This window comes from Kitasatospora sp. NPDC004272, assembly GCF_053603035.1.
On the sequence record NZ_JBSGET010000069.1, the window covers coordinates 1 to 42086 of the forward strand.

Genomic DNA, 42086 nt, shown 5'->3' on the forward strand with positions numbered 1-42086 from the left:
CACACTTAAACCACAACCACCCAAACCGATATTGCTAGGTTTGTGAATGGAGTTCATACGTGTGATATACCCATCCCCCCCCGGCACCCGCGCCGGGCGGCGCCGGTCACGGCCGCAGACCGGCGACCGACGACCGGCGACCGACGACCGGCGACCGGCGACCGGCGACCGGCGACCGGCGACCGGCGACCGGCACCGTCCGGCTCCCGCCGCCTCAGCTGAACGGCAGCAGCAGCACCGGCGCCCCGCTCGGGTGCGCCGACCCGCCGGCCGGTTCGAGCGTGACGCCCACGCCCGCCGCGCCGTCGAGCGCGCCGGTGAGCAGCAGGGTGCCGCTGCCGGTGGGCAGCAGACCGGCGGGGCGCATGGTGCCCGCGTCGTCGTACCAGAGTTGGTAGGTGCGGTCGGGGCCCGGGGCGGGGAGGCCGGCGGCGAGGAAGCCGGCCTGGCCGCGGGTGCCGGACCAGACGACGGTGCCGGTGCCGCCGCCGGGGGTGGTGGCGGTCGCGGTGCGGGCGTCGGGTGCGGTGAGCAGGGCGGTGACGGTCTGCTGCTGGCGGGCCAGCGTGGTGGCGCGGTCGCGGGCCAGCTCGGCCTCGTGGTGCTGCTGGACGGCGACCGCGCCGGCGCCGAGGGCGAGGGCGAGGCAGGCCGCGAGGGCGAACTTCGTCGCGTGGCGGGCGAGTCGGCCGCGGGCCGGGGCGGTCCGGGCGACCGGCGGGGCTTCCTGCCGGACGCCGGGCAGCGCGGCCAGCACCCGGCCCTTGAGCGCTTCGGGCGGGGTGACCGCCTCGGCGGCGCCGAGCCGGGCCAGGGTGGCGGCGAACTCGGCGGTCTCCTGGGCGCAGGACGGGCAGTGGTCGAGGTGGCGTTCGAAGTCGCGGTGTTCGTCGGGGCCGAGCGCATGGGTGGCGTAGGCGCCGGTGAGGGTGTGCGGGTCGAGGGTGTTCACGCGCCCACCCCCAGGCAGTCGCGCATCCGGATCAGGCCGTCGCGCATCCGGGTCTTGACGGTGCCGAGGGGGGCGCCGAGCACCTCGGCGACCTCGGGGTAGCTGTAGCCGCGGTAGTAGGCGAGCGTCAGTGACTCGCGCTGGAGTTCCGTCAGCGTCTTCAGGCAGCGTCGCACCTGCTCGCGCTCCAATCGTCCCTCGACCTGTTCGGCGACCTCGTCGTACGGGGTGCCGCCGTGGTTCGCGGTGGCGACCCGCCGGTCGCGGTCGGCGGCGGCCTGCGCGGAGCGCACCCGGTCGACGGCGCGCCGGTGCGCGATGGTCAGCACCCAGGGCAGCACCTCGCCGCGTTCGGCCCGGTAGCGGGCCGCGGTGCGCCACACCTCCAGCAGCACCTCCTGGGTGACCTCCTCCGACTGCGCCGGATCCCGGAGCACCCGCCGCACCAGGCCGAACACCGGCCCGGCGACGGCGTCGTAGAGCGTGGCGAACGCGTCCTGGTCGCCGCGCACCACGCGGGAGAGCAGCTCCCGCAGGTCGGGCCCGGGCCGGCGCGGCGGGGCGAGTGAGACAAGGTGGCTCATCCGGCCACCCCGCCTTGGACGTTCCTGCGCTGCACCACGGGCACCTGGGCCTCCCCTGCGGCGGCCGGAACTCCCGGCCGCGACGACTCGACAACACGACTGCACCCCTGTTCGTCACGGTCGCCCGTGCGGATTGCCCGCGCCGCCGAACCACTTCGCCGCGGCCGTTTCCCCGACTCTTCCGCGACTCGCACCAATCCGGGCCCCACCGCCCGCCGAATGCCGGGTGTGGACAACGAGAACCCCCAGCGCCGCCCCGGCCCGGTCACCGGCGCCGCCCTCGGCCTGGCCGCCGCCGTCGCGGCGCTGGGCGCGGGCGAGTCGGCCGCACTGGCGACCGGGCCCGCGACCTCGCCGGTGGTGGCGGTGGGCGCGGCGGCCGTCGACCTGGCCCCGACCGCCCTGAAGGAGTACGCGGTACGGGAGTTCGGCACGCACGACAAGGCGGTGCTGCTGGCGGGCGTCCTGCTGACCACCACGCTGCTGGCCCTGGCGGCGGGGGTGCTGACGCTCCGCCGACCGGTCGCGGGCGCGGCCGTGTTCGGCGCGTTCGGACTGCTGGGCGGGTGGGCGGCGCTGTCCCGGCCGGCCGCGGCCGCGGGCGACTGCGGCCCCTCGCTGGTGGCCGGTGCGGTGGGCGCGCTCGCGGCCGCCGCCCTGGCCCGCCTGCTGCACGCCGCCGCAGTCGACCCGCCCGCTGCTCCCCCCGTCGACCCACTGACGGCCGCACCGCCCGGACGCGTCGTCACCCGGCACCTGCCGGGCCGCCGCACCGGCACCCGGCGCACCGTCACCCGCCGCACCGCGCTGGCCGCGACCGCGGGCACCTTCGCGGCGGGCGCCACCGCGGGCCTGGCCGGGCGCCTACTGGCGCAGCCCCCGTACGACACGGCGGCCGTCCGCGTCCCGCCGCCCGCCCGTCCGCTCCCCCCGCCGCTGCCGGCCGTGCACCCGAACGTCGCGGGCCTGTCCCCGTTCACCACCCCGAACGGTGACTTCTACCGGGTCGACACCGCCCTCACCCTGCCCCGGATCGACCCGCGCAGCTGGGCGCTGCGCATCCACGGCCTGGTGGACCGGCCGCAGTTGCTCACCTTCGACGACCTGCTGCGCGAACCCCTCGAAGAGCTCGACCACACCCTGTCCTGCGTCTCCAACGAGGTCGGCGGCCCGTACGTCGGCACCGCCCGCTGGCTGGGCGCCTCGCTGCCCGCCCTGCTGCGCCGCGCCGGGGTCCGCTCCGGAGCCGACCAGCTGGTCGGGCGCTCGAAGGACGGCATGACCATCGGCACCCCGCTGGAGTCCGTCCTGGACGGCCGCCGGGCCCTGCTCGCCGTCGCCATGAACGGCGAGGCGCTGCCGCCCGCGCACGGTTTCCCCTGCCGCAGCGTCGTCCCCGGCTTCTACGGCTACACCTCCGCCACCAAGTGGCTGATCGACCTGGAGGTCACCACCTTCACCGCCTTCGACCCGTACTGGGTGCGACGCGGCTGGGACCGCACCGGCACCGTCCGCACCGCCTCCCGGATCGAGGTCCCCGCACCGTTCGCCAAGGTGCCCGCCGGCCCCGTCGACATCGCCGGCACCGCCTGGGCCACCCACCGCGGCATCGCCGCCGTCGAGCTCCGGATCGACCAAGGCCCCTGGCAGCGAGCCGAGTTGGCCGCCGACGCCGGGCCCGACCTGTGGCGGCAGTGGTCGTACGCCTGGACGGACGCGACCCCCGGCACCCACCGGATCGAGGTCCGCGCCACCGACGCCACCGGCGCCGTGCAACCCGAACGGCGCGCCGACCCCTTCCCCGCCGGGGCGACGGGCTGGCACAGCACCGTCGTCACCGTGCACTGAGACCGCTTGACCCCTCCGTTTCGCAACCCACCTCCCAGAAAAGGCACGTCCATGCGCATTTCGCTGCTCCGCTCCCGCCCGTTCGCCGCCCTGCTCGCCGCCGGGTCCCTGGCCCTCACCCTCGGCGCGTGCAGCAGCTCGGGTTCCGCCACCGACAGTGCGGCCCCGGCCGCGTCCTCCGCCGCCTCCTCCCCCGCCGCCGCGTCCCCCACCACGGTCGCCGACGGACCGTTCGGCGCGGCCTGCGCCGCCGTGCCGAAGGACGGCGCCGGATCCTTCACCGGCATGGCCAAGGACCCGGTCGCCACCGCGGCCTCCAACAACCCGCTGCTGTCCACCCTGGTGACGGCCGTCAAGCAGGCCGGCCTGGTCGACACCCTCAACTCCGCGCAGAACATCACCGTCTTCGCCCCCACCAACGACGCCTTCGCCAAGCTCCCCAAGGCCGACCTGGACGCCGTCCTGGCCGACAAGGCCAAGCTCACCAAGCTGCTGACCTACCACGTCGCCCCGGACCGCCTCTCCCCCACCGCCCTCCCCGGCAAGCACCCCTCCCTGGAGGGCACCGACCTGACCGTCAACGGCTCGGGCCAGGACTTCACCGTCAACGACGGCGCCAAGGTCCTGTGCGGCAACGTCCAGACCGCCAACGCCACCGTCTACATCGTCGACACCGTCCTGATGCCCACCTCCTGACCCCCACCCGGCTCCCGGGCCGTCAAGCCGGGCAGCGGGCGCCGGTCTCGGCCTGACGTGCTGACAGCCGCGCTGTCAGCACGTCAGGCCGCCACTGCCACCGCCGGCACGGCCGTCCCGTCGCCAGGCGCCAGGCGCCCGGGGAAACGACGCCTCGGGAAGCCGTGCACACCTGCGGCCGTCTTGCGCAGGTCGGTGGCCCGTACCGCCCGCACGTGCACCTTCAGCGATTCCGAGGCGCTTCGAGGGACTTCAAGAGGCTTCCAGGACGCGGGCGATCAGGCCGTCCACGTCCAGGTGGTCGCATTCGTGGCCGGACGGGACGAGGGCGTAGCACTCGACCAGGAAGCCGGTGACGATCTCGGCCGGGATGCTGACCACCGCTTCCCCGGTGCCGCCGTGCAGGGTGACCAGGACCTCGTCGGCGGCGCCGGGGCGGACGGTGACGTCGCCGTGTCCGGCGGGGGCGAGGCGGCCCTCGTTGAGCAGGTCGCGGCCGAACACCCACTCCACGGCGTCGATCCGGCCCACCGGCGGGAAGACCAGCCGGACGGCGTAGGGCAGCGAGGTGTCGAAGTGCAGCCCGGCCTCCACTGCCAGGTCGGGGTGCGGGCTGTGCGGGAGCGTGACGGCGGTGGACCAGCAGGTGGCGACGGCCATGTGGGGTGGCTTCCTTCCGGGCGGCGGCGACGGCGGTGCCGAAAAGCTGACGGCACGAGCCCGACTACCCGCCGGGCCCGGGGATCCGCGCATCGACGCAGAACCTTCACCGATACCCTGCGCTCACCACACGAACGGCCCAGCCCGGTGACGGTGGGACGTGCTGGAGTAGGGCCCGTCGATCATGGCGGAGGAGAGGACCGAAGTGAGCGTGGACCGGGTGCAGTGGCGGGAGTTCCTGGAGCTGTGGAGCACCGAGTGGATCACCGCGAAGCAGGCCGACCCCGAGGAGGGCCCGGTCGACCCCGAGGTGCTCCGGGACGGCTGGCTCGGCTTCTCCCCCGCCACCGAGCCGGAGGTCGCCGCCGCCGAGGCCCGCCTCGGCCGCCCGCTGCCGCCCTCGCTGCGCGAGTTCCTGCTGGTCACCGACGGCTGGCGGGAGACCGGCCCGTTCATCGAGGAGCTGGCCGGCACCACCGGGTTGGACTGGCTGCGGGACACCCCGGAACGCCACTGGATCGACATCTGGGAGGAACTGGCCGGCCTGTCCGAGGACGAAGAGGACGAGGACGAGGACGCCGGGGACGCCGGGGAAGAAGAGGACGAGTACGACGAGGTCGCGGTCGCCGAGGCCCGGATCCTGGCCCGTTCGCTGCGGCTGTCCCTGGCAGGTGACGCCGCGGTGCTGCTGCTCGACCCGGAGGACGTGGACGCGGACGGCGAGTGGGCGGGTTACTGGCTGGCCTCCTGGTCGGGCGAGGGGCTGCAGCGCCACGCGTCCTTCGCCGAGCTGGTCCGCGCCCAGTGGCGCACCATGCACGCGCTCGCCCAGCCCGCCGGGCCGACCCGGGACCACTGGGACGCCGAGGTGGAGCGCGGCCGCCGGGCGGCGCTCGCGGGCGAGCTCGACCTCGCGCTGGACCTGTTCGGGCAGGCCAAGGAGTTCGGCCGGCCGCGGGCCCGCCTGCTGCTGTTGCAGTTGCGGTTGCTGCTGGACGGCTGGCGGACCGGGAAGAACGGGATCCCGTGGAGCCTGCGGGACGCGAAAGTGTTCCTGGCCGAGCCGCTGCTGTCCGAGGGCTTCCTGCCGCTGCTGGTCCGGCTGGTCCGGGAGGCGGACGGGCACGAGCCGTACGCCCTGGACAAGCTCCGCGAGAACGGCCCGCGGGTGCTGCGCGCGGCGCTCGCCGAGTACGAGGCGATGACCGCGCCCGGTTTCCGGTTCCGCTACGGGCCGCCGGAGTTCGACGCGGCCGTGCACGCGGTGGCCGACGGGCTCGCCGCCCACCTGGAGGAGCAGCGGGCGGCGGCCGAGCGGGCGGCCCGGCCGGTCGGGGAGTTCCGCTCCGAGGTGACGACCATGCACTTCATCGTGCCGTCGAACTCCACCCTCCGGTACAGCGGGTCCTGGGCCGGGGTCGCCCCGGGGACCACCGACCCGGCCGGGGACGAGCCCGCCCCGCTGGGCCCCGGCCCCCACTACGGCCGGCCCGGACCGGAGATCGCGCCGGAGGTCGCCGAGCGGGCCTGGTCCGAGCTGCTGGCGGCGCTGCCGCTGTGGCGCCCGGCGGGCCCGGACCACCTGGCGCCGGTCTCGCTGCTGGCCGATCCGCTGCTGGGCGAGCTGATCACCCCGGAGCGGGCCCGGGCGCTGCTCTCCCTCCCCCGGGGCTGACCGCCCCGCCCGGCGCGCGTGGCGCCTCCCCGCCGGAGGCGGCACGCGTGCCGCAGGTCCGATCGGGCGACTTCCCTGCTGAAAGGGCGTAAGTTCGCTGCTGGGCGGCGTCCAGTGCCGGGCGCCGCCGTTGATCGAGTGAGGACGGGTACCGAAGATGGCTCAGGTTGTCCGGGGTGTGATCGCGCGTGCGAAGGGGGCGCCGGTGGAGGTGGTGCCCGTCGTGGTGCCGGATCCGGGGCCGGGTGAGGCGGTGGTGAAGGTGCAGGCGTGCGGGGTGTGCCACACGGACCTGCACTACCGGGAGGGCGGGATCAACGACGAGTTCCCGTTCCTGCTGGGGCACGAGGCGGCGGGCGTGGTGGAGTCGGTCGGCGAGGGCGTCGAGGACCTCTCGCCGGGTGACTACGTGATCCTGAACTGGCGTGCGGTGTGCGGTCGTTGCCGGGCGTGCAAGCGCGGCCGGCCGTGGTACTGCTTCGCCACCCACAACGCGAAGCAGAAGATGACGCTGGAGGACGGCACCGAGCTGTCCGCGGCGCTGGGCATCGGCTCCTTCGCGGAGAAGACGCTGGTCGCGGCGGGCCAGTGCACCAAGGTCGACCCGGCGGCGTCGCCGGCGGCGGCCGGTCTGCTGGGCTGCGGGGTGATGGCGGGCCTGGGCGCGGCGATCAACACCGGGCAGGTGGGCCGGGGCGACAGCGTCGCGGTGATCGGCTGCGGCGGCGTGGGCAACGCGGCGGTGGTGGGCTCCCGGCTGGCCGGGGCGGGCACGATCATCGCGGTGGACGTGGACGACCGCAAGCTGGCCACGGCGCAGCGCCTGGGCGCCACCCACACCGTCAACTCCCGTGCGGTGGACGCGGTGGAGACGATCCGCAGCCTGACCGGCGGCCACGGCGCCGACGTGGTGATCGACGCGGTGGGCCGCCCGGAGACGTACGAGCAGGCGTTCTACGCCCGTGACCTGGCGGGCACGGTGGTGCTGGTGGGCGTGCCGACGCCGGAGATGAAGCTGGAGCTGCCGCTGCTGGACGTGTTCGGGCGGGGCGGCGCGCTGAAGTCGTCCTGGTACGGGGACTGCCTGCCGGAGCGGGACTTCCCGATGCTGATCGACCTGTACCTGCAGGGGCGGTTGGACCTGGACGCGTTCGTCAGCGAGACGATCCCGCTGGACGGCGTGGAGGAGGCGTTCGCCCGGATGGAGCGCGGCGAGGTGCTGCGCTCGGTGGTGGTGTTCTGATGGCGGCGCGGATCGAACAGCTGGTCACCTCGGGCGAGTTCAGCCTGGACGGCGGCACCTGGCAGGTCGACAACAACGTGTGGATCGTCGGTGACGACAGCGAGGCGGTGGTGATCGACGCGGCGCACGACGCGGCGGCGATCCACGCGGCGCTGGGCGGTCGGCGGCTGCTGGCGGTGGTCTCCACCCACGCGCACAACGACCACGTGGACGCGGCCCCGGCGCTGTCGGCGCTGAACGGCGGCGCCCCGGTGCTGCTGCACCCCTCGGACCAGGTGCTGTGGCGGCAGACCCACCCGGACCGCGAGCCGGACGCCGCGCTGGCGGACGGTCAGGAGATCCCGGTGGCGGGCACGGTGCTGACGGTGCTGCACACGCCGGGGCACAGCCCGGGCGCGGTCAGCCTGTACGCGCCGGAGCTGGGCACGGTCTTCACCGGTGACACCCTGTTCGCGGGCGGCCCGGGCGCCACCGGCCGGTCGTTCTCGGACTTCCCGACCATCGTCGAGTCGATCCGGGAGCGGCTGCTGACGCTGCCCCCGGAGACGGTGGTGCGCACCGGGCACGGCGATTCGACCACCGTCGGCGCGGAGGCCCCGCACCTGGCGGAGTGGATCGCCCGCGGCCACTGACCCGGTCCCGCGTCGCTCACCCGTCCCTCACGCGTCCCCGAACCGGATCCCGGTGAGCCGTTCGCGGGAGGCCGCGTCGGCGAGCAGCACCGTCCGGGCGCCGGGGAACGCCGCCCGTCCGCGCCGTTCCAGTCCGGCCAGCAGCCGGGCGGTGCGCCGCACGTGCAGCCGGAAGGTGCGCGGCGCGGCGGTGCGGGCCCGGGCGTGCTGTCCGGCGAGGGCTTCGGCGGGGCGGACGGCGAGCAGCACGACGTGCAGTTCGCGTCCGCCGCGCCGGGCCCAGTGCGCGAGGGCCCGGCGCATCCACCAGCGGCTGCCGCAGTCGTGCACCAGCAGCGGGCCGGGGCGGCGGAACGCGGCGCGGGTGCGCAGCAGGTGCAGCAGGCGCACGGCGGGCCGGTAGAGGGGGTAGGGGACGGCGGCGGGCACCCTGGCCTGGCAGGCGAGCCGGGTGGTGCGGGGGTCGATCAGGGTGGCGGGGGCGTCCCAGCGGCGCAGCAGGGTGGACTTGCCGCTGCCGGGCACGCCGCCGACCACGACCACGGCGCGCGGTCCGTAGTGGAGCACCAGCGGTCCGCCCGCGCGGCCGCGCAGGTCGGTGACCCCGCGCGGGACGAACCCGGTGTCCTGCACGTGCTCTCCCCGTACTCGCCGCGGTGCCGGCTGGGCAGCCTACCGGGGCGGGTCCTCCTCCAGTCGGATCGCCCCTCCGGGGCAGGCGGCGACGGCGTCGGCGACCTCCCGGACGAGGGCGGCGGGCGGGTTGGCGTCGAGCAGCAGGACGGTGCCGTCGTCCTCGCGCTGGTCGAACACCTCGGGGGCGGCGAGGACGCACTGTCCGGCGCCGCAGCACCGGTCGGGGTCGACGTGGACGAGCACGGGGGGCCTACCTTTCGGGGCGGGGGTCACCAGGTGACGGGCAGGGAGTCGATGCCGTAGACGGTCATCTCGTGGCGGAAGCGGATCTCCTCGAAGGGCACGGCCAGTCGCAGTCCGGGCAGGCGGCGCAACACGGTGTCGAGGGCGATCTCCAGTTCCAGCCGGGCCAGCGGCTGGCCGAGGCACTGGTGGACGCCGAAGCCGAAGGCGAGGTGGCGGCGGGTGTCGCGGGTGAGGTCGAGGGCGTCGCCGTCGGGGTAGCGGTCCCCGTCGCGGTTGGCGGTGTTGAGCTGGCAGATCACGCCTTCGCCGGCCCGGATCAGGACGCCGCCGATCTCGATGTCCTCGACGGCGACCCGGGTGACGCCGCTCTGCACGATGCTGAGCCAGCGCAGCAGTTCCTCGACGGCGGCGGGGGTGGCTTCGGGGTGGGCGCGCAGGTGGGCGAGCTGGTCGGGGTGCTGGAGCAGGGCGAGGACGGAGAGCGCGGTCATGTTGGCGGTGGTCTCGTGGCCGGCGATGAGCAGCAGGCGGCCCATCGCGCCGATCTCCTCGGTGGTGAGTTCGCCGCGGGCGACCAGGCGACTGAGGATGGCGTCGTCGGGTTCGGTGCGCTTGCGGTCGGTGAGGGCGTCGAGGTAGTCGGTGAGTTCCTGCTGGGCGGTGACGACCTCCTCGATCGGGCTGTCGCGGCGCAGCAGGGTGCGGCTGCAGCGCTGGAAGAACTCGTGGTCCTGGTAGGGGACGCCGAGCAGCAGGCAGATCACCAGGGAGGGCAGCGGGAGGGCGAACTCGGCGACCAGGTCGGCGCCGGTGCGGCCGGTGGTCATGGTGGTGAAGAGGTCGTCGGCGACCTGCTGGATCGCGGGGCGCAGGGCGGCGGTCCGGCGGATGGTGAAGTCGCCGGTGAGCATCCGGCGCAGCCGGTGGTGCTCGGGGTCGTCCATCCGGATGAAGGACGCCTTGCCGGCGCCGATGTGGCGGGCGGCGGCGCTGAGGAAGGGGAAGCCGGGGCGGGTGGCGTCGGCGCTGAGCCGGGGGTCGGCGAGCAGGTCGCGGGCGTCCTGGTGGCGGGTGACCAGCCAGGACGGGCTGCCGTCCCAGAGGGCGACGCGGCTGACCGGCTCGTCCTGCCGGGCCTGCTGGTAGGCGGGCGGCGGTGCGAACGGGCAGGTGCCGCGCGGGGCGGGGTGGGTGGTGGGGACGGCAGTGGCCATGGTGGGTCCCTTCCCGGGGCCCGGTCGGCGCGCGGGCCCGGTCCCGGGTGCGGGGTCGGGGGTGCGGCGGGCGGGCCCGGCAATTGAGTGCCTCGGGCAACTAACTCACCGTCACGCTAACTCGCGGTCCGTGCCCAGGAGAAGGACGCCGGGCCGCCGGGCCGCATTCTGTCCGGATCCCGGCCCGCTCGGCGGGCCGTCGCACCGCCCGCCACCAGGCATGTCCATGCCGCCACCGGCCGCCGCCGCCCGCCCGCACGGTCGAGAACGGGCCACCGGTCCGGCGCCGTCCCGCCGTCAGCCCTCGGGACGCACCTCCTCCTCCGGGTGGATCCGGCGGGCCCGGCCGGGTTCGGCGGTGGTGGCGTTCCCCTGCTCGCTCTCCGGCCGGTCCTCCTCGGGCCCGTCGTCCTGCGCCGTCTCGTGCTCCCGGCCGTCGTCCCGGCCGTCGTCGGCGCTCCGCTCGGCGTCGCGCTCGAAGCGCCAGCCCTCGCTGCGCCGGTCGTGGCGGACGGTCGGCGGCCGGCCCTCCGCCCGGTAGTCGTCGCCCGCGTAGTCGGGCCCGTGGGGCACGCCGCCCGCACCGCCCTGCGGCATCTCGTCCATCTCCTCGCTCCCTTCGGTCCGGCCCCGCGCGTGCCCAGGGCCCGGCGGTCCACACCGGGACGGGGGCGGCTTTACCCGCGCTTTGCCGATCCCCTAGACTCGCCGGAGCGAAGGGGAGTAGTCCCGAAACACCACCGGTCGACACACTGGACGGCTCGCCCGTCCCGGCCCGTGGGTCGCGGCAGGCCGCTGCCGCGACGGACGAGACCTTCGGCCCCGTGCATGACCCTGCCGCACCCACCGTGCGGGAGGTCTCGTCGTGCCGGGCCGAGAGGTTCGCCCGTCGCCCGCCCGGTGCCGTTCGAGCTCGCGGCCCGGCCCCTGCAGAAAGCACTCCGATGTCCTTCGACCCCCTGGCGATGCTCACCGCCTTCGGGCTGATCTTCCTCGCCGAACTCCCCGACAAGACGATGTTCGCCTCACTGGCGATGGGCACCCGGATGCGCCCGCTGTACGTCTGGTTCGGGACCTCGGCGGCCTTCCTCGTGCACGTCGCCCTCGCGGTCGGCGCGGGCAGCCTGCTGAGCCTGCTGCCCGGCGTCGCGGTCAAGCTGGTCTCCGCCGCGCTGTTCGGCTTCGGCGCGTTCGTGCTGCTGCGCTCCGGCGGCGACGATGACGACGAGGAGGGCGGCGCGCGGACCGTCACCGGCTTCTGGCCGGTCTGGGGCACCGCCTTCATGACGGTGTTCATCGGCGAGTGGGGCGACCTGACCCAGATCACCACCGCCAACCTGGCCGCCACCAACGGCTGGCTGCCCACCGCGATCGGCTCCGCCGCCGCCCTGATGTCCGTCTCCGCGCTGGCCCTGCTGGTCGGTCGCTTCATCGCCAAGCGCGTCCCGCTGCGCACCGTGCAGCGGGTCGGCGGCCTGTGCATGGCCGTGCTGGCCACCTGGACCCTCATCGAGGCGTTCACCGGCTGACCCGGCGCCGGGCGGGGCGCGGCCGGAGCCGGGAAAACCGTTCCGGCCGCGCGCCCGCCCGGTGGGAGACTGCGCCGATGGACACCGCGCACCCGCCGCACCGCTCGTTCGCCGACGCCCGCTCGCTGGCCCCCGTCGTCCGGGAGGCCTTCGGCACCGACCGCCGGATCACCGCCGTCGACCGGCTGCGCGGCGGCACCAGGAAGGGCGTCTACCGGGTCGCCCTGGACGACGGCACCAGCGCGGTCGTCTACCTGTGGAGCGCCGACGAGGACTACTGGAGCGGCCTGCTCCCGGACGGCCACGACGAGCCGGCGCACCCGTTCTCGCACGCCTCCGGCCTCGACCCGCTGGAGGCCGCCACCCGCCGCCTGGCCGCCGTCGGCGCCCGCGCCCCGCGCCTGCTGTTCACCGACCGCACCGGCCGGCTCCACCCGGCCGAGCTGGCCGTCGCCGAGGACGTCCGGGGCGGCACCCTGGAGTCCCTGCTGGAGCGCGACCCGGCGGCCGGACGGCGCGCCCTGGCCGAACTGGCCGCGGTGCTGGGCCGGATGCACGCCCACCGCGCCCCCGCCTTCGGCCGGGTGGCGTGGCTCGACGCCGGCGGCGCCCCGACCGGCGACAGCTGCGAACGGGCCTACCGGGACCGGGCGCTGGTGAACCTCGCCACCGCCGTCGCCCACGACCCGCGCGCCGCCGCCGCCGAGTCCGAACTGGCCGGGAAGCTGCACGCCCTGTACGCCGGGGTCGAGCCGCGCGCCGGACTCGGCGTGGTGCACGGCGAGTTGGGTCCCGAGCACGTCCTGATCGGACCGGCCGGCGAACCCGTCCTGATCGACGTCGAGGGCCTGCTGTACGCCGACCCCGAGATCGAGCACTGCTGGACGCGGCTGCGCTTCGGCCCGCACTACGAGGCGCTGCGCGACCCCGCCCTCGACCCTCGCCGGCTCGCCTTCTACCGGTACGCCATGCACCTGGACCTGGTCGGCGGCCCGCTGCGGATCGCCGCCGGCGACTTCCCCGACCGGCAGTGGATGCTGGACGTCGCCGACCACCACCTGCGCCGGGCCCTGGCGTACCGGGCCTGACGCCGGGTCGGCGGCGGGTCAGGAGACGGACACCGCGCTCCAGGCCGCGCCCACCGCCGCGTACTCGGCCGAGCCCGCGCCGTACAGGTCGCGGGCGGCGTTCAGCGAGGCGGTGCGGGCGCCCTTGTAGTCGGTGGTGGAGGTCATGTAGACGGTCAGCGCCCGGTACCAGATCGCGGCGGCCTTCTGGTTGCCGATGCCGGTGACGGTCGAGCCGTTGCAGGTCGGCGAGTCGTAGGCGACGCCGTTGACGGTCTTGGCGCCGCTGCCCTCGCTGACCAGGTAGAACCAGTGGTTGCCGACGCCGGAGGAGTAGTGCACGTCGAGGCGGGCGACCTTCTTGCTCCAGCAGTCCGCCGAGCCGCCGTCCAGCGAGGGCCGGTCGAAGCGGCGCAGCCACGGCGGGGTGGACTGGTCGCTGAACAGGTAGTCGCCCTTGTCGACCGCGTTGTTCGCGTACCACTCGACCATGGTGCCGAAGATGTCGCTGGTGGACTCGTTCAGGCCGCCGGACTCGCCGCTGTAGCGGAGGTTGGCGGTGGCGCTGGTGACGCCGTGGGTCATCTCGTGGCCCATGGTGTCGAGGTCGACCTGCTCGGGGTCGGTGCTGCCGTTGCCGTCGCCGGTCATCATGCAGAAGCAGGCGTCCGACCACTGGGCGTTGTCCCAGTCGGTGCCGACGTGGACGAAGACGGTGGCGCCCTTGCCGTCGTTCTTGATGCCGCTGCGGCCGAAGGTGTTCTTGTAGTAGTCGTACGTCCAGGCGGTGTTGGCGTGCGCGTCGACGGCGGCGGTGGCCCGGTCGGTGGAGAACTTCCGGCCGTCGCCCCACACGTCGTCGGCGTCGGTGTAGAGCGTGCCCGAGCCGGCCTTGACGCTGTTGGCGGAGAGGTTGTGCGCGTCCCTGGTGGTGTGGCCGCGGACGGGGTCGATCAGCGCGTAACCGCCGTCCGCCTGCTGGGTGGTGGCGAGGGCGACGTCGCCGGTGTACTCGGAGTGGCCGGTGCCGGTGGCGGAGTGCTCGGCGTCGTAGCTGTCGATGGCCGCGCCGGTGGTGGCGTCGGTGACCACCACCCGGCCGGCGGGCTGGCCCTGCTTGCCGGTGCCGCTGACGGTGGTGCGCCAGGCGAGGCGGGCGGTGCCGTCGGCGGCCCAGACCACCAGTTCGGGGGTCGAGACGGCCCCGGATATGCCCGGGGCCTGCCGCAGCGCCTCGGCGGCGCCGCGCTGGGCCGGGACGGCCGGGCGGGTGGTGGGCACCGCCGGGTCGTGGCCCGCGGCGCGGGAGGAGTCGGCGAGCCGGCCGCGCGCGTCCTGGTGCACCACCAGGTCGCCGCCGACCACCGGCAGCCCCTGGTAGTCGCGGTCGAAGCGGACGTGCTGGGTGCCGTCCGGGTCGAGGACGACGTCCTTGAGGACGAGCTGCTGGCCGGGGCCGTAGCCGAACAGGTCGGCGTGCCGGGCGACGTTGGCCCTGGCCCGGGCGACGGCCGCGTCCCGGCCGGTCGCGGCGGCAGCGCTGCCGGTGGTGACGGCGCTGAGCAGGAGGGCGGCGGTGGCGGCGAGGGCGGCCGCGCCGAGGGCGCGGCGGTGCGCGGAGGAGGGGCTCACGCGGGACTCCAGTCGGGGTAGCTGAGGGGTAGCCGACCGAGATCCTGACCGTGAACAGACAAACAATTCTATTTAACAGAACGGAACGTGACCCTTTCGTTGCGTTCCGTCCCCGCCGCTACCCGGCCCGCCCCGTCCGGTAGCCGCGCGCCCACAGGGTGGCCACCAGCAGCACCGGCACCACCGCCCCGGCGGCCATCGACACCGGCAGCACGGCCAGCAGCAGCGGCAGCAGCACCGCCGGGACGGTGTGCGCCAGGAAGCCGCGCAGCTGCCCGCGGTCGGCCAGCGTCGGCGGCACCGCCACCAGCACCACCGCGAAGTAGCAGGCCAGCGAGGCGCACAGCAGCCGCCGGGTGTCGTCCGGGAGGGTGCCGTGGGCGTGCTCGACCGCCCGGCCCAGCCCCGCCGCCAGCGCCGCGAGCGCGGCCGAGCCCGCCGCGTGGCAGAGCATCACCCAGCGCGGCCGCCCGCCCGCGACCAGCTGCGGGAACGCGGCCGCGCCGCGCCGCACGCTCAGCACCGACAGCGAGGCCAGCAGCGTCATCGCGGCCAGACCGGTCCAGGCCAGCCGGACGTCCCAGTGCTCCTGGTCGGAGGCGGCCCGGATCACCTGCACCACGCCCTCGCCCAGCACGATCACCATGAACAGGCCCAGCCGCTCCCCCAGGTGCGCGGCGTCCACCCCCGCCTCGCGCAGCTCCGGCAGCGGCCGGTCCGCGCCCGGCCCGCCCCGGTGCCGCTCGCGGCGCGCCGCCCAGCGCGAGGCCACCCGTTCCCGGTCCTCCCGCGCCGCGAGCAGCAGCAGCGCGTCCACCAGCAGGCCCGCGCCCCACAGCCAGTACCGCCAGGACTCCGGCGCGACGGTCGACACCAGCCACGGCAGCGCCCCCGCCCCGTACTGGGCGACCGGCCAGTCCGGCACCACCAGCAGGCTCCGCCCCTGCCGCCACAGCCGCCCCGCGTACCAGCGCAGCAGCACGTACGTCAGCGCGAAGGCGTTCGCCCGGGCCTGCTCGTGCACGCCCTCGACGGCCGCCGCCATCACCGCCATCCCGGCCATCGCCACGAACAGCGCGGCCGAGCTGGTCCGCTCCGCGACCACGTCCCCGTACACGGTGAAGCACGCCCAGCTCAGCCAGAACGCCCCGAACAGCAGCCCGTACAGCCCCGCCGCGCGCCAGTCCGGCCCCGAGTGCAGCAGGTGCGCCAACTGCCCGACCCCCGCCACCGCGATCAGGTCGAAGAACAGCTCGTTCCAGCCCGCGTGCCGCTCGGCCGCGGGGCCCGTCCCGTCCGGTGCGTCGTCCACCACCCCATGATCGACACCCCCGCCCCCAGCGCCGCCGCGGCGCGCCGCGCCCGCCTCAGCGCAGGATCCCCGCCCGCCGGGCGGCCGCCACCCACTGCGGGAACTCGGAGAGCAGGCGGTCGTAGAGCTCCGGGTCCGGGAGGGTGCTGATGTCGTCGACCGCGAAGAAGCCGACGTTGTCGACCCGGCGGCCGGGGAGGGTGTCGAAGCGTTCGAGGACGCCGTAGTCGCCGCGGCCGAGGCCGACGAACTGCCAGAACAGCGGTTCCTCGACGGCGGCCCGCAGCTCGCGCTCGATCTCGCTGTTGCGGTGGACGCCGCCGTCGGAGAAGAACAGCACCAGGGTCGGTTCGGGCGTCGGGTTCTCCCGCACGTGGGCCCGGACCTGGGCGATCACCTTCGGTTCGTCGTTCTGGATGCCGATCGCCCGCATGTCCACCCGGCCGTCCGGCAGCGGCGGGCGGACCTTGCGGCGGCCGAACAGCGACGCCTCGCCGACCCGGACGTGCAGGCGCAGCCACTCGGGGAGGTCGGCCAGCCGCAGGTCGGGCAGCCGGGCGGGCCAGGTGGCGAAGGTCCACGCCTGCATGGTGCGGTCCTCGTCGAGCTGGGCGGCGACGGCGGCCATCCGTTCGACCACGTCGGCGACCACGCCCCGGCGGTAGAGGGCGGTCATCGAGCCGGACGCGTCCAGCACCAGGACCACCCGGGCGGTGAGCCGCTGGGCGCCGTGCTTGCGCAGGCTGACGGCGACCTGCTGCTTGCGCAGGCTGAGCCGCTTGCGCATCTCGACGGGCAGCGCCCGCTCCTGCTCGTGCTCCACCGCCTCGACGGGCTCCGGCGCTAGTACGGGCGGCGCGGGCGGTACGGGCGGCACCGGCACGGGCGGCTCGGGCGGTACGGGCGGCACCGGCACGGGCGGCTCGGGCGGTACGGGCGGCACCGGCACGGGCGGCTCGGGCTCCCGGAGGGTGAATCCGTGCGCGACGGCGAGGCCGGCCAGCCCGTCCGTCCAGCCCTGGCCGACGGCGCGGAACTTCCAGCGGCCCTGGCGCAGGTAGAGCTCGCCGCAGACCAGCGCGCTCTCCGCCCCCGCAGCGGGGTCGAAGCGGGCCAGCGCGGCCCCGGTCCGGGCGTCGTCGAGCCGCAGCGACAGGCCGGGGACGGCGCCGAGGCCGCGCCCTTCGGTGACGGCCAGCAGCAGCACCCGCTGGACGCCGGGCGGCAGCGCGGCCAGGTCGACGTCGATCCCGTCCGGCCCGAGCGCCACGCCGGGGGCCCGTTCCGCGCCGCGGAGCAGTCGCGGGCCGCCCTCCGCGCCGAGCAGCAGCACGGCGACGTCCGGCCCGGGCGCGCCCGGCGCGGCGGACCGGCCGAGGCGGGCCCGGACGGCGGGGGCGTCGATCGGCAGGTTCGCGCCCTTGGCGAGTGGAGTGGCTGTCACGCCCCCAGTCTGCCCGCCCCGGGCCGTTCGCAGGCCGGTCGGGTCCGGGCCCCGGCGTTACGGTGGGACGGTGGGACGGACGGACGGGAGCGAGGTGGTCCGGTGGGCGCGGTGACCGACTGGCTGGGCGGGCTGTCCGGGCCCGTGGTGTACGCGGTGGTGGCGGGGCTGGTGTTCGCCGAGGACGCGCTGTTCTTCGGGTTCGTGCTGCCGGGCGAGACGGCGGCGGTGCTCGGCGGCGTGCTGGCCCACCAGGGGAGCGTCTCGCTGGGCTGGATGCTGGTGGCGGTGGTGGGCGCGGCGGTGCTGGGCGACACGGTCGGCTACGAGGTGGGGCTGCGGCTGGGCCCGCGGGTGCTGGAGACCAGGTCGATGCGCCGGCACGCGGAACGGATCGGCCGGGCGCAGGAGTTGATGCGCCGCCGGGGCCCGGTGGCCGTCCTGCTGGGCCGGTTCGTGGCCTTCTTCCGGGCCCTGATGCCCGCCCTGGCGGGCGTGTCGAGGATGCCCTACCGCCGGTTCCTGCTGTTCAACGCGCTCGGCGGCCTGCTGTGGGGCGTGGGCTGCGTGCTGCTCGGCTACTTCGCGGGCGCGGCCTACTCGAAGGTCGAGGGCACCGTCGGCAAGTCGGTGGCCGTGGCGGTGGCCTGCCTGGTGCTGGTGGCCCTGCTGGTGCACCACGTCCGCGGCCGCCGCAAGGAGCGCCGCGAGGAGCGGGAGCACGCGCGGGAGCACGGGGACGAGCGGGAGCACGAACGGCAGCAGGGGGACGAGCGGGAGCACGAACGGCAGCGGGGGGACGACTGACCCACCGGACGGGACCGTTCGGCCCTCGGCCCGCCCGCCGGCCCGGAGCAGAGTGGGGGCATCGGGACGTCGGGAAGAGGAGATCTGATGAACAGTCTGCAGACCCGTCCCAGGGCCGAGGTGCTGGTGGAGACCCGGGGCGCGGTGTCGGCGGGTGCGCCGCAGTACGCCCGGGAGAAGGTCGGGGCCGTGCTGGAGCGGCTGGCGGAGCCGGTGCTCGCGGTGCGGGTGCGGCTGGTGCAGGAGGCCAACCGGGCGGTGGCGCGGCCGTCGCTGGCACAGGTGGTGGTCGACCTGAACGGCCGGCCGGTGCGGGCGCACGTCGCGGCGGCGACCGCGCGCGAGGCCGTCGACCTGTTGCAGGACCGGCTGGTCTCCCGGCTGGCCCGGCTGCGCCGGCACCCGCAGCACCTGCGCGAGCCGCTGGGCCGCCCGGTCGGCGGCGGCGCCGAGCACCGGCCGGAGCGGCGGGTGCGCCCGCCGGAGGAGCGCCGGGTGGTGCGGCACAAGAGCTACGGGCTGGCGCGCTGCACGCCGCTCGCGGCGGTGCACGAACTGGAGGCGATGGACTACGACTTCCACCTGTTCACGGACGCGGCCAGCGGCCGGGAGAGCGTGGTGTACCGGGGCACGGCGGGCGGCTACCGGCTGGCCTCGGCCGGCGCGCCGCCGCTCCCGGTGCCGGGGCTGGTGGCCAGTCGGCTGGGCGTGCCGGGGCTGGTGGCCAGTCGGCTGGGCGTGCCGGTGCTGTCGCCGGAGCTGGCCCGGGAGCGGCTGGACCTGACCGGCCTGCCGTTCGTCTTCTTCACCGATGCCGCGACCGGGCGCGGCAACGTCCTGTACCACCGCTACGACGGGCACTACGGGCTGATCACGCCCGCGACCGCCGGGTAGCGGGCCCGCCTCCCGGCGGCCGTGGGGGTCCGGCCGGGAGCGGGGACGGAGGGGCCGGGGGCGGTGTGGGGCCGTCCCCGGCCCTCCTCCGCTACGGGGTGACGGCGAGTTCGGCGACGACGGCGCGGTGGTCGCTGCGCGGCAGGGCGTGCTCGGAGACGTCGACGGCGGTCAGCGCGGAGCCGTGCAGGACGTGGTCGATCTGGATCAGCGGCGGGACGCCGTGGTAGTCCGGGTGGTTCTCCGGCCAGGTCGGGAAGAGGCCCGCGCCGAGTTCCTCGTGGGTGTCGGTCAGCCCGGTGCCGAGCAGGTCGCGCATCGGCTTGTGGTCGAGGGTGGCGTTGAAGTCACCCAGCAGGACGGCGTCGCGGGTGCGCCCGGGTGCGGCGGCGGTCAGCGCGTGCAGTCCTTCGGCCCAGCGGCGGACGTCGCCCAGCGGGTAGTAGGTGTGCACGGCGACCAGGTGCACCGGGTGGCCGCCGAGTTCGACGGTCAGGTTGGCGTACGGCCAGGCCGGGTCGGCGGCGGAGCTGACGGGCAGCCGGGTGTAGAGCGCGCTGTCGCTGCCGGCCGGGCGTTCGCGGTGCGGGAGCAGCGCGCGGATGCCGGCCGCGTCCAGTGCCGCGGCGGCGGAGTCGCTCTGCTCCTCGACGGCGAGCACGTCGATCCGCTGTTCGCGCACCAGGTCGACCAGGGCCCGGGGCGAGACCTGGCCCATGAAGTTGTTGCTGGTGGCCACCCGCAGCCGGGGCGCGCCGGCCGGGACGTCCGCGCCGTCCGGCAGGAACCGGGGCACCAGCCACCACAGCTGCAGCAGCACCAGCGCGGCCGCGACCCCGGTCAGCCACTTCGCGCGCAGCAGCGCGACCACGGGCAGCAGCAGGGCGGTGAGCAGCGCCGCGTACGGCAGGAAGGACATCGGCAGGGCCCAGCGCGTGCCGTCGTCCCACCCGAACAGCCGCACCGCGGTGAGCACGGCCGGGCCCGCCAGCAGCACCCCGCAGCCGACCGGCCCGGCGGTGCGCCACCACCGCCGCCCGTCCGGGGCCGACCCGCCCTCCACCGTCTCCTCCGGCGTACCGTCCGCCACGGCGCTCCTCCCCGACCGTCAGAACGTCAGAACCCCGACCGGCGGCCATGATCACCCGGCCGCCGTCGTGAAGGACGGACGCCCGGACCGGCGGGGCGGTTCCGTCAGTGCGCGGTCTCGCGGATGTTCGGGACGGCCCGGACCAGGGTGACGACGCCGCCGACCACCAGGGCGACGGCGAGCGCCTCGGGGATCAGCAGCCAGCCGGTGCGGACCGTCTCGTCGAAGAGCACCACGCCGAGCAGCAGGCTGACGGCGGCGTCGCCGATGGTCAGCGCGGGCTGGGAGGCGACCAGCGGGCCGGCCTGGAGGGCGTTCTCCAGCAGCAGGACGGCGGCGATGCCGGTGAGCGCGAAGCCGTACGTCTGCCAGGCGGTGAGGAACCCGGACGGGCCGTGGTCGGAGAACGTGCCGGTGGCGGACTTCAGCAGGGCGGCGGTGAGCGCGTTGCCGACCGCGGCGGCGGTGCCGAGCGCCCCGGCCCGGAACACCGGTCCGCGGCGGCGGCCGCGGGCGGCGGCGACGCACAGCGCCATCACGCCGAGGCAGCCGATCAGGACGGGCGTCCAGCGGCTCATCGGCGCCTGGTCCTCGGCGCCGGACGGGGCGGCGCAGCCGAGGAACAGGGCCAGGCCGCCGACCACCGCCGCGACGCCGGCCCAGCCGGCGGCGGGCATCCGGCGGTGCAGCAGCGGCGCGGCGAACAGCAGGGCGAACGGCAGTTCCAGCACGAACACCGGCTGCACCAGGGCGAGCGGCCCGAACGCGAGCGCGAGCGCCTGGAACAGCGCGGCCCCGGCCACCCCGGCGATGCCCGCGACCCAGGCCGGGTCGCGGGCCAGCACCAGGAGGAACCGCAGTCCCCCGCCCCGGTCGACCCGGGCCGCCGCCTTCCGCTGGAAGGCGGTCCCGGCCGCGTTGGAGGCGGCCCCGAACACGGCGAACACCACAGCGAGCACGTCCACCCGCCATCGGTTCCCCCGCCCCCGGCCGCGAACCCCCGCCTCCCCCGAACGGCCGAGTCCTCGCTCGGCCCGGGGCCCGGGCCGGGAACGCGTCCGGCCCGCCGCGGGTCGGGGGCTGCGGCGGGCCGGACGGGAGTGGAGCGGTTACTGCTGGCCGCTCCAGGAGGAGCGCGGCTGGGCCTTCACGCCGCGCAGGGTGGCCGGGTCGATGTCGACGTCCCCGTAGAAGACGCCGAGGTTGTAGCCGTCGCCCTGGGTGTTGACGGTGACGCTGATGTCGGTGTCGCCGTTGCGCAGGTACGGGGAGATGTCCCAGCGGTTGGCGTCGTAGCCGAAGGTGTTGGGGTAGGCGGGGTTGCGGTTGAAGCGCTGGGCCGGGTCGGCGTTGTCGAGGTTGGAGGTGAAGGCGTCGTCGGCGGGGTGCAGGGCGTCGCTGAAGCGGGTGAGCGGGCCGTTGGTGGACTTCATGTCCATGGTGTCGCCGGTCCACTTGTGGTCGCCGTCGTAGACGACCCAGCCGAGGTGGCCGGTGACGGGGCCGGTGGCGGGGGTCTTGATGCCGCTCAGCATGCCGGTGAGGGCGGGGCTGTTGGGGAGCTCGGGCTGGAAGCCGTCCCAGACGTGCAGGTGGCGCAGCGGTTCGCAGTCGCGCTCGTAGGCGACGACGACGGTCCAGCCGCCCCAGCTGTGCGGCTTGACGACGGAGTCCATGTCGGCGGCCTCGTAGGTGCCGGAGCCGTGGTTGCGGACCTGCTCGGTGATGTCGGCGGAGGCCTGGTAGCTGCTCTCCTCGTCGGTGGTGATGTAGCCGATGGAGGGCTGCTGGTTGGCGATGTTGGTGTACTGGGCGTCGCCGGCGAACTTGAAGTAGATCTCGTCGATCTGGCTCTCGGGCAGCACGGTGTCGCCGATGCCGCGGGTGCCGCCCCAGTAGAGGCGGGCGAACTTGACGGTGGCGCCCTCGGGGATCTGCAGGTCGGCGGAGCTGGAGGAGTAGATCGGGTCGCCGAGCGGGCCGATGTGGCCGGGGCCGTCGATGTTGATGTACTTCATCTGGAAGTTGTTGTTGATCGGGCGGGGCCCGTCGCCGTTGCGGGCCTGCGCGCAGGGGGCCTGCGCCGGGTCGACCGGGGGCTGGGTCTCGTCGCAGGTCATCAGGGTGTTGCCGATGTGGGTGATGCCGCCGTGGAAGTCGCCCTCGAAGCGGGTGGTGAAGGGCAGCCGGTTCTCGGTGATGGTGGTCGCGGCGGTGACCCGGTTGTGCGGGGCGGTGGGGTGGCTGTCGGTGGAGTGGGCGGCGGGGACGGCCAGTGCGCTCGCGGCGGCGACGAAGGCGGCGGTGGCGGTCAGGGTACGCCGAGTGGGGCGGGGACGGGACAAGGGGGGAGCTCCTCTGACGGATGGTCAAACGCCCTGTTGGGGCGGCATTACCACCTGACCATCCGTCAGGTATTGGATCGGGGTATTGGGCCGAACGACGGCATTCCTGAGTATTTCCTGAGAATTGCGCCGTTCGGCCCGGCCCTTCGCCGGATGCGTCCGGCGTCCCGGTGGTGGCGACTGCGGCTGCGGCTGCGGCTGCGGCCGGGGTGGTACGGCCCGCCGCGCGCTCGGGCCGGAGTGCGCGGCGGGCCGTGTCCGGGGGGACGGTCAGCGGGCCGTCAGGGGGTGGTCACGGGGTAGGAGACGACGTTGCTGGGGCCGCCGAAGGAGGGGTCGACGGCGCGGCCGGTGCCGTTGATCACCGAGTCGATGCCGCCGGAGCCGTTCAGGAAGACGGTCAGCAGGTCGTGGAACTTGACGCCGGGGGTGACGGGCGCCTGGAAGGCCGTCGAGTTGCGGATGTCGACGCCCTGGTTGAAGTAGGAGTAGCTGCCCATGCCCCAGCACTCGAAGGTCTTCACCTTCGGGCCGACCGCGAACGCCGGGTAGCCCTTCTGCTGCTTGCTCGCCATCCACGCGGCCTGGTTCGGCACGTCGTAGGGGTTCTCGTTCTGGAAGAACACCACCTGGCCGTGCTCGCCGTTCCACTCGACCTCGGTCTTCTGGAAGTGCTCGACGGCCAGGCCGGTGGCGGTGACCCGGTCGCCGTTGACGACCAGTCCGGTGTCGCTGCGGGCGCTGGTCCAGCTGCCGCCACCGGTGCCGTGGTCGGCGCGCCAGATCCAGGCGTCGTCGATCAGGGTGTCGTCGCTGTTGACCTCCAGCGCAGTGTCGGCCGCGCCGTTCAGCGCGCCGCCGACCCGGAAGAACACGTCGGACAGCGCGATCGGGTCGTTGCGGTGCGCGTCGTGGGCGCCCCGGTTGCCGACCTGCATCAGCACCTGCGACTTCTTCTCGCCGGCGTCGACGATCAGGCCGGAGACGTTGACGCCGTCCACGTCGTCGACCTTGATCGCGGCGTTGCCCTTGGTCGGGACGAGGGTGGCGAAGCCGAGGCCGATCACCTGGGTGCCGGGGCGGGTGACCTTGATCGCCTCGGGCAGCTCGTACACGCCCGGGGTGAGCAGCAGGTTGCGGCCGGCCTTGAGGGCGGCGTTGATCTGCTTGACGTCGGCGCCGGGGCGGACCACGTAGAAGTCGTCCAGCGAGACCGAGCGGCCCGGGGTGGCGCCGTCCTCCCAGCTGGTGCCGCGCGAGTCGCGCTGGGTGGCGGGGACGAAGACCCGGTACCGGCCCTGGTCGTCCAGGTACAGGTAGGGGGCTTCGCGGGTGACCGGGCAGGTGTCCAGGGTGGTGTACGGGGAGGCCGCCGGGTCGGTGGAGAAGGACTGGGCGGGGGCGCCCTCGGTGCCGCAGAACACCTGGTTCCAGACGCCGTTGGTCCAGCCGTCCAGGTTGCTGTTGCGGGTGAAGAACTGCTGCTGGGAGCCGTTGACCACGGTGGCGGCGGTGAACTTGGAGTCGGCGATGAAGCCGCCGCTGGCCCAGGAGGGCGAGCCGGTGCAGTAGTCCATCAGCGTCACGTTGCCGTTCATCTGGACCCGGCGCAGCGGTGCGGCCTGGGAGACCGCCCAGAAGTCGGTGTTGCCGTAACAGCCGCTCTGGCCCGCGACGTTGACCGTCAGGTTGCTCAGCGAGCGCCAGAAGTTGGTGGTGGCGTAGCACTGCGACTGGTCGCCGCCGACGCACTGGTTGTACACGTTGACGGAGCCGTTGATCACCACGTCGCCGGGGTTCTTGCCGAGGCCCGCGACGCTCTCGTAGAAGCCGACCGGGAAGACCAGCGGGTCGGCCGCGGTGCCGTAGCTGCCGGGCTCGAACAGGATCGCGTAGCGCTGCGGGCCGAACTCGTTGCCGGCCTGGGCCTGGGCGAGGGCGTTCAGGCGGTCCTGGATCTCGGCCTTGGGCATGCCCGGGTCGAGGACGATCACGTTCGCGCCGAGGCTGCCGCCGCCGGGCGGCACGGGGGCCGCGGCGGCCTGGGTGGTGGGGGCGACGAGGGCCGCGACCAGGGCGGTGGCGGCGGCCGCCGCGAGGCCGTAGCGGCGGGACCGGGGAGCTCGGTTCATGGGGGTGCACACCCGTCTAGTGGGATCCGGGGACGGCGGCCGGGGGGCGTCGCGCTTGACCGCACGTCAGTCGCGGATCCCGGCCGCTTACTTCACGCCGAGATTTAACGTATGAGAAAAGTGGGCGTCAAGACCCGTGACAGCTTCGGTGCCGGACGGAACGCACCGGGGCCGGACCCCCGGCGGGGTCCGGCCCCGGTGAACCCGCTTGTCAGCACCGGTCGACGCGCGTCAGTGCGCGGCGTCCCGCTCCCCCGCCAGCAGGGCGGCCGCCACCTCGCGCATCTCGACCTTGCGGACCTTGCCGGTGACGGTCATCGGGAACTCCTCGACCACGTGCACGTAGCGCGGGATCTTGAAGTGGGCGAGCCGGCCGGTGCAGAATGCGCGCACCGCCTCCGCCGTGAGCGGCCGCGCGCCCTCGCGCATCCGCACCCAGGCCATCAGCTCCTCGCCGTACTTGGCGTCGGGCACCCCGATCACCTGGACGTCGAGCACGTCCGGGTGGGCGTACAGGAACTCCTCGATCTCGCGCGGGTACACGTTCTCGCCGCCGCGGATCACCATGTCCTTGATCCGGCCGGTGATCGACAGGTAGCCGTCCGGGTCCATCACCGCCAGGTCGCCGGTGTGCATCCAGCCCTCCGGGTCGACCGCCTCGGCGGTCCGCTCCGGCTCGCCCCAGTAGCCGAGCATCACCGAGTAGCCGCGGGTGCACAGTTCGCCGGGCTCGCCGCGCGGCACGGTGCGGCCGGTCTCCGGGTCGACCACCTTGACCTCCAGGTGCGGGCCGACCCGGCCGACGGTGGAGACCCGGCGCTCCACCGAGTCGTCCACCCGGGTCTGGGTGGAGACCGGGGAGGTCTCCGTCATCCCGTAGCAGATCGACACCTCCGCCATGCCCATCCGCTCCATCACGCCCTTCATCACCTCGGTCGGGCACGGCGCGCCCGCCATGATGCCGGTGCGCAGGCCGGACAGGTCGTACCCGTCGAACCCCGGGTCGGCCAGCTCGGCGATGAACATGGTGGGCACCCCGTACAGCGAGGTGCAGCGCTCGGCGGCCACCGCCGCCAGGGTGGCGGCGGCGTCGAAGGCCGGGGCCGGGATCACCGTGCAGGCGCCGTGCGAGGTGGCCGCGAGGTTGCCCATCACCATGCCGAAGCAGTGGTAGAACGGCACCGGCAGGCAGATCCGGTCCCGCTCGGTGTAGCCGCACAGCTCGCCGACGAAGTAGCCGTTGTTCAGGATGTTGCGGTGCGAGAGCGTGGCACCCTTGGGGAAGCCGGTGGTGCCCGAGGTGTACTGGATGTTGATCGGGTCGTCGGCACTCAACTCCTCGGCGATGGAGGCGAGTTCCGCCCGGTCCCCGGCCCGGCCGGCGGCCAGCAGCGCGGGCCAGTCCGGGCCGTCCAGCAGCACCACGTCCGCCAGACCGGGGCAGCGCGGGCGCACCTCGGCGATCATCGCCGCGTAGTCGGAGGACTTGAACCGCTCGGCGGCCACCAGCAGCCGCACCCCCGCCTGGCCGAGCACGTACTCCAACTCGTGCGCCCGGTACGCCGGGTTGATCGTCACCAGGATCGCGCCGAGCCGGGCGGTGGCGTACTGGGTGAGCGTCCACTCGGCCCGGTTCGGCGCCCAGATGCCGACCCGGTCGCCCTTGCCGACGCCCCGGGCGCGCAGGCCGAGCGCCACCGCGTCCACGTCGGCGGCGAACTCGGCGTACGTCCAGCGCCGACCGGTGGCGCACTCCACCAGCGCCTCCCGCTCCGGGAAGGCGCGCACCGCCCGGTCGAGGTTGGCGCCGACGGTGTCGTCGAGCAGCGGCGTGCCGGTCGGGCCGGTGCAGTGGCTGAGCGGTTCACGGGACAAGGGGGCCTCCTGGGAGCGGGTGGTACTACCGGCGGGTACCCATGCTGCGCAGCCGCCGCCCGCTTGACCAGCCCCTTTCCGGGATTCGGTCCGGCGCTCAGTCCGACAGGGTGCGGTCGCTGATCACGTCCAGGTTGCGGAAGGTCGGCGGGCCGTCGCAGAGCGCGGCGGCCCGGGCCGCGAACTCGGCGGTCTCGGGGCGCTGCGAGTTCTCCATCGCCACCTCGTACGAGGGGAACTCCACGATGTTCAGGTAGGTGTCGGTGCCGTCCCGGTCCCTGGTCTGCAGGGCGCGCACGGCGAGGCGGTGGCCCTCGTTCTTGGCGACCCATTCGTCCAGCAGCTCGTCGAACTCGTCGATCCGCCCGGTCCGGTACTCGATGATCTGGATGAACCTCACCGGTGGCCTCCTCGGCTCACGCGGGCGGGCGCCCGCCCGCTGGGGTCCAGCGTCCTCGCGGGGCGGACGGGGCGCAATGCGGGGCGGCGCGGGGGCCGGGTGCGGGCGGGCGCGGGGGCCGGGCGCGGCCCGGCCGTGGCGGGTGCGGCGCGGGTGACGGGGGGTCAGGACGGCGGTGGGGGCGGGTGGTCGCGGGGCACCCCCGGAAGGAAGATTAGGCTAACCTAACCTCAGTGGGTCGGGGTCCTCCGGCCCGCCGCGTCCGCACACCCCGGAGCACCCCCATGCCCTTCACCACCCGCATACCCGCGCCCGCCCTCCCCGCCGCCACCGCCGGGGACGACTTCGGGGGCCGGATCGCCCTGGTCACCGGGGCGGCCCAGGGCATCGGCGCGGCCGTGGCCGCCCTGCTGGCCGCCCGCGGCGCCCGGGTGGTCGGCTGCGACCTGCGCGGCGACCCGGACGGCGGGGCGGACGGCGTCCGGGAGCTGGACGTCACCGACGGCGCGGCCGTCGAGGCCCTGGTCGAGCGCGTCGAACGCGAACTCGGGCCGGTGGACGTGCTGGTGAACGTCGCCGGAGTACTGCGGGTGGCGCCCGCGCTGGAACTGACGGACGCCGACTGGCGGCACTCCTTCGAGGTCAACACCACCGGCGTGTTCCACACCTGCCGCGCGGTCGGACGCCGGATGGCCGCGCGCGGCCGGGGCTCCGTCGTCACCGTCGGCTCCAACGCCGCCGGGGTCCCGCGCACCGGCATGGCCGCGTACGCCGCGTCCAAGGCCGCCACCGCCATGTACGTGCGCTGCCTGGGCCTGGAACTCGCCGCCGCCGGGGTGCGCTGCAACCTGGTCTCGCCCGGCTCCACCGACACCGCGATGCAGCGCTCGCTGTGGACCGACCCCGACGCCGAACGCCGCGTCCTGGAGGGCGACCCGGCCAGCTACCGGGTCGGCATCCCGCTCGGCCGGATCGCCGACCCCGCCGACATCGCCGAGGCGGTCGCCTTCCTGGCCGGCGACCGGGCCCGACACATCACCATGCACGACCTGTACGTCGACGGCGGCGCGACCCTGCGGGCCTGACGCCCGCCGCCTCCTCCTGCCGCGACCCCCGTGCCCGGGGCGGCGACCGCTTCCGCCCCGGGCCGCTCCGCCACGCCCTCCCCCGTCCCGTCCCCGTCCCTGCCTCGCCCCTGCCCCTCTCCCGCCCCTCTCCCGCCTCGCCGTGCCGACGCGCGTCCGCGCATCGGCGGAACGGAGCAGCATGACCACCGCTTCCGCGCTTCGAACGCCCGCGACCCCGACCGACACCACCGCGGCCACCGCGGCCACCGCCGGCGCGACCGACACCGCCGCCGGGTTGCTGGCGGCGTACCGGCCGGGCCCCGCTCGGGCGCTGCTCGCCACGCCGACCCGCACCCTGCTCGCCGAGGGCGTGCACCGGACGGTCGAGGACCCGGCGGCGGTCGGGTCGCTGCTCGGCGCGGGGACCGACGGAGCCGGCGGGGGCGGCGGGGAGCGGCTGGTGGTCGGGGCGATCCCGTTCGATCCGGGCGCGCCCGCCCGGCTGTTCGTCCCCGAGCGGGTCCGCCGGGCCGGGCCGGTGGCGGCCTCGGACGGGGACCCGGCACCCGGCGCCCGGGCGGGGGACGGGGGCTGGCGCAGCCGGCCGGTGCCGGAACCGGACGGCTACCGGGCGGCGGTCGCGGAGGCGGTGCGCCGGCTGGCCGGTGACTCGCCGCTGGAGAAGGTGGTGCTGGCCCGCACCCTGGAGCTGACCGCGCCCGGCGGGAGCGACCTGGCGGCGATGGCGGCCCGGCTGGTGCGGCGCGACCCGCACGGCTACACCTTCGCGGTGCCCGCGGGCGGCACGGCGACGCTGATCGGGGCCAGCCCGGAGCTGCTGGTGTCGCGGCGCGGCACCCGGGTGGTGTCCAACCCGCTGGCGGGCTCGGCCGCCCGCAGCGCCGATCCGGTGGAGGACCGGCGGCGGGCCGAGGCGCTGCTGGAGTCCGCGAAGGACCTCGCCGAGCACGCCTTCGTGGTCGACGCGGTCCGGGCCGCACTGTCCCCGTTCTGCGCCGAACTGGCCGTCCCCGCACGGCCGGTGCTGCTGCGCACCGCCGCGATGTGGCACCTGTCGTCCACCGTCACCGGCGTGCTGCGCGACCCGGCCACCAGTGCGTTGGAGCTGGCCCTCGCCCTGCACCCGACCCCGGCGGTCTGCGGCACCCCGACCGCGCAGGCCCGGGCGGCGATCGGCGAGCTGGAGCCCTTCGACCGGGGCCTGTACACCGGGGTGGTCGGCTGGGGCGACGCCTCCGGCGACGGCGAGTGGGTGGTGACCCTGCGCTGCGCCGAGGCGGACGGGGACCTGCTGCGCCTGTTCGCGGGCGCGGGCGTGGTCGCCGCCTCCGACCCGGAGCTGGAACTCGCCGAGACCGCGGCCAAGTTCCGCACCTTCCTGCACGCGGTGGGCCTGGCGGACGCCCGGTGAGCCCGCACCCGGCGGACCCGGCCCCGGAGGCCGCCGTCACCCGGCACTGGAGCGGGCGCCTGCTGGACACCGGGCTGCGCCAGCACGGCACCGGCACCGGCACCGGCACCGACACCGAACCGCCGCACCCCGCCGACTCCCCTTCCGCCCAGCCGAGTTGCCCTCCGGAGGACGCCCGATGAACCTGTACCCGCCCGAGGCCGCCGCCCGCCACCGCGCCGCCGGGTACTGGACCGGCGAGCTGCTGGACGCGATGATCCGGCGGCACGCGGCCGCCGCGCCGGACCGGATCGCGGTCACCGACCGGGCCCGGCAGTGGAGTTACGCCGAACTGGACGCCCGGGCCGACCGGTTGGCGGCCGGGATGGCGGCGCGCGGGCTGCGCCGGGGCGACCGGGTGGTGCTGCAACTGCCCAACGTGGCCGAGTTCTTCGAGGTGTTCTTCGGCGCGCTGCGGGCCGGGGTGGTGCCGGTGATGGCGCTGCCCGCGCACCGGCGGGCCGAGATCTCGTACTTCTGCGAGTTCGCCGGGGCGAGGGCGCTGTTCGTCCCGGGCCGCCACGAGGGCTTCGACCACCGCGAGTTGGCGGCCGAGGTGCGGGCGGCGGTGCCGCAGCCGCCGGAGGTGTTCGTGGTCGGGGAGCCGGGGCCGTTCGCTTCGCTGGCCGAACTGCGCGCCCCCGAAGGGGCGTTGGTCCCGGAGCCGGCCGACTCCGGTGACCTGGCGTTCCTCCAGCTGTCCGGCGGCTCGACCGGCCTGCCGAAGCTGATCCCGCGCTGCCACGACGACTACCTGTACAGCGTCCGGGCGTCCGCCGAGATCTGCGAACTCACCCGGGACTCGGTGTACCTGTGCGCGCTCCCGGCCGCGCACAACTTCCCGCTGTCCTCCCCGGGCACGCTCGGCACGTTCTTCGCGGGCGGCCGGGTCGTGCTGGCCCCCGACCCGAGCCCGGCCACCGCGCTGGGCCTGATCGCCCGCGAGCGGGTCACCCTGACCGGGGTGGTGCCGCCGCTCGCGCTGGCCTGGGCGGCGGCGGCCGAGGCGGCCGGGGCGGGCGGACCCGACCTGTCCAGCCTGGAGCTGCTGCAGGTCGGCGGGGCCAAGCTGAGCGAGGAGGCCGCCCGGCGGCTCGGACCGGCGCTCGGCTGCCGGCTCCAGCAGGTGTTCGGGATGGCCGAGGGCCTGGTCAACTACACCCGCCCCGAGGACGACGAGCACACCGTGCTCACCACCCAGGGCCGTCCGATCTCCCCCGACGACGAGGTCCGGGTGGTCGACGACCAGGACCGCGACCTGCCCGACGGCACCCCCGGCCACCTGCTGACCCGCGGCCCGTACACCGTCCGCGGCTACTGGCGGGCACCCGGGCACAACGCCCGCGCGTTCACCCCGGACGGGTTCTACCGCACCGGCGACATCGTCCGGCGCACCGCCACCGGGCACCTGGTGGTGGAGGGACGGGCCAAGGACCAGATCAACCGGGGAGGCGAGAAGGTGGCCGCCGAGGAGGTGGAGAACGTGCTGCTGGCGCACCCGGCGGTGCACGACGTGTCGGTGGTCGCGGTGCCGGACGAGTTCCTCGGCGAGCGCTCCTGCGCGTACGTGGTGCTGCGCCCGGGCGCGGACCGGCCCCGGCCGGTCGAGCTGAAGTCGTTCGTCCGGGCCGCCGGGCTGGCCGGGTACAAGGTGCCGGACCTGGTGGAGTTCGTCGAGTCCTTCCCGTCCACCGGCATCGGCAAGGTCAGCAAGCAGGGCCTGCGCGCCCGCCAGGACTGACCCGCCGGCCCCCACCACCCCGACCGTCCCCCTCCCCAGAAAGGCCGTCGTCCGTGGCACTCCCCGCCGTCGCCCCCTACCCGCTGCCGCTGTCCGCCGAGCTGCCGCCGCGCCGCGTCCCCTGGCAGGTCGACCCGGCCCGGGCCGCCGTGCTGGTGCACGACCTGCAGCACTACTTCCTGTCCGCGTTCCCGCCCGCCGGGCCGCCGCTGGAACCCGTCCTGGCGAACACCGGGCGCCTGCTGGCCGCCGCCCGGACGGCCGGGGTGCCGGTGTTCTACTCGCACCAGCGCGGCGGGCAGAGCCCCGAACAGCGCGGCCTGCAACTGGACTTCTGGGGCCCGGGGCTGCCCGCCGACGAGCACGCCCAGGCGATGCCCGCCGCCGTCGCGCCCGAACCCGGGGACCGGCTGGTGCTGAAGTGGAAGTACAGCGCCTTCGTCCGCACCGACCTCGCCGAGCAGCTCGCCGCGCTCGGCCGCGACCAGCTGGTGATCGCCGGGGTCTACGCCCACATCGGGGTGCAGATGACCGCCGCCGACGCCTGGCAGCGCGACCTGCAGGCGTTCGTGGTCGCCGACGCCGTCGCCGACTTCTCCGCCGAGCAGCACCGCGAGGCGCTGCGCTGGACGGCCGGGAAGTGCGGGGTCGTCCTGGAGACCGCCCGGGTGCTGGAACGGTTCTCCGTGCCCGGGGACGCCCTCGGATGACGCTCGCCACGGCCGTCGCCGTCCGCACCGACTTCCGTGACGCCCGCGCGCTGTACGAACTGTCGCTGCCGTTCCTGCGCACCGGCGCGCTGCGCGCCCGCACCCCGGCCGACTACCGGCGGGCCGCGGACACCTTCCTGGTGGTCCGCGGCCCGGACGGCGCCCCGGACGCCTGCGCGGCGCTGCGCGTCCTGCCGTCCGAGCCCGGGCACCCGCCGACCGGCGTGCTGCACAACCTGTGCGTGCGGGCCGAGCGGCAGGGCCGCGGGCTGGGCGGCCTGCTGGTGGCCGCCGCGCTGGCGCACGCCCGGCGGGCCGCGCTGTCCGCCGTGGTCACCGCGACCACCGGGGACGGCGCGCTGTTCGCCCGGCACGGCTTCGCCGAGGTCCCGGCCGCGGCCGCCCCGCCGTCCTGGGCCGCCGCGCTGGACCCCGCCCGCGGCTCCCGGGTCCACCGGTGCCTGCTGTGACCCGCCGGGGCGGCCGGTGACCGGTACGGTGTGACCGACCGACGGGCACGCGAAGGGAACGGGCGGATGGAACCGACACTCGGCGTGGTGGTGCTGACCATGGGCGACCGGCCGGCCGAACTCGCCGCCCTGCTGGCCTCGGTGGCCGCCCAGCAGGGCGCGGAGCACGGGGTGCGGACGGTGCTGCTGGGGCAGGGCGCCGCGCTGCCGCCGCAGCCCGACTGGGTGGACGTGGTCGAGCTGCCGGAGAACCTCGGCATCCCCGGCGGGCGCAACGCGGGCATCGAGCGGCTGCGCGAACTCGGCGGCACGGACGTGCTGGTGGTGCTCGACGACGACGGGCTGCTGCCGCGCACCGACACCTTCCGGCTGGTGCGCGAGGCGTTCGCCGCCGACCCGGGGCTGGGCGTGCTGGCGTTCCGGATCGCCGACGAGACCGGGTTCACCCAGCGCCGCCACGTGCCCCGGCTGGGCAACGCCGACCCGATGCGCTCCGGCCCGGTCACCACCTTCCTCGGCGGGGGCCACGCCATCCGGATGTCCGTGATCGACCAAGTGGGCCCGTTCCCGGCCGAGTTCTTCTACGCCCACGAGGAGACCGACTTCGCCTGGCGCGCCCTGGACGCCGGCTGGCGGATCGACTACCGGGCCGACCTGCTGCTCCAGCACCCCCGCACCGACCCGGCCCGGCACGCCACCTACTACCGCCGCACCGCCCGCAACCGGGTCTGGCTCGCCAAGCGCCACCTGCCCGCCCCGCTCGTCCCGCTCCACCTCGCCGCCTGGACCGCCGTCACCGTCCTGCGCCGCCCGCCCCGCGCGGCCCTCCGCGCCTGGACCGCCGGTTTCGCCGAGGGCCTGCGCACCCCCTGCCCGCCCCGCCGCCCGATGCGCTGGCGCACCGTGGCCCGGATGACCCGCCTGGGGCGGCCGCCGGTGCTCTGACCGGCGCTCAGCGCGAGCGGCCTCCGTCCTGCGGGTCGGCCGGGCCGTTCGACCGGTGAGACGCCGGGCCGGGTGGGAATGAACGGCGGGGCGGGGGCGCTCGGGGCCTGCATGGATCTCTCGTTGCCTCCGGTCGCCCCCGTCCCCTCGCCGTACGGCGGGCTGAGCCGGCACGGTGTCAGCTACGCGCTGCGCACCGGTTTCCGTCCGCTGCTGCTGGACCTGCACGTGCCGGCCGGGGAGGGGCCGTTCCCGGTGGTGGTGTGGCTGCACGGCGGGGCGTTCCGGGAGGGCGACCGGCGCTACCTGCCGAACACGATGCGGCCCGGCTCGGTGTTCGAGGCGCTGGTGGCGGCGGGCCTCGCGGTCGCGACGGTGGACTACCGGCTGTCCGGCGAGGCCCGGTACCCGGCCCAGCTGGACGACGTGACCGCCGCGCTGCGCTACCTGCGGGAGTACGCCGGGGAGTTGGGGCTGGACGCCGAGCGGCTCGGGGTGTGGGGCGAGTCCGCGGGCGGGACGCTGGCCGCGCTCGCGGCGCTGACCACCGACGCGGTGACCGCCGCCGTCTGCTGGTACCCGCCCACCGACCTGGCCGCCCTCGGCCACCACGGGCCGGACTCCCCGGTCACCCAACTGCTGGGCGGCTGCTCGTCCGAGCTCGTCGCGGAGGCCGACGGGGCCAGCCCGGTCCACCGGGTGACGTCCGCCGCGCCGCCGTTCCTGCTGGTGCACGGCGTGCGGGACGACCTGGTGCCGCTGTCCCAGTCCGAGGCCCTGCACGAGCGCCTGCTGGCGGCGGGCGGCCGCTCCGTCCTGGTGCCGGTGGAGGGGGCCGGGCACTGCTTCGGCGAGTACCCGGACGTGCCGGGCCTGATCGCCGACGCGGTGGCGTTCCTGGCCGCCGAACTCGCTCCCCGCGCGGGCCGGGCCGGTTGACGGCCCGTCAGGCGGTGCGCCGCCACTGGCGGGTGATCAGCCAGAGCAGGTAGCCGCCGCCGACCACGCCGGTGAGGATGCCGACCGGCAGCTGGGTGGGGGCGAGCAGGCGCTGGGCGGCGAGGTCGGAGAGGGCGAGCAGCAGGGCGCCGAGCAGGGCGGAGCCGGGGAGGTTGGGGCCGGTGGCGCGGGTGAGGCGGCGGACGGCCTGCGGGGCGATCAGGGCGACGAAGGGGACGGGGCCGGCGGCGGCGGTCGCGGCGGCGGTGAGGGCCACGCCGGTCAGCACCAGCCGCAGTTGGACGGCCTCGGTGCGCACGCCGAGCGCGGCGGCGGTCTCGTCCCCGAGTTCCAGCATCCGCAGCGGGCGGCCGAGCAGCAGCGCGGCGGGGAGCAGCACCAGCAGGGCCAGGGCCATCGGCGTGCAGTGCTCCCAGCCGCGGGCGTTGAGGCTGCCGGTGAGCCAGACGGCGGCGCTCTGCGCGTCGCTGAACGAGGCCCGGGCGATCAGGTAGGCGTTCAGCGAGGACAGCAGCGAGGAGAGGCCGATGCCGACCAGGACCAGCCGGTAGCCCTGGGTGCCGCCGCGCCGGGCCAGCAGGTAGACCAGCAGCGAGGTGAGCAGTCCGCCGAGCACCGCGCCGCCGGCGACGGCGGCCGCGCCGCCGCCGATCAGCAGGATGACGGTGAGCGCGCCGGTGGCGGAGCCGACGGTGAAGCCGATGACGTCCGGGCTGCCGAGCGGGTTGCGGGCGAGGGTCTGGAAGAGCGCCCCGGCGAGGCCGAGCGCCGCGCCGACCAGCAGGGCGGTGAGCAGCCGGGGCAGCCGCACCTCCATGACGATGTAGCGGTCGGCGCGCCGTCCGCCGCCGCCGAGGACGTCGAGCACGTCCCGGACGGGCAGCGGGTAGTCGCCGGCGGTGAGGGTCCAGGCGGCGGTGCCGAGCAGGGCGAGCAGCAGCAGGCCGGTGACCAGGGCGGCGCGCGGGTGCCAGCGCAGCGAGCGGCCGCCGGGCAGCGGCAGGGCGCGGATCGGGAGCCTGGCCGGCGGTGCGTCGAGGGCGGGGGCGGCGTTCACGGCGTTCACGGTGTTCACAGGCGGGCGATCCTCCGGCCGCGCACCAGCGCGATGAAGAGCGGGGCGCCGAGGAAGGCGGTGACCACGCCGACCTGGAGTTCGGCGGGGCGCAGCAGCAGCCGGCCGAGGATGTCGGAGGCGAGCAGCAGGACGGGGGCGAGGGCGGCGGAGAGCAGCATGATCCAGCGCTGGTCGGGGCCGCACAGGTGGCGGGCGAGGTGCGGGACGGCGAGGCCGACGAAGGCGATCGGGCCGACGGCGGCGGTGGCGGCCCCGCAGAGCAGGGTGATGGCGAGCAGGCTGAGGACGCGGGTGCGGCCGGGGTGGGCGCCGAGCGCGCGGCCGGTGTCGTCGCCGAGCGCGAGGGCGTTCAGCGGGCGGCCGAGCAGCAGGGCGAGCGCGCCGCCGGCCAGCAGGAACGGGAGGACCTGGCCGACGGCGGCGGCGTCGACGCCCGCGAAGGTGCCGATCTGCCAGTAGCGGAAGCGGTTCAGGGTGAGCGGGTCGAGCAGGACCAGGCCGTTGACGAAGGCGGTGAGGACGGCGGTGACGGCGGTGCCGGCCAAGGCGAGCCGGGCGGGGGTGGCGGGGCCGCGTCCGCTGCCGAGGAGTTGCACGACGAACGCGGCGGCGGCCGCGCCGAGCAGCGCGAACCAGACGAAGGCGTGGAAGGTCCGCAGGTCGAACAGGGCGGTCCCGGCGGCGACGGCGGCCGCGGCGCCGCCGTTGATGCCGAGCAGTCCGGGGTCGGCGAGCGGGTTGCGGGTGAGGGCCTGCATCATCGCGCCGGAGACGCCGAGGGCGGCGCCGACGGTGATGCCGAGCAGGGTGCGCGGGATCCGCGAGTGGTGCACCGCGATCCAGTCCTCGCCGGTGGGGTCGCGGTGCAGCAGGACGTGCAGCACCTGCCCGGGGGCGATGGAGCGGGCGCCGACGCCGAGCGAGAGGACGGCGAGGACGGCGAGCAGGGCGAGGGCGCCGAACAGCCAGGCGGTGCGGCGGGCGGTGGTGGCGGTGGTGCGGCGGACGGGCGCGGGGGCCGCCGGGCGGGCCTGGGCGTGCGTGCTCATGAGTGCGGGGTGTGCTCGTCCTCGTGGTGGTCGTGGCCGTGGTCGTGGCCGGGCCGGGCGGCGGTGTGCTCGTCCTCGTGGTGGTCGTGGTTGGCGGTGCCGCGCTTCCAGTAGCCGTCGACGTCGACCTGGTCGCGGGTCAGGCCGCGTTCGGTGCGCAGGTGGCGGCGGATCGGGCGGAGCGTGTGCGCCTCGCCGGCGATCCAGGCGAAGCCCATGCCGGGGGGCAGTTCGGCGGCGCGGACGGCGCGTTCGAGGTGGTCGGTGGTGCCGGGGGCGGCGGCGCCGCGGTGCAGCCAGACGAGGGTGGCGTCGGCGGCGGTGGGCAGGTGCTGCTCGTCGGCGGGGCCGGCGACCTCGGCGAAGGCGAGCACCCGGACGCCGGCCGGGAGCTTCTCCAGCCAGCGGGCGAGCGCGGGCAGCGCGGTCTCGTCGGCGCCGAGCAGGTACCAGTCGTGGACGAGGTCGATCTCCTCGGAGCCGCGCGGCCCGAACACGCCGAGTCTCATGCCGGGTTCGGCGGCGGCCGCCCAGTCGGAGCCGATGCCGCCGTCGTGCAGGACCATGTCGATGTCGAGTTCGCGGGCCTCGCGCCGGTAGTGGCGGATCGTGTAGTCGCGGGTGATGGGCTCCTCGGGGGCGTCCATCCAGGTGTCGTCCTGGACGACGGGCTCGGTCGGGAGGTCGCGGCCGGGTGCGGCGAAGCAGAGTTTCACGTGGTCGGTGGGGGCCTGTTCGCAGAAGCCCTCCAGGGCGTCACCGGCGAAGGTGACCCTGACCGTGCCGGGGGTGATCCGCCGGACCTGCTTGACGTCCAGCAGGCGGTACTTGAGCGGGTGGCGGACGATCCGCATCCGCGGCGGCGCGGGCGGGGTGGTGGTCATCGGTCAGCCCATTCGATCGGTGGTGGCCGGGACGGGCGGCGGGGTGCCGTCCGTCCGGACCCCGGGCGGGCGGCACCTCACCGACACTGAAGCTTAGGCTAGCCTAACCTTTTCTTCGCGCAAAGACCGGCCCGTCCCTGACCCCTCGTCAGCGACCACCCGCCCGCCGGCCAGCCGCACCACCCGGGGCAGCCGGGCGATGGTGGCGGGGCGGTGCGCGATCACGATCAGCGTGCAGTCGGCGTGCAGCTCGTCCAGGGCGTGCTCCAGCCGGGCCGCGGTGGCCGGGTCGATGTCGGCGGTGGCCTCGTCCAGCACCAGCACCGCCGGGTCCGCCAGCACCGCCCGCACCACGCCGAGGATCTGCCGCTCCCCCGCCGACAGCCGCGCGCCGCGCTGCCCGACCTCGGCGTCCAGGCCGCCCAGGGCGTCCAGCCAGCCCGTCAGGCCGAGCCCGGCCACCGCCCGTTCGACCGCCGCCCGGCCGGGGGCGCTGCCCACCAGCGCCAGGTTCTCCGCGACGGTGCCGGTGACCAGGCGCACCTCTTGCGGGACGAGCACGATCCGGCGGCGCAGCTGCCGCTCGGGCAGCGCGGTCAGCGGGGTGCCGGCGAAGAGGACCCGGCCCGCGTCGGGGGCGTACAGGCCGCACAGCAGCTTGGCCAGGGTGGTCTTGCCGGAGCCGGTCTCGCCGACCACGCCGGTGCGGCTGCCCGCCGGGAACGCCAGGGTGACGCCGTGCAGCGCCCGGCCGTCCGCGCGGTAGCCGAAGTCGACGGCCGCGCAGCGCAGTTCGCCGCGTCCGGGCAGGTCGTCGACGTCCGCGGCGGGAGCCGCGGCGGTGGTCGCGGCGAGCAGGTCGAGCAGCCGGGCCAGGCCGGTGCGGGCGGTGGCGACCTCGCCGACCAGCTGCGAGAGGTCGGTGCAGGCGTCGAACAGGTTGCGGCTGGCGACCACGAACACCACGACGGTGGCGACGCCCACCGCGTCCCGGGTGACCAGCCAGCCGCCGGCGCCGAGCAGCGCGACCAGCGCCAGGCCCTCGATCAGGCTGACCAGGTCGATCCGGTTCTCCACCCGCAGGGCGCGCCGGGCGGCGCGCACCGCGTGCCGGTTCTCCGCGTCGAAGCGCCGGGTCCAGCCGGGCAGGCCGCGCGAGGTCTGCAGCGCCTCCCGGGCGGTCAGCGTCTCGGTGAAGGTCGCCGCGACGGTCGCCTCGGCGCTCGCCTTGCCGCCGAACGCGGCCGCCGCGTCGCGCTGGAACCAGCGGGTGACCAGCAGCGTCGGCGGCAGGAACACCACCAGCTGGACCAGCAGCAGCGGCCAGGAGTACCCGGCCAGCACGGCGAGGGTGAAGCCGAGGACCGCCAGCGCCGAGACCAGGTTGCGCAGGTGCAGCCGGACGAACGCGGCCAGTTCGGCCACCTCGCCGGTGGCCCGGCGCAGCAGGTCGCCGCCGCGGTGGGTCTCCAGGAAGCGCAGCGGCGCGGTGGCCAGGTTCTCCACGGCCTGCTCGCGCAGGGCGCGCACCACCTCCTCGCCGCTGCGGATCAGCAGCAGCTCGCCGACCCGGGCCAGCACCAGCTGGGCGGCCGCCAGCCCGGCCAGCAGGACGACGGCCAGGGCGAGGCGGCCCCGGTCGGCGTCCAGCAGCGCGTCGGTGGCCAGGCCGACCAGCGGGGCGACGGCCACCAGCGCGGCGGAGTCGGCCAGCGCCACGCCGAGCGCGACCGCGAGCCGGGCCCGGTGCGGGCGCAGGTGCGGCAGGGCCCGGCGCAGCACGCCGCGCTCGTCGGCCTCCTCGCGCAGGAGCGGCTGTTCAGCCACGGCGGGCCTCCACGTGTTCGGGGCGGGCGGACGGTGCGGACGCTTCTCCCGCGGGCGCTTCGCCTGCGGGCGGTCCTCCTACGGACGCTTCGCCTGCGGACGCTTCGCCTGCGGACGGTGCTTCGAACGGCGCTGCGGGGGGCAGGAGTTCGGCCGTCCGGTCGGCGGCGGCCAGGACGGCGGCGCGGTGGGTGGCGAACAGCAGGGTGCGGCGGCCGGCGGCCCAGCCGCGCAGGCGGTCCAGGACGAGGGCCTCGGTGGTGGTGTCCAGGGCGGAGGTGGCGTCGTCGAGCAGCAGGACGGCGGGGTCGCCGAGCAGGGCGCGGGCGATCGCCAGGCGTTGGACCTGGCCGCCGGAGAGCGCGGTGCCGCCCTCGCCGAGTTCGGTGGCGTAGCCGTCGGGCATCGCGGCCAGCTGCTCGTGCAGCCCGGCGGTGCGGCAGGCGTCCTCCAGGGCGGCCTGCGGGAGGTCGCGGCCCAGCCGGAGGTTGTCGGCGACGGTGCCGGAGAGCAGCACGGGCCGCTGGGCGACGTACGCGATCCGGGAGCGGACCTCGTCCAGGCGGGCGGCGCGCAGTTCGGTGCCGCCGTAGCGGACGGTGCCCGCGTCGGGGTCGTCGAGGCGGACGCCGAGCCGCAGCAGGGTGCTCTTGCCCGCGCCGGTGGCGCCGTGCAGGGCGACGAACTCGCCTGCCTCGACGGTCAGTTCGACGGGTCCGAGGACGGCCTTGCCGTCCCGTCGGGCCAGGACGCCGGTGAACTCCAGCGGGCCCGCCGCCGGCAGCGCGACGGGGTCGGGCGGGTCGGCGACGGTCGGGGCGAGGGACAGCACCTCGTCGATCCGGGCGGCGGCGACGTCGGCCTGGCCGCGTTCCAGCAGCCGGTCGACCAGGACGCGGGTGGCCAGGGTGACGACGGCCATCCAGGAGGTGAAGGCGACCAGCCCGCCGACGGTGAGGCGCCCGTCCAGCACGGCCAGGCCGCCGAGGCCGACGCCCGCGGCGACGGCCAGCCGGGGGACGAGCGGGGCGACGGCGGCCCAGCCGGCCTCGATCCGGGCGGCGGTCAGGGTGCGGGCGGTGACCTCGGCGCTGGCGGTGTGGTGCCGGTCGACCAGCGGGCGGTGCCCGCCGGTGCCGCGCAGGCCGGTGCCGAGTTGCAGCAGGTCGGCGACGGCGTCGGCGCGGCGGCCGTGCGCGGCGGCCAGGTCGGCGGAGGCGGCGGCGAAGCGGCGCGGGTAGTGCAGGTTGACCCAGACCAGGAACGGCAGGGTGGCCAGGGTGACCAGCAGCAGGCCGGGGTCGAGGGCGCCGATCGCGGGGAGCACGGTCAGGAAGGTCGTCCCGAGCACCACCCAGATCGCCAGGCCGTGCACCCACTCGCGCACCAGGTCGGTGTCCCGGGTGGCCCGCATCGCCAGGTCGCCGTGGCCGCGCGCGGCCAGCGCGGCCCGATCCAGCCCGGCCAGGTGGCGCAGCAGCCGTCCGCGCAGGTCGGCCCCGACCTTGGCGTCCGCGTACCCGGCCCAGTACTGCCAGCCGTACAGCCCGGCGAACTGGACCAGGGCGGCCAGCGCGGTGGCGGCCGCCCAGCCCAGCAGGGCGCCGCCGTCGTGCCGCTGCAGCCCGTCGTCCAGCGCCTTCTGCACGCACCAGGGGACGGCGAGCAGGGCGAGCTGCCGGATCGCGGCGGCGGCCATCGCGGCGGCCACGGTGGCCCGGTGCGGGCGCAGCGCGGCGCGCAGCAGGGCCTTGGCGCGGCGGCGGCGCTCGGCGGGGAGGGCGGCGGGGGCGAGGTCCTCGTCGGCGAGGTCGGGACCGGCGTCGCCGGGGTCGGCGTCGCCGGGGTCGGGACCGACCTCGGCGGGGGCCGCGTCCGGGCCGGGGGCTCCGGTGGCGGGGGCTCCGGTGGCGGGGGCCTCGGCGGCGGGGGCTGGCTGGTGGGTGCTCACGGCGTTGGCCATCCGTCGGGTAGCGGCGGGACGCGGGGGCGGCCCCGGTGGCGGGCCGCCCCCGCTCGTGCGGGCGGGGTCAGGCGGTGCGGGCGATCAGGCTGGCGGGGCGCAGGTCGGTCCAGTGCGCGTCGACGTACGCGGTGGCGCCCTCGCGGGTGTCCTCGCCGTGGACGGTGCGCCAGCCGGCCGGGACCTCGGCGAAGGCGGGCCACAGCGAGTGCTGGTTCTCGTCGTTGACGAGCACCAGGTAGCGGGCGTCGTCGTCCTCGAACGGGTTGGTGGCAGCCATCGGGGTGTTCTCCTCTTGGGGGGGTCGGGCGGGGTCGGGCGGGGACGGGTTCGGGCGGGGTCAGGCGGTGCAGGGCGGGGTGTCGCCGAGGGCGGCGTCGACCAGTCGGTCGACCAGGAACTCGGCGAGGGCCGAGACGGTGGGCCGGGCGAGCAGGTCGGGCAGGCGGAGGTCCCCCTCGAAGTCGGTGCGCAGGCGCTGGAGCAGCTCCATCGCCAGCAGCGAGTGGCCGCCGAGGTCGAAGAAGTTCTCGTCGATGCCGACCTCGGGCAGCCCGAGCACCTCGGCGAACGCCTCGTGCACCGCCCGCTCGCTCGGGTGGCGCGGGGCGCGCCGTTCGGCGCCGGTGGTGAAGTGCTCGGCCCGGGGCGCGGGCAGGGCGGGGCGGTCGAGCTTGCCGTTGACGGTCAGCGGCAGGGCGTCCAGGACCACGAAGGCCGAGGGCACCATGTACTCGGGCAGCCGGGCGGCCAGCGTGCGACGGATCGCAGCGGCCGAGATAAGGGTACCCTCACTTGGCACCAGGTAGGCGACCAGGCGCTTGACGCCCGGGGTGTCCTCGCGGACCACGACGGCGGCCTGGGCGACGTCCTGATCCGTGCTCAGCGCGTCCTCGATCTCGCCGGGTTCGACCCGGTAGCCGCGGATCTTGACCTGGTCGTCGGCCCGGCCCAGGAAGTCCAGCAGCCCGTCCGGCCGCCGGCGCACCACGTCACCGGTGCGGTACA

Annotated in this window: 40 protein-coding genes; 17 read left to right on the forward strand and 23 right to left on the reverse strand. The window is 75.7% G+C overall.

Features of this window, described 5'->3' with window-relative positions; genetic code table 11:
* Positions 1-214 precede the first annotated feature (214 nt).
* Together ACWEO5_RS21555 and ACWEO5_RS21560 are read right to left on the reverse strand one after the other, a co-directional pair.
* Positions 215-952 carry an anti-sigma factor gene (locus ACWEO5_RS21555; RefSeq protein WP_452163907.1) on the reverse strand — a complete coding sequence of 246 codons (738 nt, stop codon included), beginning with the start codon at positions 950-952 and terminating at the stop codon, positions 215-217.
* Positions 949-1536: a sigma-70 family RNA polymerase sigma factor gene (locus ACWEO5_RS21560; RefSeq protein WP_344550377.1), complete on the reverse strand. Its 588-nt coding sequence runs from the start codon at positions 1534-1536 to the stop codon at positions 949-951. The genes ACWEO5_RS21555 and ACWEO5_RS21560 overlap by 4 nt, the downstream gene beginning before the upstream one ends.
* A 219-nt stretch (positions 1537-1755) precedes the next feature.
* Between ACWEO5_RS21560 and ACWEO5_RS21565 the strand changes: the two genes are divergently transcribed.
* Positions 1756-3384, forward strand: coding sequence for a molybdopterin-dependent oxidoreductase (locus ACWEO5_RS21565; protein ID WP_452163908.1), 1629 nt, complete (start codon positions 1756-1758; stop codon positions 3382-3384).
* 51 nt (positions 3385-3435) lie between these two features.
* A complete protein-coding gene (locus ACWEO5_RS21570; RefSeq protein WP_452163909.1) occupies positions 3436-4080 on the forward strand; it encodes a fasciclin domain-containing protein in 645 nt (214 codons plus the stop codon).
* A gap of 252 nt (positions 4081-4332) precedes the next feature.
* On the opposite strand, the gene ACWEO5_RS21575 is transcribed toward ACWEO5_RS21570, so the two are convergent.
* The gene (locus ACWEO5_RS21575) at positions 4333-4740 is read right to left on the reverse strand and encodes an SsgA family sporulation/cell division regulator (protein ID WP_452163911.1); all 408 of its coding nucleotides are present in this window, start codon (positions 4738-4740) and stop codon (positions 4333-4335) included.
* 205 nt (positions 4741-4945) lie between these two features.
* On the opposite strand from ACWEO5_RS21575, the gene ACWEO5_RS21580 reads away from it, so the two are divergent.
* The 3 genes from ACWEO5_RS21580 (at position 4946) to ACWEO5_RS21590 (ending at position 8290) form a co-directional block, all read left to right on the forward strand.
* Positions 4946-6415 (forward strand): SMI1/KNR4 family protein, encoded by a 1470-nt coding sequence (locus ACWEO5_RS21580; protein ID WP_452163912.1) that lies wholly within the window; start codon positions 4946-4948, stop codon positions 6413-6415.
* Positions 6416-6572: 157 nt separating this feature from the next.
* Complete coding sequence (locus ACWEO5_RS21585; protein WP_344557607.1) at positions 6573-7658, forward strand: S-(hydroxymethyl)mycothiol dehydrogenase; 1086 nt, start codon at positions 6573-6575, stop codon at positions 7656-7658.
* Positions 7658-8290, forward strand: coding sequence for an MBL fold metallo-hydrolase (locus ACWEO5_RS21590; protein WP_452163913.1), 633 nt, complete (start codon positions 7658-7660; stop codon positions 8288-8290). Before ACWEO5_RS21585 ends, ACWEO5_RS21590 begins: the two co-directional genes overlap by 1 nt.
* Positions 8291-8317: 27 nt before the next feature.
* Here ACWEO5_RS21590 and ACWEO5_RS21595 read toward each other — a convergent pair whose 3' ends face one another.
* The 4 genes from ACWEO5_RS21595 to ACWEO5_RS21610 form a co-directional block, all read right to left on the reverse strand.
* Positions 8318-8923 (reverse strand): AAA family ATPase, encoded by a 606-nt coding sequence (locus ACWEO5_RS21595; protein WP_452163914.1) that lies wholly within the window; start codon positions 8921-8923, stop codon positions 8318-8320.
* 39 nt (positions 8924-8962) lie between these two features.
* Positions 8963-9169: a ferredoxin gene (locus ACWEO5_RS21600; RefSeq protein ID WP_344557602.1), complete on the reverse strand. Its 207-nt coding sequence runs from the start codon at positions 9167-9169 to the stop codon at positions 8963-8965.
* Positions 9170-9195: 26 nt separating this feature from the next.
* The gene (locus tag ACWEO5_RS21605) at positions 9196-10386 is read right to left on the reverse strand and encodes a cytochrome P450 (protein ID WP_452163915.1); all 1191 of its coding nucleotides are present in this window, start codon (positions 10384-10386) and stop codon (positions 9196-9198) included.
* A gap of 297 nt (positions 10387-10683) precedes the next feature.
* Entirely contained in the window at positions 10684-10992 is a 309-nt protein-coding gene (locus tag ACWEO5_RS21610) for a hypothetical protein (protein WP_452163916.1), read from the reverse strand.
* 338 nt (positions 10993-11330) lie between these two features.
* On the opposite strand from ACWEO5_RS21610, the gene ACWEO5_RS21615 reads away from it, so the two are divergent.
* Positions 11331-11915, forward strand: a complete 585-nt coding sequence (locus tag ACWEO5_RS21615; protein ID WP_452163917.1) for a TMEM165/GDT1 family protein — start codon at positions 11331-11333, stop codon at positions 11913-11915.
* A gap of 77 nt (positions 11916-11992) precedes the next feature.
* Entirely contained in the window at positions 11993-13003 is a 1011-nt protein-coding gene (locus ACWEO5_RS21620; RefSeq protein WP_452163918.1) for a phosphotransferase family protein, read from the forward strand.
* Positions 13004-13021: 18 nt separating this feature from the next.
* Here the strand turns inward: ACWEO5_RS21620 and ACWEO5_RS21625 are convergent, their stop codons facing one another.
* The 3 genes from ACWEO5_RS21625 to ACWEO5_RS21635 form a co-directional block, all read right to left on the reverse strand.
* Complete coding sequence (locus ACWEO5_RS21625) at positions 13022-14614, reverse strand: M4 family metallopeptidase (RefSeq protein ID WP_452163919.1); 1593 nt, start codon at positions 14612-14614, stop codon at positions 13022-13024.
* Positions 14615-14732: 118 nt separating this feature from the next.
* Positions 14733-15926, reverse strand: coding sequence for a low temperature requirement protein A (locus ACWEO5_RS21630; RefSeq protein ID WP_452163920.1), 1194 nt, complete (start codon positions 15924-15926; stop codon positions 14733-14735).
* A gap of 55 nt (positions 15927-15981) precedes the next feature.
* On the reverse strand, positions 15982-17370 hold the full coding sequence (locus tag ACWEO5_RS21635) for a vWA domain-containing protein (RefSeq protein ID WP_452163921.1): 1389 nt from the start codon (positions 17368-17370) through the stop codon (positions 15982-15984).
* 102 nt (positions 17371-17472) lie between these two features.
* On the opposite strand from ACWEO5_RS21635, the gene ACWEO5_RS21640 reads away from it, so the two are divergent.
* Both ACWEO5_RS21640 and ACWEO5_RS21645 read left to right on the forward strand, forming a co-directional pair.
* A complete protein-coding gene (locus ACWEO5_RS21640; RefSeq protein ID WP_452163922.1) occupies positions 17473-18177 on the forward strand; it encodes a DedA family protein in 705 nt (234 codons plus the stop codon).
* Between the two features lie 87 nt (positions 18178-18264).
* The gene (locus ACWEO5_RS21645) at positions 18265-19071 is read left to right on the forward strand and encodes a ribosome hibernation promotion factor (RefSeq protein ID WP_452163923.1); all 807 of its coding nucleotides are present in this window, start codon (positions 18265-18267) and stop codon (positions 19069-19071) included.
* Positions 19072-19162: 91 nt separating this feature from the next.
* Here the strand turns inward: ACWEO5_RS21645 and ACWEO5_RS21650 are convergent, their stop codons facing one another.
* The 6 genes from ACWEO5_RS21650 to ACWEO5_RS21675 form a co-directional block, all read right to left on the reverse strand.
* On the reverse strand, positions 19163-20161 hold the full coding sequence (locus tag ACWEO5_RS21650; protein WP_452163924.1) for an endonuclease/exonuclease/phosphatase family protein: 999 nt from the start codon (positions 20159-20161) through the stop codon (positions 19163-19165).
* A 104-nt stretch (positions 20162-20265) separates the two neighbouring features.
* Entirely contained in the window at positions 20266-21126 is an 861-nt protein-coding gene (locus tag ACWEO5_RS21655) for a DMT family transporter (protein WP_452163925.1), read from the reverse strand.
* 144 nt (positions 21127-21270) lie between these two features.
* Positions 21271-22506, reverse strand: a complete 1236-nt coding sequence (locus ACWEO5_RS21660) for a hypothetical protein (RefSeq protein WP_452163926.1) — start codon at positions 22504-22506, stop codon at positions 21271-21273.
* Between the two features lie 281 nt (positions 22507-22787).
* Positions 22788-24638: a hypothetical protein gene (locus ACWEO5_RS21665; protein ID WP_452163927.1), complete on the reverse strand. Its 1851-nt coding sequence runs from the start codon at positions 24636-24638 to the stop codon at positions 22788-22790.
* A 231-nt stretch (positions 24639-24869) separates the two neighbouring features.
* A complete protein-coding gene (locus ACWEO5_RS21670) occupies positions 24870-26513 on the reverse strand; it encodes an AMP-binding protein (protein WP_452163928.1) in 1644 nt (547 codons plus the stop codon).
* 97 nt (positions 26514-26610) lie between these two features.
* Positions 26611-26913, reverse strand: a complete 303-nt coding sequence (locus ACWEO5_RS21675) for a hypothetical protein (protein WP_452163929.1) — start codon at positions 26911-26913, stop codon at positions 26611-26613.
* A 284-nt stretch (positions 26914-27197) separates the two neighbouring features.
* Here ACWEO5_RS21675 and dhbA point away from each other — a divergent pair, with 284 nt between their 5' ends.
* The 8 genes from dhbA (at position 27198) to ACWEO5_RS21715 (ending at position 34256) form a co-directional block, all read left to right on the forward strand.
* Positions 27198-27998: a 2,3-dihydro-2,3-dihydroxybenzoate dehydrogenase gene (dhbA, locus tag ACWEO5_RS21680; RefSeq protein WP_344557576.1), complete on the forward strand. Its 801-nt coding sequence runs from the start codon at positions 27198-27200 to the stop codon at positions 27996-27998.
* 181 nt (positions 27999-28179) lie between these two features.
* A complete protein-coding gene (locus ACWEO5_RS21685; protein WP_452163930.1) occupies positions 28180-29412 on the forward strand; it encodes an isochorismate synthase in 1233 nt (410 codons plus the stop codon).
* The gene (locus tag ACWEO5_RS21690; RefSeq protein WP_452163931.1) at positions 29409-29594 is read left to right on the forward strand and encodes a hypothetical protein; all 186 of its coding nucleotides are present in this window, start codon (positions 29409-29411) and stop codon (positions 29592-29594) included. Before ACWEO5_RS21685 ends, ACWEO5_RS21690 begins: the two co-directional genes overlap by 4 nt.
* Positions 29591-31192 (forward strand): (2,3-dihydroxybenzoyl)adenylate synthase, encoded by a 1602-nt coding sequence (locus ACWEO5_RS21695; RefSeq protein ID WP_452163932.1) that lies wholly within the window; start codon positions 29591-29593, stop codon positions 31190-31192. Before ACWEO5_RS21690 ends, ACWEO5_RS21695 begins: the two co-directional genes overlap by 4 nt.
* Before the next feature lie 53 nt (positions 31193-31245).
* On the forward strand, positions 31246-31902 hold the full coding sequence (locus ACWEO5_RS21700) for an isochorismatase family protein (RefSeq protein WP_452163933.1): 657 nt from the start codon (positions 31246-31248) through the stop codon (positions 31900-31902).
* A complete protein-coding gene (locus ACWEO5_RS21705; RefSeq protein ID WP_452163934.1) occupies positions 31899-32372 on the forward strand; it encodes a GNAT family N-acetyltransferase in 474 nt (157 codons plus the stop codon). Before ACWEO5_RS21700 ends, ACWEO5_RS21705 begins: the two co-directional genes overlap by 4 nt.
* Positions 32373-32438: 66 nt before the next feature.
* A complete protein-coding gene (locus tag ACWEO5_RS21710; protein WP_452163935.1) occupies positions 32439-33317 on the forward strand; it encodes a glycosyltransferase family 2 protein in 879 nt (292 codons plus the stop codon).
* Positions 33318-33440: 123 nt separating this feature from the next.
* Positions 33441-34256 carry an alpha/beta hydrolase fold domain-containing protein gene (locus tag ACWEO5_RS21715; RefSeq protein WP_452163936.1) on the forward strand — a complete coding sequence of 272 codons (816 nt, stop codon included), beginning with the start codon at positions 33441-33443 and terminating at the stop codon, positions 34254-34256.
* A 7-nt stretch (positions 34257-34263) separates the two neighbouring features.
* Here ACWEO5_RS21715 and ACWEO5_RS21720 read toward each other — a convergent pair whose 3' ends face one another.
* The 7 genes from ACWEO5_RS21720 to ACWEO5_RS21750 all read right to left on the reverse strand — a co-directional run.
* A complete protein-coding gene (locus ACWEO5_RS21720) occupies positions 34264-35343 on the reverse strand; it encodes a FecCD family ABC transporter permease (protein WP_452163942.1) in 1080 nt (359 codons plus the stop codon).
* 5 nt (positions 35344-35348) lie between these two features.
* Positions 35349-36404, reverse strand: a complete 1056-nt coding sequence (locus tag ACWEO5_RS21725; RefSeq protein WP_452163937.1) for a FecCD family ABC transporter permease — start codon at positions 36402-36404, stop codon at positions 35349-35351.
* Entirely contained in the window at positions 36401-37288 is an 888-nt protein-coding gene (locus ACWEO5_RS21730; protein WP_452163938.1) for a siderophore-interacting protein, read from the reverse strand. Before ACWEO5_RS21730 ends, ACWEO5_RS21725 begins: the two co-directional genes overlap by 4 nt.
* Positions 37289-37381: 93 nt before the next feature.
* Complete coding sequence (locus ACWEO5_RS21735) at positions 37382-39115, reverse strand: ABC transporter ATP-binding protein (protein ID WP_452163939.1); 1734 nt, start codon at positions 39113-39115, stop codon at positions 37382-37384.
* Positions 39108-41066, reverse strand: a complete 1959-nt coding sequence (locus ACWEO5_RS21740; RefSeq protein ID WP_452163940.1) for an ABC transporter ATP-binding protein — start codon at positions 41064-41066, stop codon at positions 39108-39110. Before ACWEO5_RS21740 ends, ACWEO5_RS21735 begins: the two co-directional genes overlap by 8 nt.
* 79 nt (positions 41067-41145) lie before the next feature.
* The gene (locus ACWEO5_RS21745) at positions 41146-41358 is read right to left on the reverse strand and encodes an MbtH family protein (protein WP_344557559.1); all 213 of its coding nucleotides are present in this window, start codon (positions 41356-41358) and stop codon (positions 41146-41148) included.
* A 60-nt stretch (positions 41359-41418) separates the two neighbouring features.
* Positions 41419-42086, reverse strand: a 668-nt coding sequence (locus tag ACWEO5_RS21750; protein ID WP_452163941.1) for a phosphopantetheine-binding protein, incomplete at its 5' end; no start/stop codon positions are given.

Excerpts from the sequence above, each read along its gene's own strand:
- ACWEO5_RS21560 (WP_344550377.1), bottom strand. The coding sequence starts at position 1,536 with ATGAGCCACCTTGTCTCACTCGCCCCGCCGCGCCGGCCCGGGCCCGAC.
- ACWEO5_RS21565 (WP_452163908.1), top strand. The coding sequence starts at position 1,756 with ATGCCGGGTGTGGACAACGAGAACCCCCAGCGCCGCCCCGGCCCGGTC.
- ACWEO5_RS21570 (WP_452163909.1), top strand. The coding sequence starts at position 3,436 with ATGCGCATTTCGCTGCTCCGCTCCCGCCCGTTCGCCGCCCTGCTCGCC.
- ACWEO5_RS21575 (WP_452163911.1), bottom strand. The coding sequence starts at position 4,740 with ATGGCCGTCGCCACCTGCTGGTCCACCGCCGTCACGCTCCCGCACAGC.
- ACWEO5_RS21585 (WP_344557607.1), top strand. The coding sequence starts at position 6,573 with ATGGCTCAGGTTGTCCGGGGTGTGATCGCGCGTGCGAAGGGGGCGCCG.
- ACWEO5_RS21590 (WP_452163913.1), top strand. The coding sequence starts at position 7,658 with ATGGCGGCGCGGATCGAACAGCTGGTCACCTCGGGCGAGTTCAGCCTG.
- ACWEO5_RS21605 (WP_452163915.1), bottom strand. The coding sequence starts at position 10,386 with ATGGCCACTGCCGTCCCCACCACCCACCCCGCCCCGCGCGGCACCTGC.
- ACWEO5_RS21610 (WP_452163916.1), bottom strand. The coding sequence starts at position 10,992 with ATGGACGAGATGCCGCAGGGCGGTGCGGGCGGCGTGCCCCACGGGCCC.
- ACWEO5_RS21615 (WP_452163917.1), top strand. The coding sequence starts at position 11,331 with ATGTCCTTCGACCCCCTGGCGATGCTCACCGCCTTCGGGCTGATCTTC.
- ACWEO5_RS21620 (WP_452163918.1), top strand. The coding sequence starts at position 11,993 with ATGGACACCGCGCACCCGCCGCACCGCTCGTTCGCCGACGCCCGCTCG.
- ACWEO5_RS21645 (WP_452163923.1), top strand. The coding sequence starts at position 18,265 with ATGAACAGTCTGCAGACCCGTCCCAGGGCCGAGGTGCTGGTGGAGACC.
- ACWEO5_RS21665 (WP_452163927.1), bottom strand. The coding sequence starts at position 24,638 with ATGAACCGAGCTCCCCGGTCCCGCCGCTACGGCCTCGCGGCGGCCGCC.
- dhbA (WP_344557576.1), top strand. The coding sequence starts at position 27,198 with ATGCCCTTCACCACCCGCATACCCGCGCCCGCCCTCCCCGCCGCCACC.
- ACWEO5_RS21685 (WP_452163930.1), top strand. The coding sequence starts at position 28,180 with ATGACCACCGCTTCCGCGCTTCGAACGCCCGCGACCCCGACCGACACC.
- ACWEO5_RS21695 (WP_452163932.1), top strand. The coding sequence starts at position 29,591 with ATGAACCTGTACCCGCCCGAGGCCGCCGCCCGCCACCGCGCCGCCGGG.
- ACWEO5_RS21705 (WP_452163934.1), top strand. The coding sequence starts at position 31,899 with ATGACGCTCGCCACGGCCGTCGCCGTCCGCACCGACTTCCGTGACGCC.
- ACWEO5_RS21710 (WP_452163935.1), top strand. The coding sequence starts at position 32,439 with ATGGAACCGACACTCGGCGTGGTGGTGCTGACCATGGGCGACCGGCCG.
- ACWEO5_RS21725 (WP_452163937.1), bottom strand. The coding sequence starts at position 36,404 with ATGAGCACGCACGCCCAGGCCCGCCCGGCGGCCCCCGCGCCCGTCCGC.
- ACWEO5_RS21730 (WP_452163938.1), bottom strand. The coding sequence starts at position 37,288 with ATGACCACCACCCCGCCCGCGCCGCCGCGGATGCGGATCGTCCGCCAC.
- ACWEO5_RS21745 (WP_344557559.1), bottom strand. The coding sequence starts at position 41,358 with ATGGCTGCCACCAACCCGTTCGAGGACGACGACGCCCGCTACCTGGTG.